This window comes from Cryobacterium sp. Hb1, assembly GCF_004403585.1.
Lineage (GTDB): Bacteria > Actinomycetota > Actinomycetes > Actinomycetales > Microbacteriaceae > Cryobacterium > Cryobacterium lyxosi.
The window spans coordinates 287,411-345,081 of record NZ_SOHI01000027.1 but is presented as its reverse complement, the minus strand read 5'-3'; the positions used below and the strand labels follow the sequence as shown (position 1 = coordinate 345,081).

51 protein-coding genes and 1 pseudogene (2 of these 52 running past the window's edge) are annotated in these 57,671 nt (G+C 61.6%); 22 read left to right on the top strand and 30 right to left on the bottom strand.

Annotated elements, in window-relative coordinates; translation table 11 throughout:
* The 3 genes in view from E3T38_RS10990 to E3T38_RS10980 are tightly spaced (at most 43 nt apart) and all read left to right on the top strand, a layout consistent with a single transcriptional unit that may run on beyond the window.
* Positions 1-665 carry the 3' portion of an RNA polymerase sigma factor gene (locus E3T38_RS10990; RefSeq protein ID WP_134548234.1) on the top strand. 625 nt of this gene lie to the left of the window's left edge, so 665 of the gene's 1,290 nt are visible here — the last part of the coding sequence; its start codon lies beyond the left edge, outside the window; the stop codon is at positions 663-665.
* Positions 666-708: 43 nt separating this feature from the next.
* Positions 709-1,986, top strand: a complete 1,278-nt coding sequence (locus tag E3T38_RS10985) for a Mur ligase family protein (protein WP_134548233.1) — start codon at positions 709-711, stop codon at positions 1,984-1,986.
* Positions 1,983-2,744: a type 1 glutamine amidotransferase gene (locus E3T38_RS10980; protein ID WP_134548232.1), complete on the top strand. Its 762-nt coding sequence runs from the start codon at positions 1,983-1,985 to the stop codon at positions 2,742-2,744. The genes E3T38_RS10985 and E3T38_RS10980 overlap by 4 nt, the downstream gene beginning before the upstream one ends.
* Before the next feature lie 121 nt (positions 2,745-2,865).
* Here E3T38_RS10980 and E3T38_RS10975 read toward each other — a convergent pair whose 3' ends face one another.
* A complete protein-coding gene (locus tag E3T38_RS10975) occupies positions 2,866-3,102 on the bottom strand; it encodes a hypothetical protein (RefSeq protein WP_104129172.1) in 237 nt (78 codons plus the stop codon).
* Positions 3,103-3,285: 183 nt separating this feature from the next.
* Between E3T38_RS10975 and E3T38_RS10970 the strand changes: the two genes are divergently transcribed.
* On the top strand, positions 3,286-5,364 hold the full coding sequence (locus E3T38_RS10970; protein WP_134548231.1) for a type IIA DNA topoisomerase subunit B: 2,079 nt from the start codon (positions 3,286-3,288) through the stop codon (positions 5,362-5,364).
* Positions 5,365-5,390: 26 nt separating this feature from the next.
* On the opposite strand, the gene E3T38_RS10965 is transcribed toward E3T38_RS10970, so the two are convergent.
* Positions 5,391-7,880, bottom strand: a complete 2,490-nt coding sequence (locus tag E3T38_RS10965) for a DNA topoisomerase (ATP-hydrolyzing) subunit A (RefSeq protein ID WP_241984417.1) — start codon at positions 7,878-7,880, stop codon at positions 5,391-5,393.
* 123 nt (positions 7,881-8,003) lie between these two features.
* On the opposite strand from E3T38_RS10965, the gene E3T38_RS10960 reads away from it, so the two are divergent.
* A complete protein-coding gene (locus tag E3T38_RS10960; protein ID WP_241984416.1) occupies positions 8,004-9,149 on the top strand; it encodes an alkaline phosphatase family protein in 1,146 nt (381 codons plus the stop codon).
* A gap of 33 nt (positions 9,150-9,182) precedes the next feature.
* On the opposite strand, the gene E3T38_RS10955 is transcribed toward E3T38_RS10960, so the two are convergent.
* Entirely contained in the window at positions 9,183-9,776 is a 594-nt protein-coding gene (locus E3T38_RS10955) for a DUF3043 domain-containing protein (protein ID WP_134548230.1), read from the bottom strand.
* A gap of 38 nt (positions 9,777-9,814) precedes the next feature.
* Here E3T38_RS10955 and E3T38_RS10950 point away from each other — a divergent pair, with 38 nt between their 5' ends.
* The 5 genes from E3T38_RS10950 (at position 9,815) to E3T38_RS10930 (ending at position 15,116) form a co-directional block, all read left to right on the top strand.
* Complete coding sequence (locus tag E3T38_RS10950; RefSeq protein ID WP_134548229.1) at positions 9,815-11,290, top strand: dipeptidase; 1,476 nt, start codon at positions 9,815-9,817, stop codon at positions 11,288-11,290.
* Positions 11,291-11,437: 147 nt separating this feature from the next.
* Positions 11,438-11,824 carry an iron-sulfur cluster assembly accessory protein gene (locus E3T38_RS10945; protein WP_134548228.1) on the top strand — a complete coding sequence of 129 codons (387 nt, stop codon included), beginning with the start codon at positions 11,438-11,440 and terminating at the stop codon, positions 11,822-11,824.
* A 250-nt stretch (positions 11,825-12,074) separates the two neighbouring features.
* The gene (gene coxB, locus E3T38_RS10940) at positions 12,075-12,965 is read left to right on the top strand and encodes a cytochrome c oxidase subunit II (RefSeq protein WP_134548227.1); all 891 of its coding nucleotides are present in this window, start codon (positions 12,075-12,077) and stop codon (positions 12,963-12,965) included.
* A gap of 3 nt (positions 12,966-12,968) precedes the next feature.
* Positions 12,969-14,699: a cytochrome c oxidase subunit I gene (gene ctaD / locus E3T38_RS10935; protein ID WP_134548226.1), complete on the top strand. Its 1,731-nt coding sequence runs from the start codon at positions 12,969-12,971 to the stop codon at positions 14,697-14,699.
* Positions 14,700-15,116, top strand: a complete 417-nt coding sequence (locus tag E3T38_RS10930) for a cytochrome c oxidase subunit 4 (protein ID WP_134548225.1) — start codon at positions 14,700-14,702, stop codon at positions 15,114-15,116.
* Positions 15,117-16,192: 1,076 nt separating this feature from the next.
* On the opposite strand, the gene E3T38_RS10925 is transcribed toward E3T38_RS10930, so the two are convergent.
* The 6 genes and pseudogenes from E3T38_RS10925 to E3T38_RS10905 form a co-directional block, all read right to left on the bottom strand.
* Positions 16,193-16,840 carry a methyltransferase domain-containing protein gene (locus tag E3T38_RS10925; protein WP_166805498.1) on the bottom strand — a complete coding sequence of 216 codons (648 nt, stop codon included), beginning with the start codon at positions 16,838-16,840 and terminating at the stop codon, positions 16,193-16,195.
* Between the two features lie 48 nt (positions 16,841-16,888).
* Positions 16,889-17,014 (bottom strand): annotated as a pseudogene (locus E3T38_RS17520) (putative RNA methyltransferase); the annotation flags it as partial.
* Positions 17,015-17,039: 25 nt separating this feature from the next.
* The gene (locus E3T38_RS10920) at positions 17,040-18,689 is read right to left on the bottom strand and encodes a ubiquinol-cytochrome c reductase cytochrome b subunit (RefSeq protein WP_134548223.1); all 1,650 of its coding nucleotides are present in this window, start codon (positions 18,687-18,689) and stop codon (positions 17,040-17,042) included.
* Positions 18,686-19,759, bottom strand: coding sequence for a ubiquinol-cytochrome c reductase iron-sulfur subunit (locus E3T38_RS10915; RefSeq protein WP_134548222.1), 1,074 nt, complete (start codon positions 19,757-19,759; stop codon positions 18,686-18,688). Before E3T38_RS10915 ends, E3T38_RS10920 begins: the two co-directional genes overlap by 4 nt.
* A gap of 95 nt (positions 19,760-19,854) precedes the next feature.
* A complete protein-coding gene (locus E3T38_RS10910) occupies positions 19,855-20,667 on the bottom strand; it encodes a c-type cytochrome (RefSeq protein WP_134548221.1) in 813 nt (270 codons plus the stop codon).
* A gap of 36 nt (positions 20,668-20,703) precedes the next feature.
* Positions 20,704-21,372, bottom strand: coding sequence for a heme-copper oxidase subunit III (locus E3T38_RS10905; protein WP_134548220.1), 669 nt, complete (start codon positions 21,370-21,372; stop codon positions 20,704-20,706).
* 104 nt (positions 21,373-21,476) lie between these two features.
* Here E3T38_RS10905 and trpD point away from each other — a divergent pair, with 104 nt between their 5' ends.
* Positions 21,477-22,529 carry an anthranilate phosphoribosyltransferase gene (trpD, locus tag E3T38_RS10900; protein ID WP_134548219.1) on the top strand — a complete coding sequence of 351 codons (1,053 nt, stop codon included), beginning with the start codon at positions 21,477-21,479 and terminating at the stop codon, positions 22,527-22,529.
* Positions 22,530-22,558: 29 nt separating this feature from the next.
* Here trpD and glpK read toward each other — a convergent pair whose 3' ends face one another.
* Both glpK and E3T38_RS10890 read right to left on the bottom strand, forming a co-directional pair.
* Entirely contained in the window at positions 22,559-24,073 is a 1,515-nt protein-coding gene (gene glpK / locus E3T38_RS10895; RefSeq protein WP_134548218.1) for a glycerol kinase GlpK, read from the bottom strand.
* Between the two features lie 98 nt (positions 24,074-24,171).
* A complete protein-coding gene (locus E3T38_RS10890; RefSeq protein WP_134548217.1) occupies positions 24,172-24,939 on the bottom strand; it encodes an MIP/aquaporin family protein in 768 nt (255 codons plus the stop codon).
* 216 nt (positions 24,940-25,155) lie between these two features.
* Here E3T38_RS10890 and dhaK point away from each other — a divergent pair, with 216 nt between their 5' ends.
* From dhaK to E3T38_RS10870, 4 genes are all read left to right on the top strand, one after another.
* A complete protein-coding gene (gene dhaK / locus E3T38_RS10885) occupies positions 25,156-26,157 on the top strand; it encodes a dihydroxyacetone kinase subunit DhaK (protein WP_134548279.1) in 1,002 nt (333 codons plus the stop codon).
* A gap of 11 nt (positions 26,158-26,168) precedes the next feature.
* Positions 26,169-26,867, top strand: a complete 699-nt coding sequence (dhaL, locus tag E3T38_RS10880; RefSeq protein WP_134548216.1) for a dihydroxyacetone kinase subunit DhaL — start codon at positions 26,169-26,171, stop codon at positions 26,865-26,867.
* Positions 26,867-27,562 carry a dihydroxyacetone kinase phosphoryl donor subunit DhaM gene (dhaM, locus tag E3T38_RS10875; RefSeq protein WP_134548215.1) on the top strand — a complete coding sequence of 232 codons (696 nt, stop codon included), beginning with the start codon at positions 26,867-26,869 and terminating at the stop codon, positions 27,560-27,562. The genes dhaL and dhaM overlap by 1 nt, the downstream gene beginning before the upstream one ends.
* Before the next feature lie 74 nt (positions 27,563-27,636).
* On the top strand, positions 27,637-27,858 hold the full coding sequence (locus tag E3T38_RS10870) for a hypothetical protein (protein WP_134548214.1): 222 nt from the start codon (positions 27,637-27,639) through the stop codon (positions 27,856-27,858).
* Between the two features lie 162 nt (positions 27,859-28,020).
* On the opposite strand, the gene E3T38_RS10865 is transcribed toward E3T38_RS10870, so the two are convergent.
* From E3T38_RS10865 to E3T38_RS10840, 6 genes are all read right to left on the bottom strand, one after another.
* Positions 28,021-28,431 (bottom strand): ester cyclase, encoded by a 411-nt coding sequence (locus tag E3T38_RS10865; protein WP_134548213.1) that lies wholly within the window; start codon positions 28,429-28,431, stop codon positions 28,021-28,023.
* Between the two features lie 222 nt (positions 28,432-28,653).
* Complete coding sequence (locus tag E3T38_RS10860) at positions 28,654-29,502, bottom strand: alpha/beta fold hydrolase (RefSeq protein WP_134548212.1); 849 nt, start codon at positions 29,500-29,502, stop codon at positions 28,654-28,656.
* Positions 29,503-29,556: 54 nt separating this feature from the next.
* The gene (locus tag E3T38_RS10855) at positions 29,557-30,261 is read right to left on the bottom strand and encodes a DNA-3-methyladenine glycosylase (RefSeq protein WP_134548211.1); all 705 of its coding nucleotides are present in this window, start codon (positions 30,259-30,261) and stop codon (positions 29,557-29,559) included.
* Positions 30,262-30,412: 151 nt separating this feature from the next.
* Complete coding sequence (locus E3T38_RS10850; RefSeq protein ID WP_134548210.1) at positions 30,413-32,311, bottom strand: Na+/H+ antiporter; 1,899 nt, start codon at positions 32,309-32,311, stop codon at positions 30,413-30,415.
* Positions 32,312-32,340: 29 nt separating this feature from the next.
* On the bottom strand, positions 32,341-33,270 hold the full coding sequence (locus E3T38_RS10845) for an aldo/keto reductase family oxidoreductase (RefSeq protein ID WP_134548209.1): 930 nt from the start codon (positions 33,268-33,270) through the stop codon (positions 32,341-32,343).
* Positions 33,271-33,598: 328 nt separating this feature from the next.
* Positions 33,599-34,444 carry a DeoR/GlpR family DNA-binding transcription regulator gene (locus tag E3T38_RS10840; RefSeq protein ID WP_166805497.1) on the bottom strand — a complete coding sequence of 282 codons (846 nt, stop codon included), beginning with the start codon at positions 34,442-34,444 and terminating at the stop codon, positions 33,599-33,601.
* A gap of 144 nt (positions 34,445-34,588) precedes the next feature.
* On the opposite strand from E3T38_RS10840, the gene E3T38_RS10835 reads away from it, so the two are divergent.
* Together E3T38_RS10835 and E3T38_RS10830 are read left to right on the top strand one after the other, a co-directional pair.
* A complete protein-coding gene (locus E3T38_RS10835; protein WP_134548207.1) occupies positions 34,589-35,971 on the top strand; it encodes an MFS transporter in 1,383 nt (460 codons plus the stop codon).
* Positions 35,972-35,978: 7 nt separating this feature from the next.
* Positions 35,979-37,484: a mannitol dehydrogenase family protein gene (locus E3T38_RS10830; protein ID WP_134548206.1), complete on the top strand. Its 1,506-nt coding sequence runs from the start codon at positions 35,979-35,981 to the stop codon at positions 37,482-37,484.
* A 21-nt stretch (positions 37,485-37,505) separates the two neighbouring features.
* Here the strand turns inward: E3T38_RS10830 and E3T38_RS10825 are convergent, their stop codons facing one another.
* The 3 genes from E3T38_RS10825 to E3T38_RS10815 are packed head-to-tail and all read right to left on the bottom strand — an operon-like array spanning position 37,506 to position 42,833.
* Positions 37,506-39,911 (bottom strand): excinuclease ABC subunit UvrA, encoded by a 2,406-nt coding sequence (locus tag E3T38_RS10825; protein ID WP_134548205.1) that lies wholly within the window; start codon positions 39,909-39,911, stop codon positions 37,506-37,508.
* Positions 39,874-42,054, bottom strand: coding sequence for a S9 family peptidase (locus tag E3T38_RS10820; protein WP_134548204.1), 2,181 nt, complete (start codon positions 42,052-42,054; stop codon positions 39,874-39,876). The genes E3T38_RS10825 and E3T38_RS10820 overlap by 38 nt, the downstream gene beginning before the upstream one ends.
* Positions 42,055-42,068: 14 nt before the next feature.
* Positions 42,069-42,833 carry an SDR family oxidoreductase gene (locus tag E3T38_RS10815; protein WP_134548203.1) on the bottom strand — a complete coding sequence of 255 codons (765 nt, stop codon included), beginning with the start codon at positions 42,831-42,833 and terminating at the stop codon, positions 42,069-42,071.
* Positions 42,834-42,996: 163 nt separating this feature from the next.
* Between E3T38_RS10815 and E3T38_RS10810 the strand changes: the two genes are divergently transcribed.
* From E3T38_RS10810 to E3T38_RS10795, 4 genes are all read left to right on the top strand, one after another.
* Positions 42,997-43,491 (top strand): NfeD family protein, encoded by a 495-nt coding sequence (locus E3T38_RS10810; RefSeq protein ID WP_104198032.1) that lies wholly within the window; start codon positions 42,997-42,999, stop codon positions 43,489-43,491.
* Complete coding sequence (locus tag E3T38_RS10805) at positions 43,484-44,461, top strand: SPFH domain-containing protein (RefSeq protein ID WP_134548202.1); 978 nt, start codon at positions 43,484-43,486, stop codon at positions 44,459-44,461. Before E3T38_RS10810 ends, E3T38_RS10805 begins: the two co-directional genes overlap by 8 nt.
* Before the next feature lie 3 nt (positions 44,462-44,464).
* On the top strand, positions 44,465-45,229 hold the full coding sequence (locus tag E3T38_RS10800) for a glycerophosphodiester phosphodiesterase family protein (RefSeq protein WP_241984415.1): 765 nt from the start codon (positions 44,465-44,467) through the stop codon (positions 45,227-45,229).
* A gap of 111 nt (positions 45,230-45,340) precedes the next feature.
* Positions 45,341-45,709 carry an RNA polymerase-binding protein RbpA gene (locus E3T38_RS10795; protein WP_134548201.1) on the top strand — a complete coding sequence of 123 codons (369 nt, stop codon included), beginning with the start codon at positions 45,341-45,343 and terminating at the stop codon, positions 45,707-45,709.
* Between the two features lie 69 nt (positions 45,710-45,778).
* On the opposite strand, the gene lnt is transcribed toward E3T38_RS10795, so the two are convergent.
* The 9 genes from lnt to E3T38_RS10745 form a co-directional block, all read right to left on the bottom strand.
* Positions 45,779-47,305 (bottom strand): apolipoprotein N-acyltransferase, encoded by a 1,527-nt coding sequence (lnt, locus tag E3T38_RS10790; RefSeq protein ID WP_134548200.1) that lies wholly within the window; start codon positions 47,303-47,305, stop codon positions 45,779-45,781.
* 7 nt (positions 47,306-47,312) lie between these two features.
* Positions 47,313-49,775, bottom strand: coding sequence for an RNA helicase (locus tag E3T38_RS10785; protein ID WP_134548199.1), 2,463 nt, complete (start codon positions 49,773-49,775; stop codon positions 47,313-47,315).
* A gap of 40 nt (positions 49,776-49,815) precedes the next feature.
* A complete protein-coding gene (gene tatC / locus E3T38_RS10780; protein WP_104198027.1) occupies positions 49,816-50,568 on the bottom strand; it encodes a twin-arginine translocase subunit TatC in 753 nt (250 codons plus the stop codon).
* 45 nt (positions 50,569-50,613) lie between these two features.
* Positions 50,614-50,871, bottom strand: a complete 258-nt coding sequence (tatA, locus tag E3T38_RS17355; protein WP_134548198.1) for a twin-arginine translocase TatA/TatE family subunit — start codon at positions 50,869-50,871, stop codon at positions 50,614-50,616.
* Between the two features lie 22 nt (positions 50,872-50,893).
* On the bottom strand, positions 50,894-51,190 hold the full coding sequence (locus tag E3T38_RS10770; RefSeq protein WP_134548197.1) for a hypothetical protein: 297 nt from the start codon (positions 51,188-51,190) through the stop codon (positions 50,894-50,896).
* 21 nt (positions 51,191-51,211) lie between these two features.
* Positions 51,212-53,353, bottom strand: coding sequence for a YafY family protein (locus E3T38_RS17130; RefSeq protein WP_241984414.1), 2,142 nt, complete (start codon positions 53,351-53,353; stop codon positions 51,212-51,214).
* A 14-nt stretch (positions 53,354-53,367) separates the two neighbouring features.
* The gene (locus E3T38_RS10755; protein WP_134548196.1) at positions 53,368-54,315 is read right to left on the bottom strand and encodes an FKBP-type peptidyl-prolyl cis-trans isomerase; all 948 of its coding nucleotides are present in this window, start codon (positions 54,313-54,315) and stop codon (positions 53,368-53,370) included.
* A gap of 130 nt (positions 54,316-54,445) precedes the next feature.
* Entirely contained in the window at positions 54,446-55,447 is a 1,002-nt protein-coding gene (locus tag E3T38_RS10750) for a tRNA (adenine-N1)-methyltransferase (RefSeq protein ID WP_134548195.1), read from the bottom strand.
* Positions 55,444-56,184, bottom strand: coding sequence for an HAD family phosphatase (locus tag E3T38_RS10745; protein ID WP_255452741.1), 741 nt, complete (start codon positions 56,182-56,184; stop codon positions 55,444-55,446). Before E3T38_RS10745 ends, E3T38_RS10750 begins: the two co-directional genes overlap by 4 nt.
* A gap of 106 nt (positions 56,185-56,290) precedes the next feature.
* On the opposite strand from E3T38_RS10745, the gene E3T38_RS10740 reads away from it, so the two are divergent.
* Positions 56,291-57,247: a proteasome assembly chaperone family protein gene (locus E3T38_RS10740; RefSeq protein ID WP_104198022.1), complete on the top strand. Its 957-nt coding sequence runs from the start codon at positions 56,291-56,293 to the stop codon at positions 57,245-57,247.
* A 35-nt stretch (positions 57,248-57,282) separates the two neighbouring features.
* Here the strand turns inward: E3T38_RS10740 and mshC are convergent, their stop codons facing one another.
* Positions 57,283-57,671: the 3' end of a cysteine--1-D-myo-inosityl 2-amino-2-deoxy-alpha-D-glucopyranoside ligase gene (gene mshC, locus E3T38_RS10735; RefSeq protein WP_134548194.1), read on the bottom strand. The gene runs 904 nt beyond the window's last position; 389 of the gene's 1,293 nt are visible here — the last part of the coding sequence; its start codon lies off the right edge, out of view; the stop codon is at positions 57,283-57,285.

Genomic DNA, 57,671 nt, shown 5'->3' with positions numbered 1-57,671 from the left:
AGCGCTACACCGGTCGCGGCATGCAATTCCTTGACTTGATCCAGGAAGGCAACCTCGGCCTCATTCGTGCCGTCGAGAAGTTCGACTACACCAAGGGCTTCAAGTTCAGCACCTACGCCACCTGGTGGATTCGTCAGGCCATCACCCGGGCTATGGCCGACCAGGCGCGCACGATTCGAATCCCCGTGCACATGGTCGAGGTCATCAACAAGCTCGCCCGCGTCCAGCGCCAGATGTTGCAGGACCTCGGTCGCGAGCCCACTCCAGAAGAGCTCAGCCGCGAACTCGATATGACGCCCGAAAAGGTCGTCGAAGTTCAAAAATACGGACGTGAACCGATTTCTCTCCACACCCCGCTCGGTGAAGACGGTGACAGCGAATTCGGTGACCTCATCGAAGACACTGAAGCCGTTGTCCCAGCGGACGCCGTGGGTTTCACGATGCTGCAAAAGCAGCTTGAGAGCCTCCTCGACTCGCTCTCCGAGCGCGAAGCTGGGGTAATTCGGATGCGCTTCGGTCTCGGCGACGGAATGCCGAAAACTCTGGACCAGATTGGCGACACCTTCGGTGTGACGCGCGAGCGCATTCGCCAGATCGAGTCGAAAACGATGGCGAAGCTTCGTCACCCGTCCCGGTCGCAGTCTCTGCGCGACTACCTCGAGTAAACGTGACAGTGGCAGGTCCCGCCCAGGCTATGCAGTGCGGTTCGTGAGTACCCTTCGATACGCCCCTGCCATTTTGGTGGGTCGGGCGGTTCGTACGCTGGCAAGGTGGCGCAAACCGGGAGGTGGCTCTGCCATTCCCGGAGTCGTCGTCAACCGCATCGCCCCGGGCTTTCTCGCTGCGACGCTCAACGGGTTTCCGCTCGGGCTCGTGATCGTGACCGGGTCAAGCGGTAAATCGACGACCACCAAGATGCTCGTCGCTATTCTTCGCGCCCACGGTCTCTCCGTGTTCACCAACCAGTCGACGGCCAATATCAGCCAGGGTCTGACCAGCGCGCTTTTGGAACAGGTCAGTCTCGCTGGCACGATCGCCGGCGATGTCGCCGTGCTTGAAATGGATGAAGGACACGGCGCGTTCATCGCCGGGTCACTGACTCCGCGAGTCGTTGCCCTGACCAACGTCATGGTCGACCAGATTGATCGGTTCCACGATTCCGAAATGGTCGTTGCCCTGCTGGCGAAAATTGCAGCACGGGCCACGGAGTCGGTCGTGCTCAACGCAGATGACCGGTACCTGGCTGACCTCGGCAATGCGCTCGAACCTGGTGTTGCGGTGTCCCGCTACGGCGTCACGAGCGAAGTTCTCGCTGAGCACCCTCGTGGACTCGGTTATGCCGACACCGCACCGACTCGCCTGCCGGCTGGAACCGGGCTGCAGCTCACCCGTGTGGTCGGCCGTGACGCTGACGTGCAGTTTGCTACGGGCATCCACAGCATCCGCTTGCCGGCCCGCGGCATCCACTATGCCATTGACGCGCTAACCGCGTTGAGCACGGCTGGCGCGGCCCTCGGCGAACGTTTCGTTCCGACGGTCGCCTGTGCGGCGTTGTCGGCGATGCCGGCCGTCTTCGGTCGTGGCGAAGTGGTAACCGTCGGTGGCAAAACCATCGAATTCGTTCTCGTCCAAAACCCGTCGAGCTTTCAGCTCAACCTCGACAGTCTAGAACCTGGCACAGAGCAGATTCTGGTGATCATTGGCTCGGACGTTCGGGATCCGTCATATTTCTGGCCGGTGCACACGTCCGGGCTCGGCCACGTGCTCATTGCCTCAGGACTCAAGGCGCACGAGATCGCGCTGCAGTTGGCCTACGACGACGTTGTCGTTGACCGCATCGAGCCGGATGTACCGACTGCCCTCGACGCGTTCCTGTCCTTGCCCGATCCCGTATCCGGGGTGAAAACCATTATCTTTTCCGCCGACGGAATGCGACGCACTCGTGCGCACCTCGGTCTCGTCTCCAACTCTGAGGACCCGGTATGACCGCCACTTCGCTTGACCGGCCATTCACGGTCGTCTCGCTGCTGCCGCGCCTGCTCGACACAAATGGTGATGCTGGCAACGCCAGAGTGCTCGCGCAGCGCATTCGGTGGAGCGGCCACGACGCGCTGGTAGTCGATGTGCATTCTCGGGCTGACCTGCCCGAACACGTGGACGCGGTGTCAGTGGGTTCAGGAACGGATGCTGCCCTCCTGCCGGTCAGGGACGCTCTGCGCACGCTCGTGGAAGAACTGCGCGTCTGGTCCAACTCCGGCGTGCCCATCCTAGCGGTCGGAACGGGTTGGGAATTGCTGAGCTGGGGCATCGACCGGGCGGATGGCACCGTGCTGGAGGGACTCGGGCTCGTGGCCGGCCACGCCGTGCCGCGTGCTACACGCGTGACCGATGACATCATCGTCGCGTCGAAGTATGGGCGGCTGATCGGGTTCGAAAATCACGCCCGCGACTATGTCGGCGCCGAAGCCAGTCCGCTCGGACGGGTTATCTACGGCACCGGCAACTCGGACCCCCGGGCGAACGGGCCGCAGATTGAGGGACTGACCATGGGCGAGGTGTTCTGTACGCACCTGCACGGGCCGGTGCTCGCGCGTAACCCGGCCTTGGCTGATCACCTTTTACAGGCGGCCTTCGACCGCTTTGGACTCCCTTACTCACGGGGGGCAACGTCAGAATCGGTTGATGAAATCGCGCGGGCAGCACGCAATCAAGTGGCCGTGCGCCTCGGACAGTCACCCGAATAGCGGCAGTCACCCGAATAGCGGACTCATAGACAAAGCTCGGCTCTCAATAACGAGCAAACCGCGCAGGTTGCCGGCCGAAGCCAGCCGCCTGCGCGGCATCCGTTCTGAAATCGCTGGGCGGCTAGGAACGCTGATCTTCGAGCAGTCGGCTCGATTCGTCGTGCCAGCTTTCAGCGATGGCCGCGAGCTTTTCTTGGTGCTTACGGCCGTGGTGTGCGCAGAACAGCAATTCGCTGTTCTTCACGACGACACGAATATATGCTTGGGCACCGCAAGCGTCGCAGCGATCGGCTGCGGTGAGCTGGTGGGGGGCACCCTGGTTAGCTACGGAACCATTTTCGGTGGCGATCTGGGACATTTTCTCCTCCTCCAGATTGAATGCATGAACCCTCTTCACTAATGTAAACACGCTGAAGGGCTTTCGACGAGATGTTTGGCCGGTATTTCGCTCACCGCGTAGACGTGTTGTGGTGAGTGGTGAGTCACGGCCGACCGACTCCGGGCGAAAGATTGCCGGTCGGGGCCGGTATTCTTGGATGTTGTGAGCTCTGACTATTCCGCGCGCCACCTGTCAGTCCTTGAGGGACTCGAGGCAGTGCGCAAACGCCCCGGCATGTACATCGGTTCCACCGACTCGCGCGGATTGATGCACTGCCTGTGGGAGATCATCGACAACTCCGTCGACGAGGCTCTGGGTGGACACGGTGCCAGCATCAACATTGAACTACACCCAGACCACAGCGTCGAGGTGCGCGACACCGCTCGGGGAATCCCGGTCGATATCGAGCCCAAGACCGGATTGACCGGCGTTGAGGTTGTGTTCACCAAACTGCACGCGGGTGGAAAGTTCGGCAGCGGCTCTTACGCGGCGTCCGGTGGTCTCCACGGTGTCGGAGCGTCCGTCGTCAATGCTCTGTCCGAACGTCTCGACGTCGAAGTCGATCGCGACGGCAAGACCTGGGCCATGTCGTTTCACCGGGGCGAACCGGGCCTGTTTTCCGACTCGGGGGAGAAGAGCCCCGACGCCCCGTTCACTCCGTTTGAAAACCAGAGTGAACTGCGTGTCATCGGCAAGGTCAAGCGCGGCGTGACCGGAACCCGTATCCGCTATTGGGCCGATCGACAGATCTTCACCAAGGGCGCAGCGTTTCAGACCGACGAGGTGCTGAGCCGTGCCCGTCAGACGGCATTTCTCGTACCCGGCCTTGCGATCGAGGTCGCTGACCGCCGCACCGATGAGCCGGTGACCAGCCTGTTCCAGTTCGACGGGGGCATCTCAGAATTCGTCGAACATCTCGCACCGGATGCCCCGATCACCGACACCTGGCGGCTGACCGGAAACGGCACCTTCAGCGAAACCGTGCCAGTGCTCACCGACACGGGCGCCATGGTGCCCACCGAGCTCGTGCGCGACTGCCAAGTGGATATCGCCCTGCGCTGGGGGACCGGCTACGACACGATCGTGCAGAGCTTTGTCAACATTATCGCCACGCCTAAGGGCGGAACCCACCAGGCCGGCCTCGATGCCGGTCTGCTCAAATTTCTGCGCGGTCAGGTGGAACTGAACGCCCGACGGCTGAAAGTTGGCAGCGACAAGCTCGACAAAGACGACGTTATGGCGGGTCTCACCGCCATACTCACGGTACGGCTGCCCGAACCGCAGTTCGAGGGGCAGACCAAGGAAGTGCTCGGTACTCCCGCGGTTCGGGCGATTGTCGCCAACGTCGTCGCGAAGGCCATGGCCGAGCGGTACGCCTCGCCTAAACGCGACGACAAGACACAGTCCGCGCTGGTCCTCGACAAGATCGTCGCCGAGATGAAGTCGCGCATATCAGCCCGGGCGCACAAGGAGACCCAACGACGCAAAAACGCCCTGGAGAGCTCTTCCCTGCCGGCCAAGCTGGTCGACTGCCGCAGCAACGACGTGTCGACGAGCGAGCTCTTCATCGTGGAGGGGGACTCGGCCCTCGGCACCGCCAAGCTGGCCCGCGACAGCGAGCACCAGGCGTTGTTGCCGATTCGGGGCAAGATCCTGAACGTGCAGAAGGCATCGGTTGCCGACATGCTCTCCAACACGGAGTGCGCCTCGATCATCCAGGTGATCGGCGCCGGTTCCGGGCGCAGCTTCGACCTGTCGGCGGCGCGCTACGGCAAGGTCATCATCATGAGCGACGCCGACGTCGACGGCGCCCATATTCGTACCCTGCTCCTGACGCTGTTTTTCCGCTACATGCGGCCGATGATCACCGAGGGCCGCGTGTTTGCCGCCGTACCACCGTTGCATCGGGTCGTCGTAATGAACCCGGGTACCAAACCCAACGAGACCATCTACACCTACTCGGAGGCCGAACTGCTCGGGGTGCTCAGCGCATTGGAGAAGAAGAACCGGCGCTATCAAGACCCCATCCAGCGTTACAAAGGCCTCGGTGAAATGGACGCCGACCAGCTCGCGACCACGACCATGGAACGAGCCCACCGCACCCTGCGGCGGGTACGCGTCGACGATGCCGAGTCCGCCGGCAAGGTGTTCGAGCTGCTGATGGGCAACGACGTCGCCCCGCGTAAAGAGTTCATCATCGACAGCTCCGACAAGCTCTCCCGAGACCGTATCGACGTCTAACGAGTCGCGTTCGCGACCCCGACAGGCTAGATCTCGGCGCCGATGGCTCCGACCAGGGCGTCGAGCATCACTCCGGAAGCGTCGCGGCGGAAGCCGGAATCCGGCAGGGTGCGCGGAGTGCCGTCCGGGGCAACGGCGCGGGCGGGGGAGCGACCGACCCAGGCCACCGCGAGGGTGTCTTCACCCTTCAGGAAGCGTTGGGCGCGCACGCCGCCGGTGGCGCGTCCCTTGGCCGGATATTCCGAGAAGTCGCTCTGCTTCGCACTGCCGGGGTCTGTGCCAGGCAGCGTCTGACTGCTCGATGCCACTGTGGCCACGACAGCAGTGTTGACGTCCTCTGTCGACAGGCTGGAAAAGAACACGACGGTTTCGCCCGGCGTCAGTTTGATGCCGGCCATGCCTCCGGCCGCTCGGCCCTGTGGGCGCACACCCGACGCGTTGAAGCGCAGCAGCTGCGCATCCGAGGAGATGAAGACCAGCTCGTCGTCCTCGGTGCCCTGCACGGCACCAACCACCTCGTCCTTCGGCTTGAGCGTGATGATCTCAAAGTCGGGTTTGTTGGCCCAGTCGCCAGGAGTGACCCGCTTGACGACTCCGTGCCGCGTGCCGAGCGCGATTGCCCGATCGGAGTCGAGCGAGACGATGGCCAACACATGTTCCTTTTTGTCGGGCAGTACGAGATACTCGCTGATCCGCACGCCGGCCGCCAGCTGAATGGACGTCGGCGGCATCACCGGCAGATCGACAGGGGAGAAGCGGATGAGCCGGCCTCGATTAGTCACGGCCCCCACCTCCGTGCGGCTCGTTGTGTCGAGCGTCGACAGGACGGCATCGTGCTTGCTGCGGCGCTGCGGCGGCTGGATCCGCGGAGGTACGGCGTCGTCGACCGCGACCAGATCTACACGGGCAACGCGCCCGGTCACGCTCAAAAACACCCGAGTGGGAATGTCCTGCACCTCGAGCACCGCGGCCTGGCGTTTGGCGGCAGCCGCAGACAGGCCAGCGATGCTCGGCTTGGCTTCGGTCAGTACCGTGCGCCGCGGAGTGCCGAACTTTTCGGCGACAACGCCGAGCTCCTCTGAGACGAGCGTGCGAATGGCCGCTTTCGACGACAGTAACTTCTCGAGCTTCGCGATCTCGGCGAGCAACTGGTCGCGTTCGGCTTCGAGTTCAATACGAGAAAACCTGGTCAAGCGTCGCAACCGCAGTTCGAGAATGTATTCAGCCTGGATCTGGCTGAGGTCGAACACGTCGATCAGCTTGGCACGAGCCTGTTCGGCGTCGTCGCTGGCTCGAATCACCTGGATAACCTCGTCAATGTCGACAATCGCGACGAGCAGACCGAGCACGAGGTGCAGCCGTTCCCTGCGACGGGCCAGCCGGTATGCCGAGCGCCTGGTGACGACCTCGATACGGTGGTTCACATAAACGTGCAGCAGTTCAAGCAACCCCAACGTCTGCGGGGCGCCGTTGACCAGGGCGACAGCGTTGATGTTGAAGGAATCTTCCAGCGGCGTGTACCGATAAAGCTGCTCGAGCACGGCGTCGGGGCTGAAGCCGGTCTTGATTCCGATGACCAGGCGTAACCCCTTGGTCCGGTCAGTGAGGTCGGTCACGTCCGAGATGCCACTGAGCTTTTTAGAGTTGACGCCGTCCTTGATCTTCTCGATCACTTTTTCCGGGCCGACCAGATAGGGCAGTTCGGTCACGACGAGTCCGGTCTTGCGGGCGCTGATCGCCTCGACCGAGACGCGGGCGCGGGTTTTGAAACTGCCGCGGCCGGTACTGTACGCATCTTTTATGCCGGCGAGGCCGACGATGGTTCCTCCGGTCGGCAGGTCGGGCCCCGGCACAAATTCCATAACGTCATCGAGAGTCGCGTTCGGGTGCGCCAACAGGTGCCGGGCCGCCCCGACGACCTCGATCAGGTTGTGCGGGGCCATGTTCGTCGCCATGCCGACGGCGATACCGCTGGTGCCGTTGACGAGGAGATTGGGATAAGCAGCCGGCAGCACGTCGGGCTGGGTGAGCTGGTTATCGTAATTCGGCACGAAATCGACGACGTCCTCGTCGAGATTTTCGGTCATCGCCAACGCTGGGGCCGCGAGGCGGGCCTCGGTGTAACGCGGAGCAGCCGGCCCGTCATCGAGGGAACCGAAGTTGCCATGCCCGTCGATGAGTGGAACACGAAGTGAAAACGACTGGGCCATGCGCACGAGAGCGTCATAGATCGCGGTATCGCCGTGCGGGTGGAGCTTGCCCATCACTTCACCGACTACGCGGGCGCTCTTCACGTGCCCTTTGTCGGGACGCAACCCCATTTCGCTCATCTGGTAGAGAATGCGCCGCTGCACGGGTTTGAGGCCGTCCCTGGCGTCGGGGAGGGCCCGGGAGTAGATCACCGAGTACGCGTATTCGAGGAACGACCCCTGCATCTCCACCGACACATCGACGTCTTCGATGCGTTCGGTGCTGGCGGTGGTGGCGGATACTGGGGTGCTGTCTGAGCGGCTCATTGAAAAATTCTGCTTCAAGCGTGCGGCGGAAACCGATTGGACCGGTCACCACTGCACTACGTAGGAAGCGCTCTCGGGAGCGCTGGAGGGCCCGAGTTCATCCCTGTGAAAGAATAAGACCCGATGCCCACCATGCTACCGGCCCGCCAATTCAGTGCCCTGCGCCTTGCCGATGTTCTGACCAGTTCCCTCAGTGCCGTATGCGCCCGGCCGAATGCACTGGCTTTGCCCCCGGTACACAAGGCGATCGTGATTCTGGCAGATGGGCTCGGCGTCAGCTCGCTTCGGGCACGCGCCGGACACGCCCGATTCCTGTCTTCCCGGCTCAATAAATCGAGCATCATCGACGGTGTCTTCCCCGCCACGACGGTTGCGGGAATCGCGTCGCTCACGACCGGCGTGGAACCGGGCCAGCACGGGCTGGTCGGCTACCAGGTTCTCGACGAGGCCAACGACCGCGTGGTCAACCAGCTCACCGGATGGGACGACGGCATGCAACCGGCCAGCTGGCAGCGTGCCCGGACCGTCTTCGATCTGGCCACCGATGAAAATGTGCCGAGTTTCGCAATCGGCCCGAAACGATTCGTGGCCTCAGGCTTCACCCAGGCGGTGCTGCGCGGCGCCCACTACGTACCCGCTGACTCGGTAGCCGATCGTTTTGCGGCCGCCCGCGGCATCCTCAACGACAACCCGAGGGCCCTGATATATCTGTATGTGGCCGAGCTTGATGTGGCAGCGCACGCACACGGATGGGAGTCCGATCGGTGGCTGGCCCAGCTAGAGACCCTCGATGCCGAAGTAACCCGCTTTGCTTCGACACTCCGTTCCGACGAGGGTCTGCTGCTCACCGCCGACCATGGTGTGATCGACGTTCCGAGCGTCAGACACGTGTTGTTCGACACCGAACCCGCCCTCGTGGCCGGCGTACGTCACGTCGCGGGGGACCCGCGCTGTGTACAGCTCTACCTCGATCGCCAGCAGTCGTCGGTGACCGCTGACACGCTGGCCGACGCTTGGCGTGCGTCTCAGGGGGACCGCGCATGGGTCTATACGCGCTCTGAAGCCGTCTCGGCGGGCCTGTACGGACGCGTTGCCGACGAGGTACTGCCGCGCATCGGGGATGTACTCGTCGCCGCCCGCAAGTCGATCGCCTACTACGACTCCCGACCGACCAACCAGAAAGCCCGCGGCATGATCGGGCAACACGGTTCCCTCACCGACGAGGAAGTGCGTGTGCCACTGATCCGTGCGGGCGCCTTCGCGCGATAATCCGCCGAAGCCGCCAGTGGGTACCTTGCGCTATTAGACCGGGTACTGACGGCGCTTGACCTGCGGCTTGGGCAGACGCATCGGGCGAAGCTGCAGCGCACGCATAGCCGCGTACCAGCGGATGCGTTCGGCCTTGTCGGAACCGAACTTGGCCTCGATCTTCTTGGTCAGCACAAAGCCGAGAACAACGCAGTCGACGACGGCAAAAATGAAAAATGCCCAGAGCGCAATCAGGGACACGCTGGCAACGCTGGGAATCGTGCTGAGCAGAATAACCAAGAACATGATCGGAATCATCAATTCACCGACACTGAACCGGGCATCGACATAGTCGCGGACATAGCGTTTCTGCAGGCCACGTTCACGCAGCGGCAAGTACTTGTCGATGCCGGCGGCCATGCCAGCTCTGGCCACATCGCGCGCAGCGCTCGACTTGACGCGTGCCTGCTTGGCGGCGAGCTTGCGATCATCGGGAACCAGCGGGCGTTTGTTAGCCGCCTCCTGCCTTTTGCGGGTCGGGGTCGCCTGACCCTTACCGGCGGTGTGCGAGAGACCCAGCCGCGCTGCGGTCTCGTCGGCGCTTTCAATCGACGACTGGGCGTCGGGGTTTACGGGGTGCTTAGCCACATCAAATCCTTGCAATTGGGTGCCTTAAGATTACCGGTATGACGGGTAACCCACAGACAAATTCTCCTTCCACCGGCCGGGCGCCCGACAATGCCCACAATTCAGCCGCCGGTTCGGGTGCACGGGCCGGCCTCCGCACCGCGGTCGAACTAGGCCTCCCCAGCACGATCGCTGACCTGTGCGCGCTGGTGCGCATTCCATCGGTGTCCTGGGCAGCATTTGATCCCGCACACGTCGCCGCGAGTGCCGACGCCGTCGCGGCGCTGGTGCGCGGGCTTGACGTCTTCGAGTCGGTCGATATCGTCCAGGCCGGCATTGGGCCGAGCAGCACCGGCAGCGGCACGGAGCTGGGGCAGCCGGCGATATTGGCGTCGCGCGCAGCCCGCCATGGCCGGCCGACGGTTTTGCTCTATGCCCACCACGACGTACAGCCCCCAGGCAAGGACGAAGATTGGGAGTCCGATCCGTTTACGCCTACGGTGCGCGGAGACCGCCTGTACGGGCGAGGAGCTGCCGACGACAAGGCCGGCGTCATGGCCCACGTCGCGTCCATCCGCGCTCTCGTCGCGGCAGTCGGTCCCGACTTCGACCTGGGAATAGCACTGTTTATCGAGGGGGAAGAGGAATTCGGCAGCCGCTCTTTTGCCACTTTCCTCGATGAGAACCGCGAGGCCCTGCGCGGAGACGTGATCATCGTGGCCGATTCGAACAACTGGGACATCAACACGCCCGCCATAACGACGGCCCTTCGCGGTAATGTCACACTCCGGCTGACCGTGCGCACCCTCGCGCACGCCTCACACTCCGGCATGTTCGGCGGAGCAGTCCCCGATGCCATGCTCGCCACCATCAAGCTGCTCTCCACCCTCTATCACGAAGACGGTTCGGTGTCCGTCGCCGGCCTCACCAGCATCGATGTTCCTACCCCGGGTTATTCGGAGGATCAGCTGCGGGCAGAAACTGGCCTATTGCCCGGCGTCAGCCCGATCGGCCACGGCTCTATCCTGAGCCGAATCTGGTCGCAGCCAGCTCTCACAGTGACGGGAATCGACGCTCCGACCGTCGACAACGCCTCCAATACACTCACCCCGGCGGTGACGGTTCGGCTCAGCACGCGGATCGCCCCCGGACAATCCGCCGTGCACGCCGCCACAGCGATTGAGACGCACCTTCGGGAGAACGCGCCGTTCGGCGCGGTTGTTGAGATCGACGATGTGGATACCGGCGAGCCCTTTCTCGTTGATACCAGCGGATGGGCCGTGACCGAGGCTCGTTCCGCCATGACGGATGCCTGGGGTGTTCCTCCAGTCGACATCGGTGTCGGTGGGTCAATCCCGTTTATCGCCGATCTGGTGCGGGTCTTTCCGGCCGCCCAGATTCTCGTGACCGGGGTCGAAGACCCGGATTCCCGGGCCCACAGCCCGAATGAGTCTCTGCACCTGGGCGTCTTCAAACGGGCCGTACTGAGCGAGGCCTTCCTGCTGGGCAGCTTGAATGACCGCACCGGCCACTGAGTAAACACCGCGTCAGCGAACGAAGATCAGAGGAATTCCGACAGCGAGGGAATGCCCCCGGCGACTTTATGGTTGACGAAGGTAGGATTTATGACATCGCAATCTATGAGATCGCACCGTGCGTGACTGCGTAAACCGAGGAGAAGCATGACCGACACCATGACCGAAACAGTCAGCACTGCTGACACCGCCCATGTCCCAGCTGCTGCGCATGGCGTCGGACTCACCGATACGGCCGCGCTCAAGGTCCGCAGCCTGCTGACTCAGGAAGGACGCGAAGACCTTCGTCTGCGCGTCGCCGTCCAGCCCGGCGGTTGCTCCGGCCTGATCTACCAGCTCTACTTCGACGAGCGCATGCTCGAGGGTGACGCCGTCGTTGATTTCGATGGAGTGGGCGTCGTCGTCGACAAGATGAGCGTTCCCTATCTTGACGGAGCCTCAATCAATTTCGAGGACACGATCGAGAAGCAGGGCTTCACCATCGACAACCCAAACGCTGGCGGCAGCTGCGCCTGTGGAGACTCTTTCCACTAACAGAAAGTGCTTCAGCGGGCGTTCGTCCCGGACTGATCACGGGGACATCATCATCTCGATGATGTCCCCGTTTTTTTCTGCCCAAAATTCCCCGAATCATCCGAATTAGTACCGTCACGAGACAGTCATTCGAACAAATCGTGTATGACCCGCCCCGGAGTGCACTTCGCGTGCGCTCTCGCGGAGTAAGCTAGGAATCGATCAAAGCGCTTCCAGAGAAGCGTCCTCGAATCTCCCGAAAGGTCCCCCGGTGCGCAATAATCACCGCCTTCGTTGGGCTGCCATCCCGCTCGCAGCGACGTTAGCCGTTGTACTGGCAGGATGCACGCAAGCCCAGCTCCACGGTTTCCTGCCCGGTTTTGAAGAAGAGGGCGAAACGGCGGTGACCAATCACACCGACCGTATCGCGGGTCTATGGACCACTTCCTGGATCGTGCTCCTGATCGTGGGTCTCATCACGTGGGGTCTCATTATCTGGACGATCGTCGTGTATCGACGTCGGAAGGGCCAGACCGGCCTCCCGGTTCAGCTGCGGTACAACATGCCGATCGAAATCTTCTACACCGTCGTACCGCTCATCCTCGTCATCGGCTTCTTCGCCTTCACTGTGCGCGACCAAGTCGCCATCGAGGCGCGCTATGACAATCCCGATGTGACTATTGGAGTTCAAGCCAAGCAGTGGGCTTGGGACTTCAACTACGTTGACGAAAACGTCTACTCGCCCGGCATTCAGGGCCAGCTTGATCCCAACGGCGAAACCGGTGCGATCAATCAGTCGGAACTTCCCGTTCTGGTGCTTCCGGTCAATAAGACCATTGAAATAGCACTCGAATCCCGCGACGTCATCCACTCCTTCTGGGTCATCGACTTCCTGTACAAGAAAGACATCATTCCGGACCGGACCAACTACATGTCGGTCACCCCGGAGCGCATCGGGACGTTCGCGGGCAAGTGTGCCGAGCTCTGCGGTGAATACCACTCCCTCATGCTCTTCAACGTCAAGGTCGTCTCGCAATCTGACTACGACACGTACATCGCGTCCCTGCGTACTGCGGGTAACGTCGGCCAACTCGACAACCAGTTCGACCGCAATCAGAATCAGCCGGGTACCAGTGCCCCGACGGCTCCGGAGGGCAACTAAGCCATGACTACGACCATCGCACCTCCCGAGTCACGCCCAGCCGCACCGGTCTCGACGTCGGCAGAGCGCAAGGGCAACGTGCTTGTCAGGTGGATAACTTCCACTGACCATAAGGTCATCGGGTACATGTACCTGATTACTTCCTTCATCTATTTCTGCCTCGGTGGCGTCATGGCACTCATTATTCGTGCCCAGCTGTTCGCTCCCGGGCTCGACGTGGTGCAGACGAAGGAACAGTACAACCAGCTCTTCACGATGCACGGCACGATTATGCTCCTGATGTTTGCAACGCCGCTCTTCTTCGGCTTTGCAAACTTCTTGATCCCCTTGCAAATCGGCGCTCCCGACGTTGCTTTCCCCAGGCTCAATGCGCTCGCCTACTGGTTCTTCAACTTCGGAAGCCTCATCGCCGTGGCCGGGTTCCTCACCCCTCAGGGCGCGGCATCCTTTGGCTGGTTCGCCTACCAGCCGCTAGCCAGCACCACGTTCTCGCCGGGAGTTGGTGGGAACCTGTGGATGGTCGGGCTCGGGCTTTCCGGATTCGGCACCATTCTCGGTTCCGTGAACTTCATCACGACCATCATCACCATGCGCGCTCCGGGCATGACGATGTGGCGGATGCCGGTATTCACGTGGAACACCCTCATCACGTCCCTGCTCGCACTCATGGTTTTCCCGGTTCTTGCGGCTGCCATGCTTGCTGCCGCGTCCGACCGCATCTTCGGATCGCACATCTACGACCCCGCAAACGGCGGCGCCATCCTCTGGCAACACTTGTTCTGGTTCTTCGGTCATCCCGAGGTCTACATCATCGCACTGCCATTCTTCGGCATCGTCTCCGAGGTCTTCCCGGTCTTCAGCCGCAAGCCGATGTTCGGCTACAAAACGCTCATTTACGCGACCATTTCGATCGCGGCCCTATCTGTATCGGTCTGGGCGCACCACATGTACGTCACCGGTTCGGTGCTGCTCCCGTTCTTCTCGCTCATGACCATGCTTATCGCCGTGCCGACCGGGGTGAAGATCTTCAACTGGATCGGCACCATGTGGCGAGGATCGATCACTTTCGAAACACCCATGATCTGGGCCATCGGCTTTCTTGTTACGTTCACCTTCGGTGGACTCACGGGTGTCATCCTGGCATCGCCGCCGCTCGACTTCCACGTGTCGGACACGTACTTCGTCGTCGCGCACTTCCACTACGTGGTCTTCGGCACCGTGGTCTTTGCAATGTTCAGTGGGTTCTACTTCTGGTGGCCCAAGTGGACCGGCAAGATGCTCAACGAAAGCCTTGGAAAATGGCACTTCTGGCTGCTCTTCATCGGTTTCCACACCACCTTCCTCATCCAGCACTGGCTCGGTGTCATGGGGATGCCTCGCCGATATGCAACGTATTCACCGGAAGACGGTTTCACCTGGATGAACCAGGTGTCCACCGTCGGTGCAATGGTCCTTGCCGTTTCGATGATTCCGTTCTTCCTGAACGTGTACATCACGGCGCGCAAGGCCCCGTTGGTAACCGTGAACGACCCGTGGGGCTATGGCTCATCACTGGAGTGGGCAACTTCCTGCCCGCCCCCACGCCACAACTTCACGTCTATTCCTCGAATCCGCTCTGAGCGGCCGGCGTTCGACTTGAACCACCCCGAAGCCGGCCTACCCGTCGGCATCGGCCCGGGTAAAGATGCCCCCGACGCGTCGGTTTACGACATCGACTCGAATCGGGTTAAATAAATGAAAACCAATGCAAACCTTCTCTGGGTCCTCACCGTATTCTTCGTCATCGTGACGTTTGTATACATTGTGTGGAACCTGTTGGACCACGGCGCGGTCGAGTGGGCGGGTACATTCATGCTCGGCCTGACGGCAGTGCTCATGGCATTCGTCGCCTTCTACCTCGGTAAAGTACATGCAGCTCAAGGTGGTGAGCTACCGGAAGACCGTCTCGATGGCAATATCGATGATGGTGATCCAGAGATGGGCTTCTTTAGCCCCTGGAGCTGGTGGCCCATTTTCCTGGCAGCATCAACGGCCCTGCTCTTCCTCGGTTTGGCCGTCGGCTACTGGATTTGCTTCATCGGTTTGGGTATCGGCCTCGTGGCCCTTAGCGGCTGGGTTTACGAGTACTACCGCGGTATGTTCGCTCGCTGAGCACACGACACATTCGATACCGATCTTCCTTATGGAAGGTCGGTATCGTCGTTTAACGTGTCGGTAGCATCACGTCACGCGCACGTCCGGTGCCGGGGGACAGGTGTGACGCTCGGTCTGGCGATCCTTGAATGGCTCAAGGCCGGGTATCCGAAACTTCTCTCCGCCGCAGGCGACACGCCGTTACGGATGTCGGCTCAGTCGCTTGGTGCGGAGTGTGGCGGTCAATTCTGCACGGAGACCGGGTTGTGTCTGCACGTACAGCGCGCTGTGGACGGTCTCGTGTGTTACCTGCAGGTGCTCGTTCACCCAGTCGCGGCCGGCGTGTTCGAGCGAATACGAGACGCTCAGCTGGGGCCGCGCGGTATCCGCTCGAGCCGCCATTGCGCAGTAGTTCTCGCCAAACGGTGGAAACGGGCCCGTCCACTTCGGCGGCGATCGGCGGCAGCGACCGATGTTCGGCAAGACGGCGCGAGATGCTCTCGCGTCCACCGACGACAAACGCAACGCCGATCGTGGCACCGTCACCCGTGGCTCCGTCCCGGCCGACTGCTTGAGCCACATCCCTTGAGCCATGTCAGCGCTTGAGCCATGTCAGCGCTTGAGCCACAGACAGGCAGTAGACCTGAACATACCGGTCAGTGCTGCGGATTGTCTCAGTGATGTACCCGACGCCCACGCCGTGAAGAACGCCATCCGTTGCTCCGGTGGCTGTGGTTTCCGTCCCCTTTTCACTCCTCCGACTACTAAGCACATTAGGAGGCCGCTCGGCCACACCGTTGCAGCGACACTTTGAAACTCTCGGCGATACTGGCCCTATTTTCAGTCGGCGTTAACAGACCTCGATGCCGCGGCCCGCCTCGTGATCAAGCCGCGACGTCGTGCCCGAGATGGCAGCATAATCGCCCTAAAGCCGGCAGAACCTGTCATAACTCATCACCGCCTGCGCTTGACCGGATGCGCTTGACCGGATGCGCCAACTTATTCTTGATGCGGTACCTAACCACTTCAATCGCCCAACCGGGCGATGGCGCCCACCCGCACAACAGGTGGAACCCACGAAAACCACTATTTCCTCAGCGTCGCCGAAAGCCAAAAATATCGAACGCGAACGTGACGACTCGATCCATTCCCACCGGGTCCACCCCGGCCGAGCCCGCGTGATGCGCGGATGGACCCATGCCAATGAGCGACGTCACCTCCGAAGGCGTCAGCTCAACGGTACGGCCGAGCTGTTCGTGCATCTCGAGACTAAACCAGGCGGCGAGACTAGCCGTCAAATGAGCAGCCTTATCAGCTTGCATTTCTACAGCGAGGCCCGACTCCCGAAGCTCTTGCAGATGGCTCGGTTGTGGAACGACGACCAGCAACAAACCATCCGCTCGAAGCACGCGGGCGAATTCGGCCGCATTGCGCGGAGAAAAAATGTTCAGAATGATATCCGCGGCGCCATCGCGCACAGGGAGCGGCGACCACACATCCGCTACTAGCCCCTCAATGCGATCACGCGACCGGATGGTACGGCCCACGGCAGTGGGGGAGAGGTCCATTCCCAGCGCCCGTACATCGTCTCCTGAGGGCAGCGCCGCCCCTAGATAGTAGCCCGTACCGCAGCCCACATCGAGGATGTACTTGGGCGCCTCATCGGCCACGATGTGCCGGATGGCGTCACGGAGTGGTGCGTACCACCCCGCGACGAGAAACCTATCTCGGGCGTCCAGCATGGCGGCGCTATCACCAATGAATTTACGCGGTCCGGCAAGCAGGTTGACAAAGCCTCGCCTATTCACGTCGAAGGAATGCCCGTTGTCACAGTCCAGCAAAAGCTCGCCGCTGCGACGTAACGGCAGAAAACAGTTCGGGCACCGAAGCCACTCCGATAGCGTCTGGAGTGACATCGATGCCCGATCTGCTGGGTGTGATTTACTTATCAGTGATTTCTGCAGGGTGATCGCCGTGGGCCCGACTCAGTTCTGTCTGCGTGACCGGAGTGATCCGGTCCTCGAAGAACCAGCGGGACAGGCCTGCACGTACCTTCTCGACCGGCCCGATCTTACCTTGGGCATTGGGTCGCAGCATAAGCGGCTTGAAGTCGCTGTAACTGACCAACTTCCAGCGCTCGTACTCATCAACGGGCTGGTGCACCTCGACGAACTCGCCGCCGGGAAGCCGAACGATCCGACCTGATTCATAACCGTGCAGCACGATTTCACGGTCCTTCTTCTGCAAGGCCAGGCAAACCCGCTTGGTGATGAAGAAGGCGAGGAACGGGCCGAGCAACGTGGTCACCTGGAGCGTGTGGATGACACCTTCCATAGTGAGGTGGAAGTGCGTCGCCATGATGTCCGACGAGGCTGCTGACCAGAGCGACGCGTAAAATGTCACACCAGCCGCGCCGATAGCGGTGCGGGTTGGAGCGTTACGCGGACGATCGAGAACGTGGTGTTCCCGCTTGTCTCCGGTGATCCACGCTTCAATGAAGGGGTAGACCATAACGGTCACGATGAACAGACCCACCACAATCAGTACGACCATGATGTTGAGCGAGTAGGTGTGGTTGAGCCAGACGAACTCCCAACCGCTCGGAATCAAACGCATGGCGCCGTCGGCGAAGCCGATGTACCAGTCGGGCTGGGTACCCGCCGACACCGGTGAAGGGTCGTACGGTCCGTAATTCCAGATCGGATTGATCGTGAACAGCGACGCGATGAGCATGACGACACCGAAAACGATGAAGAAGAACCCGCCAGCCTTGGCGGCGTACACCGGGAGGACAGGGTAACCGACCACGTTCTGGTTGGTGTGGCCAGCTGCCGGGTACTGCGTGTGCTTGTGCACGACGACGAACAGGAGGTGCATGGCAATCAGCGCGACAATGATGGCCGGCAGCAGCAAGATGTGCAGCGAGTACAGCCGACCGACGATGTCAGTGCCAGGGAATTCTCCACCGAAGAGCAAGAATGAGACCCAGGTTCCCACAACCGGAATACCCTTGATCAGGCCATCGATGATCCGCAGGCCGTTACCCGAGAGCAAATCGTCGGGAAGAGAGTAGCCGGTGAAACCTTCGGCCATGGCCAGAATGAAGAGGATGAAACCGATCACCCAGTTGAGCTCACGCGGTTTCCGGAACGCACCCGTGAAGTAGATGCGCAGCATGTGCAACCCGATGGCTGCAACGAAGAGCAGCGCTGCCCAATGGTGGACCTGACGCATGAGAAGGCCACCGCGAATGTCAAACGAGATATCCATTGTGGACGACATTGCAACGGACATCGGAATGCCCTTGAGTGGGGCATACGAACCGTCATAGACGACTTCGGCCATCGATGCCTGGTAAAAGAATGTCAGGAATGATCCCGACAGCAGGATGATGACAAAGCTGTACAGCGCCACTTCTCCTAAGAGAAACGACCAGTGGTCAGGGAAAATCTTGCGACCAAGTTCCTTGACTGCGCCCGAAATGCTCGTTCGTTCGTCAATGTAGTTGGCCGCGGAGGCGGTGAAACCTCCAGACTTCTTCGCCCCGACGGCTTGGTCATCAGCGGACTCGCGGGTGATTATCGTTGTCATGCTCGCTCCCAGAAACTCGGGCCGACTGGTTCAGTAAAATCGCTTTGCGCGATTAGGTAGCCCTCAGCGTCCACGGCAATCGGGAGCTGCGGTAGTGCCCGCTTGGCCGGTCCGAAGATGACCTTGCAGTGGTTCTCAACGTCAAACTGCGACTGGTGGCACGGGCAAAGCAGGTGGTGCGTTTGCTGTTCATAAAGTGCGACCGGGCAGCCAACGTGGGTGCAGATCTTAGAGTATGCAACGATGCCATCATACGACCAAGACTTGCGGTCTTCCTGCTCGATGAGGTCACTTGGATCCATTCGAATGAGCAGAACAGCGGCTTTAGCCTTCTCTTCCAAACGACCGTGGCCCATTTCGGACAAGCCCTCGGGAATGACGTGGAACGACGATCCGAGCGTGACGTCCGCTGCTTTGATAGGGGTTCCACTCGGGTCCATCGTGAGACGGACGCCTTTTTTCCACAGGGTCTCGTGGAGCAGGGCTACCGGGTCCTGGTCCATTGGGCCAAGGCCACGAAACAAGACGACGGCCGGCAGCGGGAAGACGACGAGGGCACCGATCAGGCTGTTCCGAATGAGCGTACGGCGGCCAAAGCCTGATTCCTCATTGGCCTGCTGAAAGATCTCGACGGCGCGGGCACGAACCGGTTCAGTTCCCCGAACGGGATGGCGTTCGTCAACACCCTCGTGATCGCTCATCAGGGCCTTGCCCCAGTGCACGGCTCCGATACCGATCGCCAACAGGGCGAGAGTGAGGCCGAGTCCGATGAAAAGATTGTTCAGTCGTACGGATCCGGGATCCTCGGCAACGATCGGAAAAGCCATGTACGCGGCGATCGCGAAAACACTACCCACGATGGACACGTAGAACAGCGTATAGACGGTGCGCTCAGCCTTGCGTTCTTCCTTGTGATCAAGGTCGGTGATACGCGGGCGGTGCGGCGGGAACCCTGGATTGACCAGGGCATCCCGTGTAACGACGGCTGTGCTTGCGGCGGATGTCGCGAGCTGCGCGCCAGGCGAGTCGGCGGCGGTTACGTCTTCCGCGCCGTTATCGTCCTTGGCCATTGTTCTCCTTTGTGGGCTGTGTAAATGCTGTGCACTGTGGTGCTCCGTGGCGTCCGATCGATTCCGAACGTCACGTCAAGACCGAAAAACGCGGCCTAGTTTGATTTCGCGGTGATCCACACGGTGAGGGCCACGATTGCACCCAGGCCAAAGATCCAGATGAAGAGGCCTTCCGCTACCGGCCCCAAAGACCCGAGAGCCAATCCGCCTGGAGACGGGTTGTCCTCGACGTACTTCAGGTAGGTGATAATGTCCCGCTTGTCTTCAGGCGTCATGTTCATATCGTTGAAGACCGGCATGTTTTGCGGGCCGGTAAGCATGGCCTCGTAGATGTGCTGGGCCGATACGTTCTCGATCGCGGGGGCAAACTTACCTTCGGTCAACGCGCCACCGGCACCGGCAACGTTGTGGCACATGGCGCAGTTAATGCGAAAGAGTTCGGCACCCGCCGAAGCATCTCCGGAAGCTTTGACCAAGTCGGCGGAGGGAATGGCAGGGCCGGGAGCAAGCGAAGCGACGTAAGCGGCCAGCGCGGCGGTCTGCTCGGCGGTGAACTGAACCGGCTTCTTCTGTGCCTGCGGACCTTGCATCTGCATCGGCATGCGACCGGTACCGACCTGGAAGTCAACCGAGGCTGCTCCAACTCCGATCAGGCTGGGACCTTCTGACGATCCCTGAGCACTAAGCCCATGGCATGTGGCGCAGTTGGCAGCGAAGAGCTTTTCACCCTGGTCGATGGTCTGCTGGGAGGAGGCATCCGTTGTCGCAACGGCAGTGCTGGTGCTGAAGGCGACATAGGCGCCTCCAGTGAAGAGCAGTCCGACGGCAATGAGCGCGACACTGGCGAGAGGATTGCGACGTCCGGTTTTGTGTGGCCGACGTGCGCGAGGGGTTTTGATCTTGGTCATGCTGAAGTAGTCCGCTCCCGTTTCTAAGTATTAATTCTATTTAAGAACGTAGATGACCAGGAAGAGCCCGATCCAGACGACGTCGACGAAGTGCCAGTAGTAAGAGACCACGATGGCACTGGTGGCTTCCTTGTGGCCGAAGTTCTTGACCGCGAAGCCGCGCCCAATGACAAGAAGGAAGGCGAGTAGGCCAGCGGTCACGTGAATCCCGTGGAAGCCAGTCGTGATGTAGAACGCCGAACCGTAGGCGTTCGATGAAAGGGAAACACCCTCTGAGACCAAAGTGGCATATTCGAACACTTGGCCGGTGACGAAGATCGCACCCAAGGCATAGGTGAGGAAGAACCACTCGACCATGCCCCACTCACTCGGCTTCCAACCGGTAGAACGCGCCTGCAGCCGTTCAGCGGCAAACACTCCGAATTGGCAGGTCACCGAGGACGACACCAAGATCAGCGTGTTGATCAACGCGAAGGTGACGTTGTGCTTGTCGGCCTCGAAAAGCCAGAGCTCGGAGGAGGTTGAACGCAGCGTGAAGTAGATTGCGAACAGACCCGCGAAAAACATCACCTCGCTGCCCAACCACACAATGGTGCCCACAGCCACGCTGTTGGGCCGGTTCACGACGGGCGCACTCGCCGTCTGAGTAATTGAGGTGCTGGTCACCCTTCTATTATGGCCGATAATCCCACAGGTTTTTCTCATTCGGGCGTGTAATTGAGAGTTTCTACCCGCTGGGAGTCTGCTAATTCAGCGCACGAACGGCGTAAATTCGGGGGAGTTGCGCTCGTTCTCCTATGATCGGAATCATGCTTGAATCGCAGTCTTGGCCTAACATACTGAATTCCCTCTTGGAGGGACGGGATCTGAGCGTGGCGGATGCTGCCTGGAGCATGGAACAGATCATGCTCGGGGAGGCTTCCCCGTCCCAACTCGGCGCTTTCCTAGTGGCGCTGCGTGCAAAAGGGGAGACCGTCGACGAAATTGTTGGATTTCGTGATGCAATTCTCGAGCAGGCGGTTGCCCTGCCGGTCAACCCCATGGCCCTCGACATCGTTGGAACCGGGGGCGACAAGTTCAATACCGTTAACATTTCGACCATGGCCTCGATCGTCTGCGCGGCAGCGGGTGTGCCGGTAGTCAAGCACGGTAACCGCGCCGCCAGTTCCGCTTCCGGATCGTCCGACGTTCTCGGAGAATTGGGGATTGACCTGTCGCGGGACGCGACGCGTGTGGCCCAGGTATTCAAGGAGACCGGGATCACCTTTGCCTTTGCTGCGGCTTTTCATCCTGGTTTTCGCCACGTGGCCCTAACTCGCAAAGAGTTGGGTATTCCCACCGTATTCAACTACCTCGGTCCACTGTGCAATCCGGCGCGGCCCGAGGCATCCGCCGTCGGCGTGGCCGACCTTGATCGGGTGCCGCTCTTCGTTGGGGTGTTTCAAACTCGCGGTGCAACGGCCCTGGTCTTTCGGGGGGATGATGGCCTCGACGAAATGACGACAACCGGGCACAGCCACGTTTGGGAAGTGTCGCGCGGCCTGGTGACCGAACACGACATCGACCCGCGGGACCTCGGCATCCATCGAGCACAGATTCGCGATCTGGTCGGCGGTTCGCCTCAGCACAACGCGGATGTCGTGCACTCCGTCCTCGCCGGAGAGCCTGGTCCCATTCGCGACATTGTTTTGCTCAATGCCGCAGCCGGGTTGGTGGCCTTCGACCTGGCCAATGACGCGTCTCAAGTGCAAGTGGCGATATTGGACCGCTTCCGCAATAAGGTGGCCGTGGCCGCCGAAGCCATTGACTCCGGTGTGGCCACGGCCAAATTATCAGCGTGGATTGCGGCAACCGAGGCCTGAAATCGAGGCCGCCGTGCGGTTGAGGCTCACTAGAGAACGTCCTCGTCGACCCACCCGAAAGTCTTCGTGACCGCTTTTTTCCAGTTGCGCAGCTGGCGGTTGCGTTCGGTTGAGTCCATCTGTGGCGTCCACCGGCTGTCTTCCTGCCAGTTGGTGCGCAGTTCGTCGAGCCCCGCCCAGAAGCCCACCGCGAGACCAGCAGCATAGGCTGCACCCAACGCTGTCGTTTCCGCAACGACTGGGCGAACCACGGGAACGCCGAGGATGTCCGCCTGAAACTGCATGAGGAGGTTGTTGGCGATCATCCCGCCGTCGACCTTGATCTCCGTGAGGGGAACACCCGAGTCAGCATTGACCGCATCGATGACCTCCCGCGTCTGGAACGCCGTCGCTTCCAATGCTGCGCGTGCTATGTGGCCTCTGTTTACAAATCGGGTGAGACCGACCAAGGCACCGCGCGCGTCGGAGCGCCAGTACGGCGCAAACAATCCCGAAAACGCTGGTACAAAGTATGCACCGCCGTTGTCATCGACGGTTTTTGCCAGATCCTCAATCTCGGAGGCCGAGCTGATCATGCCAAGATTGTCGCGCATCCACTGCACCAAGGCGCCCGTCACGGCGATGGATCCCTCCAGGGCGTAGTGCGGGGCATCGTCGCCGAGTTTGTACCCCACAGTCGTGAGAAGTCCGTTCTTGGAATGCACAATCTCGGTACCCGTGTTGAAGATCAGGAAATTCCCGGTGCCGTACGTGTTTTTGGCTTCGCCTTGGTCAAACGCCGCCTGACCAAAGGTCGCGGCCTGCTGGTCACCGAGGATGCCGGCGATGGGAACCTCACGCAGCAGGCTCGAGGTGTGTGCGGTGCCGTACACCTCCGACGACGATCGGATCGAGGGCAGCATCGACTTGGGCACGTCGAAAATAGCGAGAATCTCGTCGTCCCATTGCAAGGTTTCCAGATCCATGAGCAGGGTACGGCTAGCGTTGGTAACGTCGGTAGCGTGTACGCCGCCGTCCACTCCGCCGGTGAGGTTCCACAACACCCAGGAGTCCGTTGTTCCAAAGAGCAGGTCGCCGGCATCGGCCTTGGCCCTGGCGCCTTCGACGTTCTCCAGGATCCATACTATTTTCGTGCCGGAGAAGTAGGTGGCCAAGGGCAACCCAACCTTTTTCTTGAACCGTTCGACGCCTCCGTCGCCGGCGAGGCGGTCGACGATGGGCTGGGTGCGGGTGTCCTGCCACACGATCGCGTTGTAGACGGGAACACCGGTCGTCTTGTCCCACACCACGGCTGTTTCTCGCTGGTTTGTGATGCCGATGGCCCTGATGTCGTGCCGTGTGAGGTTCGCCTTGGACAATGCCTGCCCGATCACTTCGCGGGTGTTGTCCCAAATTTCTTTCGGGTCGTGTTCAACCCAGCCGGCCTGGGGAAAAATCTGTTCGTGTTCGAGTTGCCCGGTCGACACGATTGATCCGGCCCTGTCAAAGATAATGGCCCGAGAACTGGTCGTTCCCTGGTCGATCGCGAGAATGTAATCAGTCATTGCTGCGTGTCCTCCCTGTGCGTGTGTGTGAAGTTCAGCTGTGGTCGCATGACAACGGGCCCATCCGTTCACGGGACGGGCCCGTTCGTTCGTTCAAATCAAGTGGCCAACAAGGGCAGCAGAATCAGCGCAGCCCAGCCGGCGAGCAGGCCACCGATGATTGGCCCGACGACGGGCACCCAGGAGTAGGCCCAGTCAGAGCTTCCCTTGCCTTTGATCGGCAGGATGAAGTGGGCGATGCGTGGACCGAGGTCCCGAGCCGGATTGATGGCGTAACCGGTCGGACCACCGAGGGAAGCGCCGATCGCAATAACCAGGATGGCGACGGGAAGCGCCCCGAGACTCGCCAAACCGCCACTGACTCCCTGCCGGTCCCCACCGAAGGCGATAACGACGAAAACCAGCACGAAGGTGCCGATGATCTCGGTGACCAGGTTCCAGCCGTACGAGCGGATGGCTGGCCCGGTCGAGAAGACCCCGAGTTTGTTAGCCGGGTCTGGTTCGGCGTCGAAGTGCTGTTTGTAAGCAAGCCAGCAGGCGATGGCACCGAGAATGGCGCCGAGCATTTGGGCCCCGATGTAGACCAACACGGAGACCGGGTTGATGGGAACTCCCATCCCGAAGCTCTCCGCGTTGTTGGCGACGAGACCTAGAGTAACGGCCGGGTTAAGGTGCGCCCCCGAGCGGTAGGCGACGATGACACCGGCGAACACCGCAAAGCCCCAGCCGATGGTCACCATGAGGAACCCACCTCCGAGGCCCTTGTTTTTGGCCAAAGCGACGTTGGCAACCACGCCGGTTCCGAGGAGAACCAGCATCGCAGTGCCCACGACCTCCGAGACGAATACAGCTCCGATATTTTCCACGAGAACCTTTCTGGTCAGGCAAGGGATGCTGCAGCTCCCCTCTGCGGTGAGCGGACGGACATAACATAGCGCGGGGCGTCACGAAGGGGAATAGGCCAGGCGAGTTCGCCCTGACTCTTACTGATCGTGGTAAGACCGCGTATGTTGGGCGTGGGAAAATGCGCTTGGGCGAAGCACCCGAATGAATCCGTGGCACCACCGAGTGAATGGCTGGTCATGAAGAAGCTCATCAACGATCCGAAGAATGTCGTCAATGAGGCCGTCGCCGGGTTCGAGGTGGCGCACGCCGACATTGTGCGGGTCTCGCACGATCCGGTTTTCATTGTGCGCGCGGATGCGCCGCTGCGCGGCAAGGTCGGAATCGTCAGTGGAGGCGGCAGCGGACACGAACCAATGCACGGAGGATTTGTCGGATTCGGAATGCTGGATGCCGCCGTTCCCGGTCCCGTTTTCACCTCGCCAACACCGGACCCCATCCTGGCAGCGACACAGGCCGTCGACGGTGGAGCGGGAGTGCTCCACATCGTCAAGAACTACACCGGCGACGTGCTGAATTTTGAGACCGCTGCTGATCTTGCAGCCGCTGATGGCATCCAGGTTCGCACGGTCATCATCAATGACGATGTCGCCGTCAAAGACTCGCTGTACACGGCCGGGCGCCGCGGGGTTGCCGGAACGGTCCTCGTTGAGAAGATTGCCGGAGCTGCCGCTGAGCGCGGAGATGACCTGGATGCCGTGGTCGCCGTGGCCGAGAAGGTGAATTCCCGCGTGCGCACCATGGGCGTCGCACTCACCCCGTGCGTCGTGCCGCACGCGGGGGAACCGAGTTTCACCCTGGCCGACGATGAAATCGAAATCGGCATTGGCATCCACGGCGAGCCGGGGCGAGCGCGGATCAAGCTCGAGCCCGCCAACGCCATCGTGGACCGGCTACTCGGCCCCATTCTCGAGGACCTGCCATTTGCCAGCGGCGACAAGGTGCTCCTGCTCGTCAACGGTATGGGCGGCACACCACAGATTGAGCTGTACATCGTGTTCCGCCGGGCCGCCGAAGTTCTGCAGGAGCGCGGCATCGCAGTCGCCCGGAGCCTGGTCGGCAATTACACGACGAGCCTCGAGATGGCGGGAGCATCGATCTCCGTTCTGAAACTCGACGACGAGCTCACGGCACTGTGGGACGCACCGGTGCAGACGTCCGCGCTACGGTGGGGACGGTAGAAGGAGATTCAATGACCCCCAACGACGAACCTGGCGCAGTTGTCGGTGACGCCGCCCTCGCCAACGCAGCGCTCCGGCTGGACGCTGGCTGGACTATTCGCTGGATTCGGCGAAGCGCCGAGGTACTCGCAGTCAACCGTGCCGCCCTGAACACCCTCGACCGCGACATCGGCGACGGCGACCACGGGGAGAACATGGATCGTGGATTTCAGGCGATCCTGCCCAAGCTCGAAGAACTTACCGACGAGACAACGCCCGGGGCCGTGTTGAAACTCGTCGCCACAACCCTGATCTCAACGGTGGGCGGCGCTGCCGGTCCGTTGTACGGCACAGCCTTTCTCAAAGCCGCCGGTGCTGTCGGGGCGGCGCAATCGTTGGATGCGACCGCACTGGTCGCCCTGCTGACGGCGGCGCGGGACGGCATCGTGCTGCGGGGCAAAGCAGTGGAGGGTGATAAGACTATGATCGACGCCTGGACGCCGGCGGTGAACGCGGCGTCGGCCGCGCAGACGGCGGGCTCACCCGTTGGCACCGTCCTGATGGCCGCAGCAGACGCTGCAGCGCAAGGCGCGCAGTCTACCGAGCCACTGGTAGCACGCAAGGGACGGGCGAGTTATCTCGGAGAGCGAGCGATCGGCCACCGAGACCCGGGCTCCCAGTCGACGTCATTGCTGCTGCGCGCCGCGGCCGACCTGATGTCGCAACGTTGATGGCGGTGGTATCCGCTAAACGAGTTGGTATCATTTTCGTTTCGCACAGCGAGAAGATCGCGACGGGCTTAGTCGAACTGGCGCGTCAAATGGCACCGACGGTGCGTCTTGTCGCCGCGGGTGGAACAGATTCCGGTGGAATCGGTACGAGCTTTGAGAAGATCAGCGCCGGAATCAGCGCCGCGAACGCTGGTGCCGGGGTGGTGATCTTGTGCGATCTCGGTTCGGCCATCCTGACCGCGGAAACAGTGCGCGATTTTCTCGAGGAGGCCGAGCAAGACCAGGTGCGAATTGTCGACGCGCCCTTCGTCGAAGGTGGGGTGGCTGCGGCGGTGGCCGCAGAAACCGGGGGAGACCTCGACGAGGTAGTGGCGGCGGCGCAGTCAGCGCTGCATGTGATGAGTGAAGCCACGCCGGCGATCCGGCCTCCCGTTGCGACCGGGGTGTCACGCACGGTGATCCTCATCAACAAGGACGGTCTTCACGCACGGCCAGCCGCAGAATTCGTCAACCTCGCGAGCACATTCTCAGTTCCGATCAGCGTGAACGGCACGGACGCCCGCAGTCTGCTGAGCATCATGTCGCTCGGCCTGGCCCGGGGGAGCAGCGTGCAACTCACGTCGACAGACCCCGCGGCTGGACCGGCGATCAACGCCCTCGCGGACTTGCTGGAATCAGGCTTCGGCGAGCAGTGAGCCGTCGTCGCTTACTTGAGGAAAACTCCTAGCAGTTCCGTGTCTTATTGTCCAATCCGGCGTATCGTAATGGCATGATTCAGGACAGGAACACCTCAAAAGGTTCGGAAGAGCCCGCCACGACCAATGCACAGGCGTGCCCCATCTGCGGCCATGCCATGCACGAACACACCATTGATCATTCCACCCGAAATACCGTGGTCAACTGCCCGGTTGCCCATCCGGGAGCGTGGGACCGCGATGCCTTCGAACCGGTCAATGAATTTGGCATGGTCATACACCAGACACGTACCTAACTCGTCAGGGCAACTTGGCGCCGCGGGAGTGCGGGACAAACGGCCCAGAACCGGGCGAAATGATCGGCCGGGCGCGATCGAGGCCGTCTCGCGTAGCACGTCAGGTACGTAAATCCATCTTCGGCCCCAGCCATTTCGATTGAGGAAGCCCGCTGTCGCAGGCTACGGTGCGAGGCCCAGTTGTTCGAGCATGCCCTGTTGGTCGCTGCTGCCCCACCGCTCTACAAGTTTCTCGTTCTCGAACCGGCTGATCTGCATGCCACGGACCGACATCGTTTTACCGCTGGCGGAGTGGCCCATGAAGGGCCCCTGGTGGGTACCGGTGAGCGTATAGGCAAATGCGACGTCGGTGTCGTTTGCGACAAGGCGCTCGACTTCGATGTGCAGGTCCGGGAAAGCGGCAATCATCTCGCCGAAGAATGCTTTGTAGCCTGCTGGGCCCGGGCCTTGACCTGGCGCAGGGTCGTTATCGACTGCATCTTCGGCCACGAGGTCGTCCAGAAGATCAAGTTCTCCGCTGTTCACGGCTTCACCGAACTTCTGCTGTGCGGCGATATTCGCATCTTTACTCATGTGTTCACTCTTTTCGTGGGGTTTGACATGGATTGTTCTATGTAGGTGTTGGGTGGCCGAACCCCGGCTAACGCTCAGCGTTTCGCCGGCAGCAGGAGCTATAGGATCAGGCCGAAAAAAGCGTCAGCTCCTGCACGCTGCCGCACGGCCACGACCCCAAAAGAGACGACGAGGATTTGCGCGTTGGATTCTGCCCGCCAGCGCGCACCCTTTTCGGTTTCGCTATTTGGCGAGGAAGGCGAGTACGTGCCGGTTCCATTCCTCCCGATGTGAAACGGTCAGACCGTGCGGGGCACCTTCGATCACCACGAGTTCGCTGTCGGAAATGGCTGCGTGAGTACGCTTTCCACTGACCTCGAATGGCACGATCGTGTCGGAGTCGCCGTGTATTACCAAGGTCGGTACGGTAATTTTCGACAGATCATCGCGGAAGTCTGTCGTAGCGAATGCGGCCGTGCAGTCGAGTGTGCCTTTAGGCGAGGCCATTTCGGCCAGATTACGGTTGTACGCAATTTGCTCGGAACTGACCTTCGGCTTATTGACCAACGAGGGCTTTCCGGCAGTGAAGAACATCTGAACAAATTCATGCAGGAATGCCGGGCGGTCTTCGGTCAAGCCGTCGTGAAACCACTGTGCCAGTTCGGCATCGACACCTCCATCAGGATTATCATCCGATTTCCAGAGGTACGGCGGTACTGCGCTGGCGAAGACGAGCTTCGCGATGCGGTCGGTGCCGTATGTTCCCACGTAACGAGCGACCTCGCCGCCACCCATTGAAAATCCAATAAGAGTGACGTCTCGCAGGTCGAGGGCATCAAGAACGGCCTTCAAGTCGGCGGCAAACGTGTCATAGTCGTACCCGTTCCACGGCTGAGATGACTGGCCGAACCCGCGGCGATCGTATGTGATGACTCTGCAACCGGCGTCGACCAGCGCGGGTACCTGACCTTCCCAGGACCTGCTGCTGAGTGGCCAGCCGTGAATCAGTACAACGGGCTTGCCGGCACCGACGTCTTGATAGTGCAGTTCGACATCAGGCCCGTTTTGACCAGGGACGGTAATGAAAGGCATGGGCTCTCCTCGCAATCGTTGATGGTTCGTTGGAGGTTACGGAGTTTGTGCCTCTTAGACAATCGAGGTTCGCTGGGAAATCGCTGAAACGATGGTATGGGGGGATCCGGTCGAACCGCGGTATTTCGCTGGTTTGTAGGTTGAGACGGATGACGCATCAGCTAACCAATACCGCCAAGGGAAGTTGGTCGCATCTCCGCCGGGCCCGCTGACGCCAACGCGGGGTCCGGTTTGGTGCGTTAAAATCACACCGTCATCCGGAATGAAGAACTTCCACTGTCCGCCGAAAAGATCGTCACCGTCGTTGTCCAGGGTTGCTCCGAAGCTTTGGGCAACGCAGCCGGGGCCTCGCGCCAAACCCTTATCCAGGAGAGGAACCTTTCGTGGCTTGCTTTCTCGCCGGATTCGGGCAATGTCGGAACCCTCTATCACGTCTCCCGCCCTAATGAGACAACCGTATGGCTGGCCGGGTTGTCCAGCGACGAGGTTGAGAGCGTGGTGCATTCCATAGGTGAAGTAGCAGTACAGGTGGCCGGCGGGGCCGAACATTGTCCTATTCCGATTCGTCTCGCCCCGATAACTGTGCGCGCCGGGGTCGCGTTCCCCCGCATACGCCTCAACCTCGGTAATTCGAATGGCCACAGTGCCATCGTCATCGGTGTGTTGAAGGATGCAGCCGAGAATTTCCGGCGCAACATGGAGCACCTCGCGGGAAAAGAACCCTCGGTCCGCTAAATGAAAGCCATTGAGAACACTCATCTGGTCAGCGTATCGACGCGCGGTGAGAAGCGATCGCCCAAGTCGTTGAGTGAATCTGGGAAGTCCACGTGCCAGAACAGCAGTGCCAACTCACGACGCGGATCCGCGGCGAGGATCTACGGTGAGTCATGGGCGTGTCGACGAGCACTCGCTAACCGAGGAGTTCGTCAACGTAGCACCAACGCCACAATTCCCGTGGCTCGGCGCTGCACATGATGGGGTGGCCGGACTCTTGGAAGTGCCTGGTCGCGTGCTGACCGACGGATGAATCGCAGCACCCCACGTTGCCGCAGATTAGGCACATCCGAAGGTGTACTGGGCTGGTGCCTTCGCGCACACAGTCGCTGCATTCCGCATCCGGCGGTACCGGATGCTCACCGACTGCTCGTAAGTGCTCACAGCCGCCGGCGCCCAGAGGCACTCCAGAGGTGTCGGGCTTGGTCGCGGGATGAGTTTCGGCGCTGAAGTCGATGCTCAGGTCGTCGGGCGAGGTATCCAACATAGATTCCTCAACATCGAGCATCTCAAGCACTTCGCTGATCACCTCGTGGGCATATTCGCCCGAATGGCGCAGTTTCAGAACCTTGGCGCGCTCAGCGTCGAGCATGGCCAGCCGCAACTGTACATAGCGCTTACTGGGAGTGCGGTCTGCAAGCTCTGAACGTCCGAGGCGCTCCCAGGCCGCCCGGTTGCGTTCCTGTGTGCGGCGTTCGAGCATGTCGAGTACCTCCGGTGGATCGTCGGGCCGGGCGTGCCGGCGCAGGTTTGCTATCCCCGCGGCGGTGGCCTGATCCGTGAGCGCGGCCTGGCTGAGCGCATCCGCTTTGGTATCTGGACCGCGTACCCCCAGGATACGAACCAGCCACGGCAGGCTCAGGCCCTGCACGACCAGGGTTCCGGCCACCACCCCTAGAGCCGCGAGAACGAGGACGGGACGGTGTGCGACGTCTTCGGGCAGGGCGAACACGGCAGCCAGGGTGACCACACCGCGCATGCCGGCCCACGACACGATGGCGGGCAACTGCCAGGGTGGTGCGGGGTCGGCCTTTCGAATTTTGGGGAACAGGCGGGGGAGATAAATTGCCGGGAACACCCAAATCGGGCGCAACAAGAGAACCGCAACGAGTATGACAGCGCAGGCACCCCAAATGCGCCCGGCACCCAGTGAGTCGCCCGAGGTCGCTTCAATGATCGATCGCACTTGTAACCCGATCAGCAGGAAAACAGAGTTCTCAAGCAGGAACTGCACCGTGGCCCAGTTGCTGCGCTGGCTCAGTCGCGACGCGCCACCCGGCATAGCGGGCGTCTTGGTGCCGATCACCAGGCCAGCCACAACGACAGCCAACACGCCAGATGCGTTGATCTCCTCGGCTGGAATGTAGGCCACGAACGGGGCTGCTAGCGACATGGACGTGTTTATGGCTACATTGCGCACGCGTTTTCGGATCTGCAGCAGGAGCCATGCAGCGATCAGGCCGATCACGACACCGCCAACGGCAGCAAAAGCAAGATCTGACGCCACTTGCCAGACAGTGACACTGCCACCAATGGCAGCGATCGCCGTGCGAAGAAGTACCAGAGCGGTCGCATCGTTGACCAGCGACTCACCTTCCAGAAGACTCACTACCCGGCGCGGGAGCCCAACTCGGCGCGCAATTGTAGTCGCCGCCACCGCATCCGGGGGAGCCACCACCGCCCCCAGGGCGAACGCCGCTGCCAGGGGAATTTCCGGGATCAGCCACCAGACGATGAGGCCGATGGCCACGGTACCGAAAATGACATAACCGACCGACAGCAGGCCGATGGAGCGCAGGTTGGTGCGGAACTCGACCAGGGAGGTACGGATGGCGGCTGCGTACAGCAACGGAGGAAGAATTCCCACCAGCACCAGTTCCGGATCCAACTGGACCGCCGGAATAAACGGCAGGTACGAGCCGACGACACCGACAACCACCAGCAGCAGCGGAACAGACAAGTTCAAGCGTCTCGCGAGGGCGCTGGCGGCGCAGACAACGACGACGAGAGTGAGCAGAGCGAGTGAAACATCCATTTTTTCCGCCAAGGGTTTCTGGGGCTGGACTACGGCAAGATATGTCCAGCGGCAGTGAAGATGCGATACCACTCTCCCCGAGTAAGAGCGATATCAGACCCCACGGCCGAATCGAGAAGGTGCCGAACGCTGGTCGTTCCGAGCACTACCTGCATGTGGGCAGGATGACGGGTGATCCAGGCGACGGCGATGGCAGCCGGGGGAGCGTCATAGGTTCGAGCAAGGTCATCGATGACATCGTTCAACGCGGAGTAGTTTTCTCGATCGTTCAGAAAAATACCATCGAAGAAACCCTTCTGAAACGGCGACCATGCCTGCAGCGTGATGTTGTTGAGTCGGCAGTAATCGAGAATGCCGTTGTCCCGGTCGATGGACTGGTCGAGGCCGGCCATGTTGGCCGACATGCCGGCGGCGATAAGTGGCGCGTGCGTGATGCTGAGTTGTACCTGATTCACGATGAGCGGCTGGGCCACCGAGCGTTTCAGCAGCTCGATCTGCCCCGGGGTGTGATTGCTGACGCCGAAATTGAGCACTTTTCCCGCGTCGTGCAAGACGTTGAAAGCTTCAGCGACCTCGTCGGGTTCCACGAGGGCGTCCGGGCGGTGCAGCAGCAGCATGTCGAGATAGTCGGTCTTCAACGCCGTGAGGGATTCGTCGACGGACCCAAGGATGTGCTCCTTGGAGAAGTCCCAGAAGCCGGATCGAATGCCGACTTTTGACTGGATGGCCACTCGTGCCCGATCTTCTGCCGAAAACGTCACCGCGTCCCCGAAACGACGCTCGCATTCGTGGGGGGTGCTGCCATACACGTCGGCGTGATCGAAGAAGTTTATGCCGGCGTCCCGGGAGGCCCCAACCAGGGATCGGATCTCTTCGTCGCCGAGGGGAACGATCCGCATCAGCCCGAGAACGATGTTCGAGACTTCCAAGTGGGTATTCGGTAACGTCATTGTCTTCATGCCTCCAGTCTGGGTGCAGACGAGTCAGAACAACAACTCATCACCTGATTGAACGCAACCGGAACGTTATCTGCGGTCTGCGGTCGGCCCAGAGCAACAACATCGGCGGTGAAAAATCTTGTCTGCGGCTGAAGGCACGCTAGTTGTGGGCTCTACTTGGGCTGGGAGTCGAGGTTGCTTTGAAGCAGCGCGGGCCAGGTAATGGTAGACGATTATCGACTTATTGACATAATGTGCATTATCGGTCACATGGTGAAAGCTGTATAACCGTGTTTATTGCTGCGCGCCGGCTGCACTCACCGGTCTGGCTCGAGGGCTCTTGACCCGTCTAAAATTCGGCAGGCGGGGTCGATACGTAGTGCACGCGCAGACCGAGTGTGTTGAGGTGCCCACGAAGCTCCGGTGCGAGTTCGGCATTGACGATCACGTCGTCGAAGTCGGCCAGGTCAGCCACGTGGTACAGCCCCTTAGCCTCGAACTTGCTGTCGTCTAGCAGCAGAACCTTGCGGTCGGCCCGAGTGAGCAAGGCTCGTTTCGTTTCAGCGGCCGCGGCATCCGGGTGAAAGAGAGCATCATTCTTTAACGCAGTCGTCGACACGAAAACCACGTCGGCAGAGACGCGACTGAGTTGTTCGACCACGATGGCGCCAAGAAACGAGTCTGTCTCGTGCACGTATTGTCCGCCGAGGCCCACGAGCGAGATCTGCGGATGCATCTGCGTCAGTTCGCGCATCAGCCCAAGCGCGTGGGTAACCACCGCACTCGGGGCGCGCTCGGCGAGGTGGCCGAGCATAGCTGCGACCGTAGTGGAGTCATCGAAGGCGACAACGTCGCCGGTCCGGATCAGCAGGGCTGCCTCTGCGGCGAGAGCCTTCTTGAGACCGACCCGGGTGGCCCGGCGCAGGCGGACATCCTGCTCGGCAAACGGATGCGGTTTTGCACGCGCCCCGCCCCGCACGCGTTCGATGAGCCCCTCGCGGGACAGGAGATCAAGGTCACGGTGGATAGTCATGGCGCTGACCCGGAAGGTCTCGACAAGCTTTTCTAGTCGCACGGGACCGTTCGCCTCGATGTGGCGCACCAGTTCACTACGCCGCACCGGACCGGTGAGGCCGTCGCGCGTGAGGGAATCCCGCGAAGGGGAAGCGTCGTCGGTGACGTCGGCAAACTTCATGATCGCCAGCATAGATGCCCTGAGGCGTGTTGTTAAATCGATATGTTCAATTTCCTGACTCGTAACAGATTGCATGTTAAATAAGTGAGACTATGTGTTAGTTTTGGGGCGCTCGATCTCTGGACCATCGTAAGGACGCGAAGAATGGCACCTCAGGCTCTCACCCACCCAGGCACCCACCCAAGCACCCACCCAAGCACCGCAGCAGGCGCGACCAACGTCCTCGCCCGGCCCAGGCTGCTCGACCGACTCGGACTCCCCCGCCCACTGCTCTGGGGCTACGTCGGACTGGCGCTGTTCATGGTCGGTGACGGTGTCGAGACCAATATTCTTGCGCCATTCCTCACCGGCGACCACGGCTTCAGCATCCCCCTCGTCGGCACGCTCGTCACCGTCTACGGCGTGGCCGTCGCCATCGCCGCGTTCCTCTCCGCCGCTCTCTCTGACCTCTGGGGCCCGCGCCGCGTCATGATGATCGGCGCCGGTATCTGGGTCGTCTTCAACCTGCTTTTTCTCACCGTCGCCCTCACCTCGAGCAACATCATGCTCATCTTCGTCACCTACGGCCTGCGCGGCTTTGGCTACCCTTTTTTCGCCTACGGGTTCCTGGTCTGGATCACCGCAACAGCCAACCCCAGGCACCTCGCGAGCTCCATCGGCTGGTTCTACGTGGCTTTCACCGCCGGACTTCCCACCCTCGGCGCGCTCGTTGCGACCGGCGCCCTCGACATCTTTCATCTCTCGATGTATCAAACCCTCTGGGTCTCCCTCGTGCTCGTCGTCAGCGGGGCCGTCGTCGCCTTTATCGGTGTCAAGGATAAGACCGGTCGCAAGCCCCTCGTCGACAATCCCTCGGAGGTCGTCACAGTCCTGTCCTACGGGCTCAAACTTCTCGCCACCAAACCGAGGGTGCTGCTCGTTATGCTCACCCGCATGATCAACTCGATCCCCACCTATGGCATGGCAATCTTCTTCCCGGCCCTGTTCGTGGATCGGTTCGGCTGGTCGATCGGCCAATTCCTGATTCTCACCACCGTGATCTACGCGGTGAACATTCCCTTCAACCTCGTCTTCGGCGCGCTCGGCGACCGCTTCGGCTGGAGCCGCACCGTCACCTGGTTCGGCGCCGTGCTCTGCGCCGTATCTATGATCGGCCTCTACGTCGTACCCGTCTACGCCATCGGTCAGGGCTGGCCGTTCGCCTACGGCCTCACCCTCCTCGTCGGGGCGATTTTTGGAATCGGCCTCGCCGGGTTTGTGCCACTGTCCGCGATCGCCGTGTCGCTCGCCCCGCAGCAGCCCGGGGCGGCAATGAGCTCCTACAACCTCGGCATCGGCGCGGCCGTGTTCGCCGGCCCGCTCCTGGTGGCACTGCTCTACGGCCCCCTCGGCGCACTCGGACTCGTGGTGCTCTTTGCCGCGCTGTACCTTGTGGCCGCTGTGATGGCCTCCGTCTTGCGGGGAACGCAGCCTGGCTTCCACGGTGTGCCCGCTCGCATTCCATTTGATGACGCTCGATTGAATTGAGACCCACATGACCACACTCACCACTCCCCCTTTTTTCACCGGCCTCACCCTCACCACGGAGTCCCTACCCGCCCTCGCCGCCACCGTGCGTGTTCCGTCCTACGACCGCACCGGATTGACGGCGGGCATCATGCACTTCGGTGTCGGCGGGTTTCACCGGGCGCATCAGGCACTCATGATCGACGACCTGCTCAGCCAGGGCCTGGCCCGCGATTGGGCCATTTGCGGAGTCGGCGTGCTGGCCGGTGACGCGCGCATGCGGGACGTCTTAGCCGCTCAGGATGGCCTCTATACGTTGGTCGAAAAGCACGCCGACGGGCATCTGGAGGGCCGCGTCATCGGATCGATCATCGACTTTATGTTCGCCCCCGACGACGTCGATGCTGTCATCGAGCGGATGGCTAGCCCCGAGGTAAAGATCGTCTCACTCACCGTGACCGAGGGCGGCTATAACATCAACCCTGTGACCGGGGCTTTCGACCTCGGCAACTCACAGGTGCAGGCCGACCTGGCGCCCGGCGCCGCACCAGCCACAGTCTTTGGCATCACCGTTGAGGCTCTGCGTCGCCGGCGCGACCGCGGAGTGCCCCCCTTCACGGTCATGTCCTGCGACAACCTGCAGAACAACGGTGAGGTTGCCCACCGTACCTTCATAGCGTTCGCAACCGCCCGCGACGCCGAACTGGCCGCCTGGATCGACGAACACGTACGTTTCCCGAACAGTATGGTCGACCGCATCACCCCCAGCACGACAGACGAGGATCGCGCTCTCGTCGCCGCGACCTTCGGTGTGCTGGACGCCTGGCCCGTGGTCTGCGAGCCCTTCTTCCAATGGGTCCTACAGGACTCCTTCACCGACGGTCGACCACCGTACGAGCACGTGCGCACCCAGCTCGTCGCCGACGTTGAGCCCTACGAGCTCATGAAGCTGCGTTTGTTGAATGCCAGCCATCAAGGCCTGTGCTATTTCGCGCACCTGTGCGGCTACCGACTCGTGCACGACGCTGCGGCTGATCCGCTGATCGCCGGCTTCCTTCGCGCCTACATGGACCGCGAGGGCTCCCCCACGCTCAAGCCGGTACCCGGCATAGACCTCGAAGCCTACAAAGACGAGCTCATCGCTCGGTTCTCGAACCCAGGCGTACGCGACACCGTCGCGCGGCTCTGCAACGAGTCCTCCGACCGGATCCCGAAGTGGCTCGTGCCGGTGATCGTCGACCAGCTCGCGGCTGGTCGTTCGGTGCAACTGTCAGCGGCGATCGTGGCCAGCTGGGCCCGCTACGCGGAAGGAACGGATGAACAGGGCCAGCCTATCGAGGTCGCCGACCGTCTCAGGGAACGTGTTATGAACAACGCTGCCGGATTCGCCTCCGACCGGCATTCCTTCCTGCGCGACCGGGACCTGTTTGCTGATCTCGTCGACGACACGACGTTTGTCGCGGCCTACGACCGGGCGCTTGAGCTGCTGCACACGGTCGGTGCCCGCGAAACGCTGGTCGCGCTCCTCGCGTAACCTGCTGGAGTGCCGGTTGGACTACACAGTCGGGGGCTTAGCACCAACGTAGGCCGCGAGGTGCTCGCCGGTGAGGGACGAACGCGCGGCCACGAGGTCAGCAGGCGTTCCCTCAAAGACGATTCGGCCGCCGTCGTGACCTGCGCCCGGGCCGAGGTCGATGATCCAGTCGGCGTGCGCCATGACGGCTTGATGGTGCTCGATGACGATGACCGACTTCCCGGAATCGACGAGCCGATCGAGCAGGCCGAGCAGATTCTCGACGTCGGCCAAGTGCAGACCGGCGGTGGGCTCGTCCAGAACATACACCTCACCTTTTTCGGCCATGTGCGTGGCGAGCTTCAGCCGCTGGCGTTCGCCGCCGGACAAGGTCGGCAACTGTTGGCCGAGGCTGAGATAGCCGAGCCCGACATCGGCGAGTCGGCCCAGGATCGCATGAGCTGCCGGGGTTCGTGCCAAGCCCGTTCCAAAGAATTCCCCAGCCTCGGTCACCGACATCGCCAGCACCTCACTAATGTCGCGTCCCGCGAGGTGGTACTTCAAAACGGATGCTTCGAAACGCTTTCCTTCGCATACCTCACAGGGTATTGCGACGCCGGCCAGCACGCCCAAGTCGGTGTAGATGACGCCTGCGCCGTTACAGTTGGGGCACGCTCCCTCTGAGTTGAAGCTGAACAGCGCCGGTTTGACCCCGTTGGCCATGGCAAAGGCCCTGCGGATCGGTTCAAGCATCCCCGTGTATGTCGCCGGGTTGCTGCGTCTGGAGCCCCTGATCCCGCCCTGGTCAATAGAGACCACTCCGTCGCGGCCCGTCACCGAACTCTGGATCAGTGAACTCTTGCCCGACCCGGCCACGCCGGTCAACACGGTCAGCACACCGAGCGGGATGTCCACATCGACGTTCTGCAGGTTGTGGGCGGTGGCGCCGCGAACCTGCAATACCCCGGCAGGTCTGCGCACGCTCGGTTTCACCGTCGCACGGTCGTCGAGGTGCCGGCCGGTCACGGTATCGCTCGATCGAAGACCGGCCAGGGTGCCCTCGAACACAATGACGCCACCATCCGATCCCGCTCCTGGGCCGAGGTCGACGACGTGGTCGGCGATCGCGATCATCTCCGGCTTATGCTCGACAACGAGCACGGTGTTGCCCTTGTCACGCAGCTGGAGCAGCAGGCTATTCATTCGCTGGATGTCGTGCGGATGCAGGCCGATCGTCGGCTCATCGAAGACGTACGTGACATCCGTGAGGGACGAGCCGAGGTGGCGGATCATCTTGGTGCGCTGGGCCTCACCGCCGGAGAGCGTGCCGGAGGGGCGGTCGAGCGAGAGGTAGCCCAGCCCGATCTCGACAAAAGATTTGAGCAGGCGCTGTAACGACTCCAATAGCGGTTCGACGGAGGCATCACTCAGACCTCCCACCCACTCGACGAGGTCGCTGATCTGCATCGCGCAGGCATCGGCGATGCTGTTTTCGCCAATCTTCGACGATCGGGCCCCCGCGCTGAGTCGGGTCCCGTCGCAGTCGGGGCAGACGGTGAAAGTCACCGCCCGTTCCACAAAAGCTCGGATGTGCGGTTGCAGCGAGTCGAGGTCTTTGGAGAGCATCGATTTCTGGATCTTGGGGATCAGCCCCTCGTAAGTGAGGTTGATACCGTCAACCTTGATCTTGGTCGGCTCCTTGCGGAGTAGGTCATTTAGCTCCCGGTCAGTGAAGTCCTTGACCGGTTTATGGGGGTCGAAGAAGCCACAACCGTTGAAGATGCGGCCGAACCAGCCGTCCATGCTGTAGCCGGGGATGGTGAGCGCGCCGTCGATAAGAGACTTAGTGTCGTCGTAGAGCGCGGTCAGGTCGATGTCGTTGACCGCGCCACTGCCCTCGCAGCGTGCGCACATTCCGCCGGTGATGCTAAAGCTGCGCCGTTCCTTGAACGTCTGTTCGCCGCGTTTGATCGAAACGGCACCCGCGCCGCTGATCGAGGCGACGTTGAAGGAGTATGCCTGCGGAGAGCCGATGTGCGGCTGGCCGAGCCTGCTGAAGAGGATGCGCAGGAGCGCGTTTGCATCGGTGGCGGTTCCGACGGTCGACCGCGCGTTGGCACCCATTCGTTCTTGGTCGACGATGATCGTCGTTGTCAACCCGTCGAGTAGATCGACGTCTGGCCGGGCGAGGGCCGGCATGAACCCCTGCACAAACGTGCTGTACGTTTCGTTGATCATGCGCTGAGACTCGGCGGCGATGGTGCCAAACACCAGCGAGCTTTTACCCGAGCCGGACACGCCGGTGAACACGGTCAGCCGGCGCTTCGGAATCTGCAGGCTGACGTTCTTGAGATTGTTCTCGCGGGCACCGTGCACGCGGATCAGGTCGTGGCTGTCCGCGATTTTCGGTTCAGGTGACGGGGTGTCCGTTTTCATGGTCGTGGTCATCGAATCTCCTGTGATTGGTGGCACTGGGCAGAAATCGGGCCCACCAATCCAGAATAATCTCGAACCGTTCTAAACGGTGCCGTGGGCGACCGGTACGGCTGAGGTCGTGGTTCTCCCCCGGAAAGATGACCAGTTCGGCCTGAACTCCGCCGCGTTTGAGCGCCGTATAGTAGCGCTCACCCTGCGACAACGGGCAACGCAGATCCTGCGCGGAATGGAGAACGAGGGTCGGGGTTTTCACCTGGCCGACCAGGAACTGCGGACTTTGGCTCCGCACCAGGTCAGCATCCGTTCCTGCATACTCGTCACCGAAGAAATCGCCGATGTCACTCGTCCCGACAAATGCGTCGGGATCGAGAAAACCGCGTTCCACGATGGCGGCGGCAAATCGGTGGTCGTGCGCGATCGTCCAGGCGGTCAAATAGCCGCCGTAGGACCCACCCATGATGCCGACGCGCTGCGCATCGAGGACGGGCTCGGCTTCGAGGGCACCGTCGAGAAAGTCCAACACGTCAGCGAGGTCCAGGGTACCCATACGCTGGCGGATGGCGCGCCCATGGGCTTCGCCATAACCGGATGATCCGCGCGGGTTGCAGAGAACCACCGCATAGCCCGCATCGACGTAGACCTGGGTCTCATCGAGGAGCGCTTCGGTGTACTGGGCGTACGGGCCTCCGTGGATGGTCAGGAGCACCGGGTGCGGGCCCGGCCCTGGTGGGGTGTGCACAAAGCCGTGCACCGGGTAGCCGTCTCGCCCGGTGATGGTGAGTTCGATGCCCATCGCCAGGCCGGTCGAGCGAAGGTGCACGGAGAAATCGGTGAGGCGTTTGGGTTCGGTGTGCGGCATTGGCGTGCCGAGGGGGTACGTGTGCACGAGAACGAGCTCACCGGACGTACCGGGGGTCTGCACGGCGACGACCACAGATTCGCCGGTGGCGCCCACTGCGGTCGCGACGGTTGCTCCGCAGTCGAGTGGCTCCACGTGCCCGTCGTGGTGCACCCGAACCAGATCGACGCGGCCGCGACTGCCTCGGAGCACGAGTACGGAACCGTCCGCCAGCACAGTGATATCCCCGGTCGCCTCCAGATCGAGTAGATCCTGGTCGGTCTGGTGCGGGTCGGTGACGCGTATCGGTGCTGAACCATCAATCAGGAATCCGCTGCGGTACAGTGCGCTTACCCGTCCGACGAAATCTCGGCCGGTCGTACCCATGTCGGTGGCGAGTAGCCAGAGAGTACCGTCATCGGCGCAGGCGAGAGTCGAAATACTCAGGTTCTCAGCCGAACGCACGACGGTACGAACCGGAGCGATCATTTCCTCCGCCAGGGTGGCTTCTTCGTCGCGGCTGAGGTTGAGTTCGATGACTTCGCTGCGCAGGTCGTTGTCGCGGCCGGTATGACGCGCCGAGATGGTGAGGAGCCTGGACCCGTCAGCCGCAAAGGCCAGGCCGAAGTGGTCGAAATCCCCCTCGGTCACCCGGCGCGCGATCGGAAGTCCGGACGAAAGGCTGGCCCGCACCGGAAGAATGGGATTCTCCCCGGCATCCCGTGGGTTTTTGGGCTCAGCGCGAGTTGTATCGGCCGTGACAGGAACGGGTGCGGGCGTCGGTTCGCCCCAGACATCGGGCACCACGGCCAGGAACACGTGCACGCGTCGGTCGTTGGTGTATCCGACCCCGTTCGATCGGTAACGCAGGGTATCGATGCGGCGGGCCGGTTCTGAGTCCGCTGACAAGCCGACGACCGTACCGTATCGTCCGGGTTCGGGAACCCGAGCCAAAAAGGCGATCCGGCTACCGTGTGGATGCCACCGAAAATCGGTCACGCCGAGAACCGCGTCGGTCATTGCCAGGGGCTCGCCCCCGGCCGCATCGACAACGTGCAACTGTGCGCTACCGCCGGCATCGGCCCTGAGAAAAGCGATCAGGCTGCCATCCGGGGAAAACCGGGGTGCCGAGTCCCGAAAGCCGCGGGTGATGCGGCGCGGAGCCGGCTCCCCCGCCAGCGCGACGGTCCAGAGCTGGCCGACGTAGTCATCCGCTGCGAAGTCGGCGTTCACCCGCGAGAATACCGCCCGCGACCCATCGGGGTGGATCGTCGGGCGCGAGACGGTATAGAGCAACGGAAGATCGGCAGCTTTCATTGCTTTCTCACTTTCTATTCGCCGGTAAACCCGGTCGTGTCGCCGACCAATCGGGTATTTCCGACCGGGACCGGATCCACCGCGGCCGAGACGATCTCCGCCGCGAACTCGCTGACGTTGTATAGGCGTCCCGCTGCCTCTTTGCGAGCGTTCAGGGCGCCCGGGTTGGACCGTTCGAGCAGCGTTGCCGTGATGGTGCCCTCGATCATGTCGCCGGAGACGACCACGAATCCGATCCCGGACTGTTCGAGTTCGGGAATGACAGCGCGCAGGGCGTCTTCGCCCGCGCGCTTGCTGTGGGCGACCGGCTCATACTCCGGCATGGTGCTTGTCGTCTTGATAAAGTGCGCCTGGTGGCTGGTGACAAAGACAACCCGGGAATCGTCGCCGAGCAGCGGGATGGCCCCATTCAACAAGTTGACTTGGGCATCGCGATTGAGCTTGATGGCGTAGTCAGCGGCCATACCACTTTCCATACCGCCCGATGCGTTCATCACGAGAATGTCGAGGCCCCCGTACTCGGACCTGATGGTCGCGAACATCGCGGCAACCGATACCGGGTCGGTCAAGTCGGCGCCGACCGTGATAGCCTCCCCGCCGGCGGCGCGAATGGCATCGGCGAGTTTGTTCGCTCGCGCCTCTTTATTACGGTAATTAATGACGACTCGCGCTCCGGCCTGAGCAAAATACCCGACAGTATCGGCGCCGATACCGCGGGAAGAGCCGGTGACGAGTACGCGCTTGCCCTCGAGTGATCCTGCTGCAAGTGGATTGGTCACGCATGCTCCTCTGATTAATCAACTTAATTCCGTGATGAAGTGCGACCTGATCGGCCACTACCTACTCTTTCGACCTTATCAACAAGCCTCAGTCGCTCCCTCGGCGTGTTGAACCCGGTACCTGCTAGTTTCGAGGTGAAACCGAATGTGGAAGGTGTCACACATGGTCGACCTGACCGACTATCTCTGGATTTTGTGGCTCGTGTTCATTCTCGTGGCCATCACCATCGAACTGCTGAGCTTGGAATTCACCTTCCTGATGATCTCCATCGGCAGTCTGGGCGGTTTGGCTGCCAACTTGCTCGGACTGGACTGGTGGTTGCAGATCGTGGTAGCCGGTGGGTTGTCGGTGCTTTTGCTTTTGACCATCCGCCCCTTCTTACTGCGAGCCCTTCGCAAGGGGGGCGATCCGGCGCTCAGCAACATCGCCGCGCTGATTGGAATGACCGGCCGTGTCATGTCGACGGTCACCGAAACCGGGGGGCTCGTGAAACTGGCCAACGGCGAAACCTGGACCGCTCGTCTTCTGCCGGCCCACCCCGATAACGACGCCGGTTTCCGTTCTGGTGTCGAGCCCGGCCAGCCGGTCACCGTGCACCTCATCGAGGGCTCCACCGCCGTCGTCATCTTCGCCGAAAGGACCCAGAACAATGCTTGACCCCGCAGCTTTTATCGGTCAGATCTTCGTGATTGCCCTCCTCGCGGTGTTGGCGGTGTTCGTCATCGTCATCCTCGTGCGGGCCATTCGCATCATTCCCCAGGGCAACGCCGGGGTAGTGGAGCGCCTCGGCAAGTACCACAAGACGCTGCTTCCCGGTTTGAATCTTCTGGTGCCGTTCGTCGACCGGGTGCGGCCGCTTCTCGACATTCGCGAGCAGGTGGTGTCTTTTCCGCCACAGCCGGTGATCACCGAGGATAATCTCGTCGTGTCCATCGATACCGTCGTCTACTTTCAGGTGACGGATGCCCGCGCCGCTACCTACGAGATCAATAACTACCTCGGTGCGGTCGAACAGCTCACCACGACCACCCTCCGTAACGTGGTCGGCGGGTTGAACCTCGAAGAGGCTCTGACCAGCCGCGACAACATCAACAGCCAGTTGCGCATCGTGCTCGACGAAGCCACCGGCAAATGGGGCATCCGGGTGGGTCGAGTCGAGCTCAAAGCAATCGAGCCACCTCACTCCATCCAGGATTCGATGGAAAAGCAGATGCGAGCCGAACGCGACCGTCGCGCCCTCATCCTGACGGCGGAGGGTACCAAGCAGTCCGCGATTCTCACCGCCGAAGGAGCGCGCCAGGCGGCGATCCTCGAGGCTGAGGGTGACGCCAAAGCTGCGGTATTGCGCGCGCAGGGTGAGGCCGAAGCCATCACCACCGTGTTCAAGGCCATTCATGACGGAGATCCAGATCCGAAGCTGCTCGCCTACCAGTACCTGCTGACGCTACCCAAGCTGGCCGAAGGCAGCGCCAACAAGCTCTGGATCGTGCCGAGCGAACTGACCGAGGCGATGAAGGGTATCGGCAGTGCTTTTGGTGCGAATACTCAAAGCCCAAAAACGGCGGCGTCCGCTGCACCGGCGGCATCCGCTTCTACGGCCACGGCTGCAGCAGCGCAGCAGGCCTAGTCGGTGGCCGAGAGCGCACAGTCCATCTTTCTGGCAGCACCGCATCCCCGGGTTTTCGCTCACCGCGGTCTGGCACGGGAGGCGCCGGAAAATTCCTTGCTCGCCTTCCTGAAGGCCCTGGCGGGCGGGGCCACCCATCTCGAAACCGACGTGCACGTATCGCTTGACGGCGTGGCTGTGATCAGCCATGACCCCGACTTGACTGCGCTCGGACGCGATATTCGCATCGACCAGCTGACCATGCCTGAGTTGAGGCGCATCAACCGGGGCTTTGGACAATCGTTCACGTCCCTCGCCGATGCCCTCCAAGCGTTTCCATCGGCACTGTTCAATATCGACATCAAGACAGATGCCGCGGCTGAGCCGGCCGCACAGGCCATTCGTGACCAGCGAGCCACGGCTCGAGTCCTGGTGACCTCGTTCAACGACTCGCGTCGCCGCCGCGTGGTCGACCTGCTGCCCGGTGTGGTTTCCTCCGCGTCGTCGTCGCTCGTGGCGCGGGCCGTGGCGGCGACGAATCTGGGCCTGACCTCCCTCGTTCGCAAAACGCTCGCGGGCTGCGTCGCCGTGCAAGTACCCGAGCGGGCGGGACCAATTCGAATCGTCACACCGCGTTTCATCGCGATGATGCACAGGGTGGACGTCGAGGTGCACGTATGGACCATCAACGACCCGATGGACATGGTTCGACTCTTCGATCTGGGAGTTGACGGTATCGTGACAGATCGCACGGATCTCGCTGTCAAAGCTGCTACTCTCAGAATCTGAGAATTACCTCCCAGAACAGGGGGTCTGGGAAGGTTTATACCCAGCTTGATGGTTTAGAACTATGTAAGTATCGCGATCGAAATGTGATCGCGCGCGAGAGGAGACCACACTATGGCTGACCGCAGTTTGCGTGGCATGAGATTGGGCGCACAAAGCCTTCAAAGCGAAGAAGGCGTCACCTTCTCCCCCCGGGTTACTCATACCTACCGGTGTGAAACGTGTGGGCGCGAGACGGTGATGATTTTTTCGGCCGATGCCGAGGCTCCGGACGAGTGGGAATGCAAGTACTGTGCCAGGACGGCGACCCGACTGGTCGACTCCCTGCCGGTGACCGTTGACCACTCCGATGAGAAAATTGCCCGGACCCACTGGGACATGTTGTTGGAACGCCGCTCCAGAGATGAACTCGAAGAGTTGCTCGAAGAGCGCCTCTCGGTGTTGCGTCTGCGCCGTGGTGGCCAGCAGAAGATCGGCGCCTAACCGCCGGTCACACCCGCACGACCCCGCACTTTGTGCCGGGGTCGTTGTTGGTTAACAGGTCGGTTCTGGTCAACGGTGTCGGCGATGCCGAGCGGATCGCGCGCACAGGGCCAATCCGGCCAAACCCAGCCCCGAGACGAGCCATTCGAGTCCACGGCCGGCCACTATCGCTGGTGTGATGGTGTCGCTGAGCGGAACGGTCTGCACCATGGCTCCCGACGTAAAGGTCAAAAGGCTATCGAGCGTCGCCCCATCGGGGGTGATGATCGCGCTCGAGCCGACGGTTGAGATATTGACGACCGTACGGCTGGTCTCCATCGCGCGCAGCCGGGCGATGGCCAGCTGCTGCACGCTCTCATCGGTGTGCCCGAAATCGGCGTTGTTGGTTTGGGCGAGAATAACGCGGGCTCCGTCGTCGATCATTTCGTGTACCAGCTGATCGTCGGCGATGTCGAAACAGATCGCTATTCCAGCCAGAACTCCGTTGATGTCAAAAATATTGTCTCGGGTGCCGATGCCGTAATCCCGGCCGATGAGGTCGATCAGGTCCGGAGCGAATGGTCGCCAGAAAGCCCGATCCGGCATGTATTCGGCAAACGGCACCGGGTGCACCTTGTCATAGACATCGACGGCGCCGCGGCCGGCCTCCCAGAGCAGCGAGCTGTTGTAGTAGGTGTCATCGGGCTTGGTGATAGTGCCGGTGATGAGAGGGGCGTCCATTTCGGTACTGATGTAGTCGAGCACTTGCGCGGCTGCCTGCGAGCGCGTGGGGTCGATGTCACTCGAGTTCTCCGGCCAGACCACGAAATCGACCTTCTCGCCGATCAGAGGCAGGGTGGCCGACGTGTGGTCCTGCAGAATCTGACCCGGCGAATAATCGGCAAACAGACCGGCATCCGCGTTTCCCTGCACCGCGGCGAGGCGAACCTCGCCGTTCTGGGTAGTCGGCCATGCCGGGACGATGAGGACTACTGCGACGGCGCCGACGGCGATGCCCGTGCGCAGCGTGCGCGCCAGCTCCGGTTCGCGGAATAGTTGTACGGCGAGAGCACTGAGCCAGACCAGGATAAAGCTCAGGCCGGACAGGCCTACCCAGGCCACGAGCGGACCAAACGGACTCTCCGACTGTGACAGGGCAACCCGGCCCCAGGCAAAGCCGCCGTAGGGCCAGACCGCGCTGATTGCCTCCCTAGCCGTCCACAAACCGGCCACGATAACCGGCACAACGCCGAGACGCCCCCAGACACTCGGCCAGACCCGAGGGCCATGCCGGAGGACGACGGCGGTCAAGCCGAGCCCCACGGCGAAAAACAGGCTCTCCAACCCGCCGAGTGCAAACCACGGCACGAGACCGAGGTACAGGGTGATCCAGAAGATATGAATCAGCCAAAACGATAATCCGGCGACCAGTCCCACGAGCAGTCCCGTCGCCAGGCTGCGACCGAGCAGAGCCAGAAGCATGAGCGCGACCCCCACCGGCGCAAGGTACCACCAGTCGCGATCCGGAAAACCGGCGTCTAGAACCGCGCCGGCTCCGGCCGCGACGACAAGAGCCGCCCACAGCGGCAGGCTGAACGCGCGCTCATTCCCCCACATGGTGGATTCAGGCCACCGAGGAGTAGGCCACGATACCGCGGCGGATCGCATCCATGGCGCTACGAGCGGTCGGCCCGACCCGTCCGGCGCCGGCAATGCTGAGTTGGTCGAGCAGGTCGATGGTCTGTTTGGTCCAACGCACGAAATCACCGGCAGCCATCTCGGCCTCATAAAGTACATCGGCGAGCGATGCGCCGCGAGCCCACTTCCACATGGCGAGGCTCAGGCCCACCGCGAGCGGATTACTCCCGGGAAGCTTGTGATCCCGCTCCACGTCGTCGATGCGGCTCCACAACTCCTGAGTTTCGTCGAGGGCCGGTCTGAACGGTCCCTTGGGCAGGTACCGAGCGTCGATCAGGCCTTCTTCACGCCTCGGCTCGAAGACCAACGCACAGGCCATCGCGGCGAGGCTCGCGGCATCGAGTTCGTTCCACAGACCTCGGCGCAGAGACTCCGCGACCAGGAGGTCCCTTTCCGCGTAGATTCGACGCAGGATGCGTCCGCTCTCGCTGAGCTCGACAACGCCGTTGGCATTCGATTCGAGGTAGCCGTAGCCGAGCAGGACGTCTGTCACGCGATCGAAGACACGGGCGATGGCTCCGGTGCGCTGTGATATTTGCTGGTTGAGGGCATCCGTTTGGCGTTTGAGCTTGAACCAGCGTTCTGCCCAGCGGGAGTGCGCCTCTCGATCAGGACAGTGGTGGCAGCCGTGGGCGCGCATCTGCTTGCGTAAGCTCGTCACCTCACGCTGGCGTTTGTCACGTTCACCGCGCAGGGAATTGTCGGCTTTGACACCCTCGCGTTCCACCTCAGTGAGCCGTCGACGAATGGCCGAGTACTCTTCGAAGTCGCCTAGGTTGCAGGTCATGCTCGCCTTGAACCCGGCTAGGGATTCTTCTTGCTGGCGCACAGACCGGGCCAGATCGACGACGGCCCGATCGGCCTGAAACTGGGCGAACGACGACTCGAGCACACCGCGCGTGCGTGTGACGCCGAACTGGTCGATGAGGTTGACGGCCATATTGTACGTGGGCTTGAAGCTGGAATTCAGCGGATACGTACGCCGGGAGGCGAGCGAGGCCACCGCCTGCGGATCCAGTCCCTGCGCCCATTGAATGACCGAGTGCCCGAGGGTGTCGATTCCGCGGCGACCGGCCCGACCCGTTAGCTGGGTGTACTCCCCCGGGGTGATCGGCACGCGGGCTTCGCCGTTGAACTTCTCCAGTTTGTCAAGAACGACCGTGCGGGCGGGCATGTTGATTCCGAGGGCCAGCGTTTCGGTGGCAAAGACAGCCTTGACAAGCTTTTTCTGGAAAAGTTCTTCAACGACCTCCTTGAATGCCGGCAGCAGACCGGCGTGGTGCGCGGCGACACCGCGTTCGAGTCCGTCGAGCCACTCGAAGTAGCCGAGCACGCCGAGGTCTTCGTCGAGCAGAGTGCGGCATCGATCGTCAACGATCTGACGAATTTCATCCCGCTCGTGTTCCTCTGTCAGACGTATCCCCGAGCGGAGCACTTGCCGCACGGCCTGGTCGCAGCCGACCCGGCTGAAGATGAAGAAAATAGCCGGCAGCAGGTGTTTGCCATCGAGCATGCGCACGATATCGCCGCGATCCATTCGGCCGGCGTCGACCTGTGCTCGTTGCTTGTCGTGACCCCGGTAACCGCCCGCGGATGAGCCACCCTGACGACCAGAACCGCGACCACGCCCACCGGCCGAGCGCCCGCCGGCGTGCGCCAACCGAACGAGTTCGGGATTGACCCGATGCGCGCCGATCAGTCCGGACGAATCGAACAGATCGAGCATATTGTTCTTGACCAGCACGTGCTGTTCCAGCGGAACCGGCCGCTCTTCAGAAACGATCACGTCAGTCTCACCGCGAACTGCCTGCAACCAGTCGCCGAATTCCTCGGCGTTCGACACGGTCGCGCTGAGTGACACCATGCGCACCGGCTGCGGCAAATGGATGATCACTTCTTCCCACACGGCACCACGAAAGCGATCCGCAAGGTAGTGCACCTCGTCCATCACCACGAAAGCGAGATCGGTGAGTAAGTCGGAATCGGCGTAGAGCATATTGCGGAGCACCTCGGTCGTCATGACCACGATGCGTGCCCCCGGGTTGACGTTGCTGTCCCCGGTGAGCAACCCAACCTGGTCCGCACCGTACTCAGCAACGAACTCCTGAAATTTCTGATTGCTGAGCGCCTTCATGGGCGCGGTATAAAAAACCTTCGCCCGCGACTGCTGCATTGCCAGGTAGATGGCAAATTCGGCGACGATGGTTTTGCCTGCTCCGGTCGGCGCAGCAACAAGCACGCTGTTGCCGGCCTCCAGGCACGCGCAAGCCTCACGCTGGAACGGATCGAGATCGAATTTGAGGCCGCGATCAAAAGCCAGCAACTTCGGTTGGCTTGCCCGGGTGCGCGCGGCCGAGTACCGTTCGGCCGGCGATTGCGTGTGCGTCACGTGATCCTTAACAATTGCTACAAATGACTCTCAGCAGAGACTAGAGCGCGAATTCTTTCTCGAAAGCCAGCACTTTCTTAGCCGCTCGGCGATCGTGCAGCCAAGCGATGCCGTAGGCGGCAAAGTACAACATGACCATGGGAATGGCCAGCAAGAACATCGAGACGACGTCAGCGGCGGGAGTCGCGATCGCTGTGAAGAGAACGATGACCAAAATTGCAATCCGCCAGGATTTGATGATCGACGCCGCGCTGATCACGCCGGCGAAGTTGAGCAGCACAATGAAGACCGGCAGCACGAAGGCAATGCCGATCGCCACGACGAGTTTGAGTACGAAGTCGAAATAACCTTGCGCATTGATGAAGGCCGAGTCCTCGGTGGGCGCGAAACTCGTCATGAGCTCGACCACGTGAGGCAGTACAACCCAGCCCGCCGCACAGCCAGCCAGAAACAGGGGAATGGCCGTCAAGAGAAACCCGAACGTGTATTTCTTCTCGGTTCGGGTCAGACCGGGAACCAAAAAAGCAAAGACCTGATAAAGCCACACCGGGCTGGAAACTATGAGTCCGACGTAGAGTGAGATTTTGAGTTTGAGATCGAAAGCGCTCGTTATGTCGGGGTAATTGATCTGGGCGTTGCGATGCTGCGCATTGATGATGGCGTAGATCGGCTCTCGCAATTGATCCCAGACGAAATCGGAGAGGAACCAACCAGCAACGGCACCGATCAGGAGACCGGCTGCAGCCAGATAGAGGCGCTTGCGCAGTTCGATCAGATGCTGCCCCAGCGACATCTTTCCCGCTTCGGTCGTACTCCGCCCAGCACGGACCATTCGCGGCTAAGGCTTCGAGGCGGGGTCGGCCGGGCCGGGCGTGGTCGGAAGGGACGTCTTCGACACGTCGTCACCCGTTGTGCTCTTCGGCCGCGGTGCGGCGTTGGGATCAGGGTCGACAGTGTCGGACTTGATCTCGCTCTTGAAGATCTTCATGGACTGCCCCAGGCTGCGTGCGAGTCCGGGAAGCTTTGGCGCACCGAAAAGGAGCAGTACGACGACGAGGATGATCAAAAAGTGCCATCCGGTCAAATTTTGCAGCATGAGGGTGTGTCCTCTGTGTTAGCTAGCGGGCGTTTGGAATCAGTTTACCCCGCACGATCCGCGCATCGCGACGCACCTGTCTCCGGTGCGCGCGGTCAGCGCGATTCTGCTCGACATTCCGGAGCAACACAGCCGAGTCCGAGAATACGGCGGGGATAAACGAGGCGCAGGCCGACGGCACATCGAGGTCCACCGAGGAAACTTGATCGTTGAGGGCTTCGAGAGCTCGCAGAGTTGTGACGGCTTTGCGGTAGAGCGCCACCGCGCACCAAATGAGGACCACAAAAAGACCGGCCACCAGAACGCCCCAGATAAGCAACCACGACCACCACGGCATCCGCTAACCCACATCCACCCGGGGCTGATTGTCGCCGGAGTACTGCGCCAGTCCGGCTGCGGCCCAGTCGAAAACCACCTTGCGTGACTCTGCCGGTTGAAGCACGGTGACAATGCCGGCGAGGCCGGTGACGAGACGTTTGAGCACGTGGGCATGGGCGACGCGCAGGGTGGTGCGCGTGCGCGCGCCTGTTCCGACCACTTCGGACCCCTCGGGTCGGTAGTCGGCCAGCAACGGCAGCGCCGCGGTAGGGAGCTCGAGTCGCACATTAACGTCGTCGCTGGACGGCTGGAACAGGGTGTCCGGCAGCAGCAAGTCCACAGTGTGCGAACTGCGCGGTGCGGCGGTGACGCGAGGGTCGGTCATCCGGTCAAGACGGAAGGTTCGCACGGCTTCGCGAAGGTGGCACCAACCCCGGAGGTACCAGTCGCTGTCGACGGATTCAATGCGCAAGGGATCGACGAGGCGGTGTTCCTGGTCGCCACGCGCATTGAGATAGTCGAACTCGACCTGCATTCCTGTACTGAGGGCAGCCTGCACAATATCGCGAGTCGCGCCGGCATCGCGCTGCGCGACAGCGACCTGGGTGGGTGGCGCCGATGAGCCGCGCGTCAACTTCGCCATCAACGACGCGATCGCATCGGTGTCGGCGTTGTGCGGCAGGGCACACAGGTACTGCAGTCCGGCGATGAGTGCTGCGGCCTCGCGTGCGGAGAATCGCGGGGAGTCATCGATGGCGACCTGATGGGTAAGTACGATTCGATCATTGGTTTCGAATTCGTCCCAGAGAATGTCGAACAGGTCACCGTGCAGGTATTGACGTGTTTCCCCAGGAATTCCAGACAGCGCGATGAGGCTGACCAGTGTGCGCACTCGTTCCGCTGACAGTCCGAAGTGCTCGCCCACCTCGGTGACGGTGACTGGCCCTTGATCGATCAAGTACGGAACGAGGGAGAGTAAGAGGGTGAGCTGGTCTCCGGCGACTCGAGGCTGGCTGACTGGCTGGGAGGTCTGCGCATGCAGCGGACTCGGCCGGCGGCGCTGTGCGCGGCCGGGTGGGAACGCGGGGAGAGCGGTGGCATGAGCGTCACGCGCGGCAACCAGTCGATCGCGCACTGCGGCGCGTAACGCGAGTGGGCTCTCGACGAACACTTCGGGGCCGAACCCGGCCAGTTCGTCGGCGAGGATGTTCAAGTCGGTGAAATGCAGGGTGCGCTCGAGCGTCACTGGATGGTCTGGCTGGGCCGCGGGGCACTGAGCCGCCTGGCGCGCGGCGAGCCGCACTGCGGCGTCGGATCCTGACACCACGACGATGTGGGCGACATTACTCGCCCACAGGGCGTCGAGTTCACAGAGAGCGCGTGCACTATCGGTCGTGTTGCCCGCTGCTTCGTCGCCAATAGAAGTCGGAGTGGAGTTTGCGAGCACCGTCACCGTGCCCACGATGCGAGCCAGCAGGAAGGTGCGCGGTGCGCGAGCGACCTCATCCGTTGCGTAGAGGTGCCAGCGGCCTTCGTGCTGCACCAACGCACGTGGAGCAACCTCGCGACGGACCGGCTTGGTCTCCCCCGGTTTGAGGTAGAGAAATGCCACGATCTGCGCTCGATCGAGGGCTTTGCTCAACGGTTCGAAGCTCAGGTCGTGCGTGCGTAACGATGGCGCGTAGCCCAGGACCGGTTCGCTCGATTCGACACCGAGGGAGTTCAACTTCATCAGGGCCCGGCGGGATTCCCCGGACAATGATCCTTCCCGCCAGACCGTGCCAGCGAGTTTGAGTAGGGATACCTCATCGGAAGTGAAGCTCACGTCGGCGGGTAGGTCGTACAGACCCTTCGGAATTCGATACCGCAAAAAGTGATTGCTGCCCGGATCGTCGGGCGATTCAAGTGTTTCGAGCGGAATTCCCAATTCCCGGATGTCATCCTTGTCTCGCTCGAACTGGCGCTCCAGACTCTCATTCGAGCCGGCGGACGAGAATCGCTGACGGTAACCCTGCACGTTCGCGAGAATGTCGGCCTTGGTCAGCCCTGTTTCCGTTGCCACGAGCGCGAGGACCAAGCTGAACAGCCGTTCGGGGGCCGTGACCAGCAACGGCTTGACCTCGGTCGCGCTTTTTGGAGGTTCCGACTCTGGCGGGGTAGACATGCGGGCCAGCCGACCTAGTCGACGCCGAGAATATCGACGACGAAAACGAGTGTGGAACCGGCCGGAATAGTGGCATCCACTGCGTCACCGTAGGCTTGGTCGGGAGGAATGACAGCGACGATCTGTGAACCGACCGTCTGTCCAATGAGCGCTGTTGCCAAGCCGGGGATCACCGCGTTGGGGACCATTTGAACGGGGCTTCCGTTGGTCCAGGTCGACACGAAGCTTGTCTTTTCCTTCCACAGCACGCCGGCGAGATTCACCGTGACCGTCGACCCCTCCTTGACCTTGTCGCCGGCACCCTGCTTCAGCACACCCATTTCGAGCGTGGTGGGAGCGTCCCCGTTGGGGACGACTATGCCCGGGACGCCGTTTTCATCGAGCACCACGGAGGGAAGGCCATTGGCCACGATCTGGTTAGCTCCGTCAGCTCGCGGCAGATATGCCTTCACGATGTCAACGACAACCACTACAGCATCCGTCGTTCCAAGTTGAAGCTGCTCGCTACCGCCGGCCGGACCGAACCCATCATCCGGGGAAATGACGACTGCGATGCGCTCACCTTCGCGGGCGCACAGCAGGCCGGCGACTATTCCGGGAAGAGTAGTGTCGGCGAGGGCAATGGGAAAGGCAACGCTGCCGTCGAACGGAGCTTGTTGAATGGCAGCGCCGGTCGTTCCGTTATACATGGTCATGAAGGCGGAGATCATCTGGCCGGCTTCGAGCTTCTCACCGGAACCTTCGATGATTTGCGTGCGTTGAGTAGTCGACGACTTGAGCGGTGTCGGAAAGCTGACGTCGGGCGCCGAACCGAAGTCGCCGGAGGTCGAGATCAACGCCGAGGCCGCACCGGACGTGGCCGCGGTTTCGCAGGAGGTCCCGGCCGTGCCGGGGACGGCGCAGGCGGTCAATGCCGTCATCACGAGGCCGGCGGTGACGATCAGCGCGGATGCTTTGCGCACAAGTCCTTCTTTCGGTACGGGGTTGCTGCAGCATGAATCTGCTGCGCGAGTGTGAGGTTGGTGCGGGTGTGTCTGGGTCCAGGCGGTTGCGGTCTCGACGCAGTTCAACCGAAATGGGCCGGGCCCTATCCTAACCGGCGTCGAGGTCGCGAGCCTTGGAAAGCTCGGCGCTCGCGCCAGCGGCCCGCACGCGTTTGCGCATGACTTTGGAGCTGACGTTGCGTTCACCGAGCGCTCCCGGGGTCCAGGCCTCGACATCCGCGTCGCTGAAGTCCGTCTTGGACGGACGTCGCTTCAGCTCGGGGAGGATTGTATCGGGGGCGAGCCGACGTGCGGTGATCAGGAACCCGGTGTGACCGATCATGCGGTGGTCGGGACGCACTGCGAGTCCCTCCACGTGCCAACCGCGGATCATCGTTTCATGGGAATCCGGATTGGTATAGAAACCGGTGCCGCGGATGGCCTCGGCCACACGGGACAATTGCGTCACCGTGGCGACGTAGCACAGCAGCACTCCTCCGGGCTTGAGAGCTTCGGAGACGACGCCCAGGCATTCCCAGGGCGCGAGCATGTCGAGGACCACCCGGTCGACACTCTGCGGCGGCATGGTGTCGGGCAGCGTCTCGGCAAGGTCGCCCAGGGTGATGGTCCAGTTCTGCGGATCATTCCCGAGGAAGGTAGCGATGTTGTCGCGAGCGACGTCGGCGAATTCTTCGCGCCGTTCAAAGGATGCAAGACGGCCGGCCGGCCCGATTGCGCGCAGCAGCCAGAGCGACAGCGCCCCGGAACCAACGCCGGCCTCAACCACGGTGGCACCGGGAAAGATATCGGCTTGCGCCAGAATTTGGGCTGCGTCCTTGGGGTAGATGATGGCTGCACCGCGCGGCATGCTCATCACGAAGTCCACCAAAAGCGGCCGCAGCGCCAGGTGCTCAACTCCAACGTTGTTGGTGACGACCGACCCGTCGGGCTGCCCGATGATGTCGTCGTGCGCGAGAATGCCGCGGTGGGTGTGGAAGGTCAGGCTTTCCTGAAGGGTGATGGTGTTCATCCGCCCCTTGGGCCCGGTGAGTTGCACCCGGTCGCCGACACGAAAAAGTCCGCTGTTTTGAATGACCTGGTTGCTGCTCATGCGAGTGGTGCGCTTTCGTTTCGGGCGGCCCCGGTAGGAGCGAGAAGATGAACGGGAGAGAGCTCGTCGGAACGTTTCGATTGGTGATATAACGCGGCGATATCGTGGATCGTGCGCCCGTCGAGCGTCGGCCAGCGCGTGTAGAGCACGCTCTTCGGCAGGTCGATCTGGTGGGGAACGGCGATGGTGATCGTGCCGGCGGCAACAGCGGATTCGACACCCGGCACGGAATCCTCGATCGCGATGCACGTTGCCGGATCCACGCCGAGTTGCTTGGCGGCGACCAGATACGGATCAGGATGCGGCTTGCTGTTTTCGACCATATCGCCGGCGACGACGACGTCGAATGCTGCGAAATCGATGAGGTCGATGATCTGGCGCGCCATGCGCTCCACCGACATCGTGACGAGTGCGGTCGGAACGCCGGCGGCTTTCAGCTGCCGTAAAAGCTCACGAGATCCTGGACGCCAGGGAATCCCGTGTTCGGCCAGCTGCTGCTGCACCCGGTCGGTGAGGCGGGCGACAATGGCGTCCGCGGTGAGATCGACGCCTCGTGCTTGCAGAATTGCCGCGGAATTCCACAATCCTGATCCGATCAGCAACATTCCGTCTTCGTGAGTCCAGACACCGCCGAACTCGGCCATGAGCTCGGTCTCGGCACGCATCCAGTACGGTTCGGTGTCGACGATCGTGCCGTCCATGTCCCACAGGACGGCGGCGGGCAGAGAAGCGGGCAAGGGCAGGGGCGGAGAAAAAACATTCACGGGGTTCAAGTGTAGGGCCACCGCCTATCCTTGATGAAGGCCCTTCATATGGGAGGCCGAAGAATTGAGGATATAAACGGTGACTGACGGTAATGGGTTTCTGGGCGGACGGCTGCTCGTCGTCGCTTTCGAAGGCTGGAACGACGCCGGAGAAGCCGCGACGGGAGCGGTTCGTGCATTGAAAGAATTACTCGACGTTGAGAAGATCACCGAGGTCGACCCGGAGTTGTACTTCGACTACCAGTTCAACCGGCCGACCGTGTCAACGAACGAGGCTGGCGTGCGTACTCTCGGTTGGCCGGGAGCGATCATGTACGGTCCGAAGACCCCCGGGACACTGGGCGTGCCGCTGGCGGACGACGCCGAGCTGCGGGTCAGTGGAACGAACGCGGGCAATATCTTTCTACTGATCGGTACGGAGCCGTCCCGCAGTTGGAAGAGCTTCGCCGCGGAGATACTCGACGCGGCCCTGGCCGCCGACGTCAGCGGCGTCGTCTTTTTGGGCGCCATGCTGGCCGACGTTCCACATACCCGCCCCATCTCTATTTTCGTCTCGAGTGATAACGCGCAGGTGCGGGCCGAACTGCAAATTGAGCGCAGTAATTATGAGGGACCGGTCGGCATACTGAGCGTGTTGTCCGATGCCGCCGAGACGGTGGGAATTCCCACCCTGTCGATTTGGGCATCCGTGCCCCACTATGTGCATAACGCTCCATCGCCCAAGGCGATGCTCGCATTGATCGACAAGCTCGAAGAGGTCATAGATGTGGTCATCCCCCGCGGCGCGCTCGTGACCGAGGCGGCTGAGTGGGAAACCGGTATTGATGTCTTAGCAGGCGAAGACGAGGACATGGCCGCGTACATCGCCCAGCTGGAACAGGCCAGAGACACCGTCGACTCACCAGAGGCAAGCGGCGAGGCGATCGCTCAGGAATTCGAGAAGTACCTGCGCAGGCGCGGCACCGACGGGCGCGACGGGCGCGCAGACGGCCGGCCCGATGGTCCCGGAAGCCGACCCGACGGGCCACGGCACTAGGAACGCAGCGGGTCAGCCGCAGACGACGCTCGGCTCTATAGAGCCACGCCGAGCAGCGCACTGATGGCACGATTCACCAGGCTCACGTCATCGAGCTGACCGGCGGCCGCGTCGTCGACGAGCTTCAGAGCCTCGGGGGTGTTCAGGTCGTGGCGGAGTGCGAGGCGCAGGGACTGCACGAGTGAAGCAGCCGTTCCAGAAGCCTCCCTGCTGGCAGTGTTTTTGGCTGCGGAAACAGCCGAAGCGCCGAAGGCTGCAGACCACACGGAGAGGCGCGCGATAGCCTCCTCAAGGAGCGCGTCGGTCCATTCCCAGTCGGTGCGATAGTGGCGGGCCAACAGGGCCAGGCGAATCGCACGCGGGTCAATTCCTTGAGCGCGTAGTCCGGAGACTAGAACAAGATTACCGAGCGACTTGCTCATCT

What these genes read in the sequence shown, in the direction of transcription:
- E3T38_RS10795 (WP_134548201.1), top strand. Translation starts at nt 45,341, where the DNA reads ATGGCTGACCGCAGTTTGCGTGGCATGAGATTGGGCGCACAAAGCCTT.
- dhaM (WP_134548215.1), top strand. Translation starts at nt 26,867, where the DNA reads ATGGCGGTGGTATCCGCTAAACGAGTTGGTATCATTTTCGTTTCGCAC.
- E3T38_RS10820 (WP_134548204.1), bottom strand. Translation starts at nt 42,054, where the DNA reads ATGAAAGCTGCCGATCTTCCGTTGCTCTATACCGTCTCGCGCCCGACG.
- E3T38_RS10860 (WP_134548212.1), bottom strand. Translation starts at nt 29,502, where the DNA reads ATGCCTTTCATTACCGTCCCTGGTCAAAACGGGCCTGATGTCGAACTG.
- E3T38_RS10925 (WP_166805498.1), bottom strand. Translation starts at nt 16,840, where the DNA reads ATGCTGGACGCCCGAGATAGGTTTCTCGTCGCGGGGTGGTACGCACCA.
- ctaD (WP_134548226.1), top strand. Translation starts at nt 12,969, where the DNA reads ATGACTACGACCATCGCACCTCCCGAGTCACGCCCAGCCGCACCGGTC.
- E3T38_RS10945 (WP_134548228.1), top strand. Translation starts at nt 11,438, where the DNA reads ATGACCGACACCATGACCGAAACAGTCAGCACTGCTGACACCGCCCAT.
- E3T38_RS10855 (WP_134548211.1), bottom strand. Translation starts at nt 30,261, where the DNA reads ATGAGTGTTCTCAATGGCTTTCATTTAGCGGACCGAGGGTTCTTTTCC.
- E3T38_RS10865 (WP_134548213.1), bottom strand. Translation starts at nt 28,431, where the DNA reads ATGAGTAAAGATGCGAATATCGCCGCACAGCAGAAGTTCGGTGAAGCC.
- E3T38_RS10905 (WP_134548220.1), bottom strand. Translation starts at nt 21,372, where the DNA reads ATGAGAAAAACCTGTGGGATTATCGGCCATAATAGAAGGGTGACCAGC.
- E3T38_RS10845 (WP_134548209.1), bottom strand. Translation starts at nt 33,270, where the DNA reads ATGAAGACAATGACGTTACCGAATACCCACTTGGAAGTCTCGAACATC.
- E3T38_RS10850 (WP_134548210.1), bottom strand. Translation starts at nt 32,311, where the DNA reads ATGGATGTTTCACTCGCTCTGCTCACTCTCGTCGTCGTTGTCTGCGCC.
- lnt (WP_134548200.1), bottom strand. Translation starts at nt 47,305, where the DNA reads ATGTGGGGGAATGAGCGCGCGTTCAGCCTGCCGCTGTGGGCGGCTCTT.
- E3T38_RS10750 (WP_134548195.1), bottom strand. Translation starts at nt 55,447, where the DNA reads ATGAGCAGCAACCAGGTCATTCAAAACAGCGGACTTTTTCGTGTCGGC.
- E3T38_RS10835 (WP_134548207.1), top strand. Translation starts at nt 34,589, where the DNA reads ATGGCACCTCAGGCTCTCACCCACCCAGGCACCCACCCAAGCACCCAC.
- E3T38_RS10930 (WP_134548225.1), top strand. Translation starts at nt 14,700, where the DNA reads ATGAAAACCAATGCAAACCTTCTCTGGGTCCTCACCGTATTCTTCGTC.
- E3T38_RS10920 (WP_134548223.1), bottom strand. Translation starts at nt 18,689, where the DNA reads ATGACAACGATAATCACCCGCGAGTCCGCTGATGACCAAGCCGTCGGG.
- E3T38_RS17130 (WP_241984414.1), bottom strand. Translation starts at nt 53,353, where the DNA reads ATGTCTACCCCGCCAGAGTCGGAACCTCCAAAAAGCGCGACCGAGGTC.
- E3T38_RS10840 (WP_166805497.1), bottom strand. Translation starts at nt 34,444, where the DNA reads ATGAAGTTTGCCGACGTCACCGACGACGCTTCCCCTTCGCGGGATTCC.
- dhaL (WP_134548216.1), top strand. Translation starts at nt 26,169, where the DNA reads ATGACCCCCAACGACGAACCTGGCGCAGTTGTCGGTGACGCCGCCCTC.
- dhaK (WP_134548279.1), top strand. Translation starts at nt 25,156, where the DNA reads ATGAAGAAGCTCATCAACGATCCGAAGAATGTCGTCAATGAGGCCGTC.
- glpK (WP_134548218.1), bottom strand. Translation starts at nt 24,073, where the DNA reads ATGACTGATTACATTCTCGCGATCGACCAGGGAACGACCAGTTCTCGG.
- E3T38_RS10825 (WP_134548205.1), bottom strand. Translation starts at nt 39,911, where the DNA reads ATGACCACGACCATGAAAACGGACACCCCGTCACCTGAACCGAAAATC.
- E3T38_RS10805 (WP_134548202.1), top strand. Translation starts at nt 43,484, where the DNA reads ATGCTTGACCCCGCAGCTTTTATCGGTCAGATCTTCGTGATTGCCCTC.
- trpD (WP_134548219.1), top strand. Translation starts at nt 21,477, where the DNA reads ATGCTTGAATCGCAGTCTTGGCCTAACATACTGAATTCCCTCTTGGAG.
- tatA (WP_134548198.1), bottom strand. Translation starts at nt 50,871, where the DNA reads ATGCTGCAAAATTTGACCGGATGGCACTTTTTGATCATCCTCGTCGTC.
- tatC (WP_104198027.1), bottom strand. Translation starts at nt 50,568, where the DNA reads ATGTCGCTGGGGCAGCATCTGATCGAACTGCGCAAGCGCCTCTATCTG.
- E3T38_RS10810 (WP_104198032.1), top strand. Translation starts at nt 42,997, where the DNA reads ATGGTCGACCTGACCGACTATCTCTGGATTTTGTGGCTCGTGTTCATT.
- E3T38_RS10830 (WP_134548206.1), top strand. Translation starts at nt 35,979, where the DNA reads ATGACCACACTCACCACTCCCCCTTTTTTCACCGGCCTCACCCTCACC.
- E3T38_RS10910 (WP_134548221.1), bottom strand. Translation starts at nt 20,667, where the DNA reads ATGACCAAGATCAAAACCCCTCGCGCACGTCGGCCACACAAAACCGGA.
- E3T38_RS10915 (WP_134548222.1), bottom strand. Translation starts at nt 19,759, where the DNA reads ATGGCCAAGGACGATAACGGCGCGGAAGACGTAACCGCCGCCGACTCG.
- E3T38_RS10965 (WP_241984417.1), bottom strand. Translation starts at nt 7,880, where the DNA reads ATGAGCCGCTCAGACAGCACCCCAGTATCCGCCACCACCGCCAGCACC.
- E3T38_RS10980 (WP_134548232.1), top strand. Translation starts at nt 1,983, where the DNA reads ATGACCGCCACTTCGCTTGACCGGCCATTCACGGTCGTCTCGCTGCTG.
- E3T38_RS10975 (WP_104129172.1), bottom strand. Translation starts at nt 3,102, where the DNA reads ATGTCCCAGATCGCCACCGAAAATGGTTCCGTAGCTAACCAGGGTGCC.
- E3T38_RS10950 (WP_134548229.1), top strand. Translation starts at nt 9,815, where the DNA reads ATGACGGGTAACCCACAGACAAATTCTCCTTCCACCGGCCGGGCGCCC.
- E3T38_RS10960 (WP_241984416.1), top strand. Translation starts at nt 8,004, where the DNA reads ATGCCCACCATGCTACCGGCCCGCCAATTCAGTGCCCTGCGCCTTGCC.
- E3T38_RS10870 (WP_134548214.1), top strand. Translation starts at nt 27,637, where the DNA reads ATGATTCAGGACAGGAACACCTCAAAAGGTTCGGAAGAGCCCGCCACG.